The following is a 49303-nucleotide window of genomic DNA, read 5'->3' as shown; positions in this document are numbered from 1 at the left end:
GGACGCCGCGCGCGGCCTATGAGCGGGCAGACACCGATCTCAAGGTCGCGCGCCAGCACATCGCGGCGATGGAACAGCAGGTCGCCAACACCGTGGCCGCGCTGAACGGCGACCCGGATATCGAGATCGATCGCCACCCGTCGGTCCGCGCGGCCCAGGCCCAGCTCGACCGCGCCCGGCTCGACCTCTCCTACGCCACGGTGACGGCGCCCGACGACGGCATCGTGACCAAGGTCGACGACCTCCAGGTCGGCGATTTCGTCAATCCGGGCGCCGATGTGTTCTCACTGCTGTCGAGCCGGCAGGTCTGGGTCGAGGCGAATTTCCGCGAGACCGGCCTGACCCATATGCGCCCGGGCCAGGAGGCATCGATCGATGTCGACGCCTACCCCGGCCGCAGCTTCAAGGCGCACATCGTCAGCATGAGCCCGGGCACCGGATCGGATTTCTCGGTGCTGCCGCCCGAGAACGCGACCGGCAACTGGGTCAAGGTCGTGCAGCGCCTGCCGGTGCGCCTCGAACTCGATGAGCTCGACCCGGGCCGGCCGCTGTTCTCGGGCATCAGCGCCAATGTCCGGGTCGACACCGGCCATCGCAGCAGCTGGCGCCAAGCGCTGCTGGCCATGCTCGCGACGGGGGCGGAGAAATGAGCAGCGTTGCACTCGCGTCGACCCCCGCGGCCGACAGCCATCGCGCCATCACCATCGCGGCGCTGATGGCGACCTACATGCAGGCGGTCAACATCTCGCTGCCCAATGCCGCCCTGCTCCACATCCAGGGCACGCTGTCGATGGCCGATGACGAGGTCGGCTGGGTGTTCTCCTGGTACATCGCGGCCAGCATCATCACCATGCCGATGACGTGCTGGCTCGCCGGCCGCTATGGCCGGAAGGCGGTCTATCAGCTCTCGATCGCCGTCTTCGCCCTCGGCCTCGTGCTCGCCACGCTGTCGACGACCACGATGCAGTTCCTGGCCGCCCGCATCGTCCAGGGTGCCGCGAGCGGCCCCCTGGCCCCGCTGTCGCTGGCGATCCTGCTCGATCTGCTGCCGGCCCGGCGGCATGCCCGGATCAGCCTGGTGTGGACCATCACCCTGGTGCTGGGCATCGTCAGCGGTCCCAGCATCGGCGGCTGGCTGTGCGAATATTACGGCTGGGGTTCGATCTTCGCCCTCAGCCTGCCGATGGCGGGGTTCATCCTGCTGGCGATGGCGCTGTCGCTGCCGGAGAAGAAGGCCGACCAGCCGCCGCCCTTCGACCTGTTCGGCCTGGCAACGCTCGGGCTCGGCCTGATCGGGCTGCAACTGCTGCTCGACCGCGGCGAACGCGTGGACTGGTTCGCCTCGGCCGAGAGCTGGGTGGAGGCCGCGGCCGCGGTGCTCGGGTTCACCCTCTATCTCGTGCATGTGATGACCCGGAAGGTTCATTTCCTCGGCAAGGCGCTGTTCCGGGACCGCAACTTCGTCCTGTCCGCGATCCTGTTCTTCGCCTTCGGCTTCGTCCTGCTGCCGACCATGGCCCTGACCTCGCCGATGCTGGACGAATTGCTCGGCTATCCCGCCGACACCACAGGAATCATGGCGATCCCCCGCAGCATCGCGCTGGTCGCGGCGCTGATCCTGACGGTGCGGGCCCCGGCGCGGATCGACACCCGGTGGCTCGTGGCCGGCGGCATGGCGCTGGTCATCTACGCCAACGGGCGGATGCTCGGCTATTCACCCCTGATGGACTGGCAGCCCGTGATCGTCGCCGGCCTGTTCCAGGGTGCCGGCCTGGGCATGCTGATGCCGGCGCTGACCAGGATGGCGTTCAGCACGCTCGACCCGGCGTTGCGCCCGGAAGGAACCGTGCTGTTCAACCTGTCGCGCCTCTATGGCAGCACGATCGGCATCGCCCTGGTGCAGACCTTCTTCTACCAGAACACCCAGGCCATGCATGTGGCGCTGGCGAAGGACCTCACGCCCTATCGCGCCGCGGCCCATGTCACGGGGTCGATCGCCGCGCCGGGACTTGTCTCGCTTGATCACATAATCACCGGCCAGGCGGCTTTCGTCGGGATCATCGGCCAGTTCGAGGTCATGATGATCGCGATGCTGATCGCAAGCCCGCTCGTGCTGTTCCTGCGCAAGCCGCGCCCGGCCCACTGACCCGCACTCCATCGCCAATCCAGGACAAAGGCGTACCAAGATGGCAACCCCCGATGCGCTCCGCGACAAGAGGATTCCCCTGAACCACGGCACCGGGGCGATGCCCGCCGCCGGGTTCGGCACGCTGATCCCCGATCCGGTCGCAACCCGACAGGCGGTGACGGCCGCGCTGGAGACGGGATTCCGCCATTTCGATTGCGCCGAACGCTATCGCAACGAAGAGGCGATCGGCGACGCGTTCCAGGCCGCCTTCCAGGCAGGGATGGTCCGGCGCGAGGATGTGTTCGTCACCACGAAGCTGTGGAACACCAATCACCGCCCCGAACGGGTCAAGCCGGCCTTCGACGCCAGCCGCCGCCGGCTGAAGGTCGACACGGTCGATTGCTACATCATCCACACCCCCTTCGCCTTCCAGCCCGGCGACAACCAGGACCCGCGGGACGAGCACGGCAAGGTGATCTACGATCCCGGGGTGACGCTGGGCGAGACCTGGCAGGCGCTCGAACGCCTCGTGGATGACGGCCATGCCAAGTCGATCGGCCTGTCCGACATCACGCTGGAGACGCTGCGCGAGATCGTGGCGGGGGCGCGGATCCTGCCCTCCGCCGTGCAGGTCGAATCCCACCCGTATCTGCCGGAATGGGAACTGCTCGACTTCTGCCGGGAGCATGGGATCGTGCTGCTGGCCTTCGCCCCGCTGGGCCACGGCATGGACCCGAACCTGCTGGCTGACCCGGTGATCACGGGCATCGCCCAGCGCGTCGGCAAGACGCCGGCCCAGGTGGCACTGGCCTGGGCCGCCCAGCGCGGCACCGCCTTCCTGACCACCTCGACCAAGCCTGAGCGCATCCGCGGGAACTTCGACTTCTCGACCCTGCCGGAGGACGCGATGCAGGAGATCCGGGACGGCATCACGACGAACATCCGGTTCAACAGCGTGGTGACAACCGGCGTGCCGGGCTTCATCCCACGGGTCAAGTGACCTGAGCCAAACGGCTTCGGGGCGCATTCGCTGTGAGCCGGCGCGCAGATTTGCGGGCCGGCTCACAGTGATTCATGCCAGCACAAACCCGCATTCCCGCTCCCAGCTGGAAATCTAAGTCCGGCTTGCCGCCGGCCAGACGGCATCCTTGACCGAGATCGGGCCGGACAGCAGGCCGACCGCGTGCATGGTGTCGGCGATTGCCTGCTGTTCCTCGATCACCCCGTCATCGAGGGGCTTGGCCCCGTAGGTCAACCGCCGCAGCGCGACCTCGAGTGCCGACCGGTCAATGCCGAGAGCCGCGGCCGTCGCCAGGGCCGCGTCGGCCGGGTTGTTGGCCGCATATTCGCCGGCCTGCTGCAATTCCCCCAGCAGCACGTCGATCATCGGCCCGTGGGCGGCGGCATAGGCCTGCCGCGCCAGGTAGAATCGCCGGTTCGGCACCAGGCCGCTGCCGTCGACCAGCACCCGGATGTCGCAGGCGCGCTGCGCCGCCGTCAGCAGCGGATCCCAGATGACCCAGGCATCCAGCACGCCACCTTCCAGCTGTTCGATCGGGCTGTCGTCCGGCGAGAGATAGACGGGGATGATATCGCCGATATCGAGGCCATGGGCCTGCAGCGCCCGCACCAGGAGATAGTGGACGTTCGACGCGCGGTTCAGGCCGACGCGCCTGCCGCGGAGATCGCCGACCCGCCGGATCGCGCTGCCGGCCATGACCACGATGGCTTCGCCGGTCGGCGCCGGCGGATCATGCGCGACATACATTAGCGGCACCCCGGCCGCCTGGGCGAAGACGGGCGGGGTTTCGCCTGTCGTGCCGAAATCGATCCGGCCGTGGCTCAGCGCTTCCAGCAGCTGCGGCCCGGCCGGGAATTCGGTCCAGGCGACGCGCACGCCGATCCCGGCCAGATGCCGGTCGAGCGAGCCCTTCGCCTTGAGGATGCCCAGGGTGCCGTATTTCTGGAAACCGATGCGGAGGAGATGCCCGGCCGCCACCGCATCGGTCGGAAGGTCCCTGGCCACCGAGGGGCGCTGGCGCTGGGCGATCACCCCGAGATGCGATAGCTGGGTGCGCAGAGTGTTGCGGCTGATGCCGAGCATCGCCGCGGCGCGCACCTGGTTGCCGTCGGCCAGATCGAACGCAGCACGGATGGTGCTGGAGACGGCCCGGTCGAACACCCCCGGCTCGCCAGCGGCGATCGCACGCCCGACCAGCGCCCGCACTCCACCTTCGAGAGCCTCCGGCGCCGCTGCCGCGGCGGCAGGTGGCGAACGCAGGAGGCGAAGGTCGGATGGCGCGATGCCTGGCCCCTCGGCCAGCAGCAGGGCGTTGTGGACGACGTTCTCCAATTCGCGGATGTTGCCGGGCCAGCGGTGGTGCCGGAGCAGGTCGAGCGCCTTATCGTCGAAATGCAGGCCGGGCCGCCCGATCCGGCTGCGATACAGATCCAGGAAATGCTCGGCGAGGGGCGCGATGTCCCCGGCCCGGTCGCGCAGCGCCGGCAGCCGCACGGTGGCGACATTGAGCCGGAAGAACAGATCCTCCCGGAACCGCCGGGCCTGGATCGCGACCTCGAGATCGATGTTGGTCGCCGCGATCACCCTGATATCGACCGGGATCGGCAGGCGCGATCCCACCCGCGTCACCTCACGCTCCTGCAGCACCCGCAGCAACTTGACCTGCAGCGGCAGGGGCAGGTCACCGATCTCATCGAGCAGCAGCGTGCCGTGCTGCGCAGCCTCGAACCAGCCGATCTGGCTGCGCAGGGCGCCGGTGAACGCCCCCTTTTCGTGGCCGAACAATTCCGCCTCGGCCAGGCCATCGGTCAGCGCACCGCAATTCACCGCGACGAAAGGACCGCCGCGTCGATGGCTGCCGGCATGGAGATAGCGTGCCACCAGCTCCTTGCCGGTGCCGGTCTCGCCGCTGATCAGGACGGTAGCGTCGCTCGGTGCCAGGCGATCGAGATCCACCCGCAGGGCCCGCGATGCGGGGTCCTGGAACACCATGGCCGTCGCCCACGCGCGGCGATCCGGCCCGGCCCCGGAGACGCGGGGCCCGATCGACGTCAGGGAGATCGGGAAGCCGCCATCCTTCCGCATCGTCGCGCCAATTCCTTCGTCGCCGGGCGCCGGCACGGATACCCCATGCCCTGTTGGAATATTCACACGCTGTTGGAAAGGAAACAACTTATTTCACATAAATGCTGATAATGAAGCACATTATATTACATTATTTATATGATATTAATTGATTCTAAAAGGATTCCTGCCTTGGCACGACGATTGCTGACGAGAGAAGGCGCCCGTCGGATCGACGGGACCAGGATTGGAGACGTCATGTCAAACCGGACCGCCTTCCCCACCATCGTCACCGTGAACGGCAGCCCGCGTTCGGCGTCCCGCACGGGAACGCTGCTCGGCCACATCGCGGCGGCCTTGGCGGAGCGCGTCCCGGCCACGATCCGGCCGATCGGCGTCGCCGAGATCGGCCCGCATCTGCTGACCGCCTTGTCGCGCGACCGGGTCTCGGCCGCCGGCGAGGCCCTGCTGCGGACCATCGAGACGGCCGATCTGCTGATCATCGGCACACCGGTGTACCGGGCCAGCTAGTCCGGCATCCTGAAGCACGTCTTCGACCTGGTCGACCGCGACGCGCTGGCCGGCCGGGTCGCGCTGCTGGCCGCAACCGGCGGCACCCCCCTGCACGGCCTGGTCGGCGAACACCAGCTGCGGCCGCTGCTGGGCTTCTTCCGCGCCATCACGGTGCCGACCTTCGTCTACGGCACCGCGACCGAGGTCGTCGACGACGCCCTGTCGGAGCCGCTGCAGGCGCGCGTCGCCCAGGCCGTCGGCGAAGCCGCGTCGCTGTTCCCGGTCTCCTGGGCCCGCGACTGGCCCGCCGCCCATCCGGTCGCCGCCCGGGCCTGACCCGTATCGCCTTCCCCATCCATCCCGTCTGTTCCCTGGAGCCCGCCATGACCGCACAGCCCACCACCCGCGCCTGCCAACCGTCCGACCCGCTCAAATTCGCCTATTGGGTGCCGAACGTCTCGGGCGGCCTCGTCATCAGCGACATCGAGCAGCGCACGGATTGGAGCATCGAGTACAACCGCAAGCTGGCGCAGATCGCGGAGGCGAGTGGCTTCGAATACGCGCTGAGCCAGATCCGCTTCACCGCGGGCTATGGTGCCGAGTTCCAGCATGAATCCGTGTCGTTCAGCCATGCGCTGCTGGCGGCCACCGAAACGCTGAAGGTGATCGCCGCGATCCTGCCGGGCCCGTGGAACCCGACGCTGGCCGCCAAGCAGATCGCCACCATCAACCACCTGACCAACGGCCGCGTCGCGGTCAATGTCGTCAGCGGCTGGTTCCGTGGCGAGTTCGCCGCGATCGGCGAGCATTGGCTCGTCCATGACGAACGCTATCGGCGGTCGGAAGAATTCATCCGCGCCCTGAAGGGCATCTGGACCGAGGACAATTTCACCTTCCGCGGCGACTTCTACCGCTTCAACAACTATTCGCTGAAGCCGAAGCCGATCGACCCGCAGCCGGAGATCTTCCAGGGCGGATCGTCCCGCGCGGCGCGCGACATGGCCGCACGCGTGTCCGACTGGTACTTCACCAACGGCAACACGCCGGAGGAGATCGGCAAGCAGGTCGATGACATCCAGGCCAAGGCGGCCGAGAACGGCCACGCGGTGCGGATCGGCGTCAACGCCTTCGCCATCGCCCGCGAGACCGAGGCGGAGGCGAAGGAAGTGCTGGCCGAGATCATCGCCAAGGCCAATCCGGAGGCGGTCAATGCCTTCGGCCATGAGGTCAAGAATGCCGGCAAGGCTTCGCCGGAGGGCCAGGGCAATTGGGCGAAGTCCAGCTTCGAGGATCTGGTCCAGTACAATGACGGCTTCCGCTCGAACCTGATCGGCACGCCCGAACAGATCGCCGAGCGCATCATCCGGCTGAAGGATGCCGGCGCCAGCTTGATCCTGCTGGGCTTCCTGCACTTCCAGGAGGAGGTCGAGTTCTTCGGCAAGCGGGTGATCCCGCTGGTCCGCGAGTTGGAGGCCCGCCGGTCGGCCACAGCGGTCGCGGCGGAATAGCCGGCCCCGCCCGCCCCATCCGATCCCTGGAGTTCACGATGCCCGGTGTTCCCTACGGAACCGCCGCACGGACCGCCGGCCCCTTCCCGCCGGACGGCCCGGCTGTTGCCCGCCATGCCGCGGACGAGCCCGTCGTGGGGATGTCGCGCGGCTCCGCCCTGGGGCTGGAGGACATCAGCCTGTCCTTCGGCGGGGTGACCGCGCTGGCCGATGTCGATTTTTCGGTGGGGTCCGCCGAGATCCGCGCCGTGATCGGCCCGAACGGCGCCGGCAAGAGCTCGCTGATCAACATCATCAGCGGCCTCTACCGGCCCGATCGCGGCCGCGTCTGGATCGGCGAGCGCAGCTTCGCCCAGGTCCCGACCCAGCGCCTGGCCCGGCTGGGCATCGCCCGGACGTTCCAGAACCTGGCTTTGTTCAAGGGGCTGACGGTTCTGGACAACATCGTCGCCGGCCGCGCCGATGCCGCCCGGTCGACCTTCATCGAGCAGATCGTCGGCCTCGGCCGCGCCCGGCGCGAGGAGGCCGACGCCCGCGCCCGGGCCGATGCCGTGATCGACTTCCTGCGGCTGGCCGCCGTGCGCGACCGGCTGGTCGGCACCCTGCCCTATGGTCTGCAGAAGCGGGTCGAATTGGCCCGGGCGCTGGTGGCCGAGCCGAAGATCCTGCTGCTCGACGAACCGATGGCCGGGATGACCGCCACCGAGAAGCAGGAAATGAGCGGCTTCGTCCGGGGCGCGCGCGACACCTACGGCACCACCGTGATCCTGATCGAGCACGACATCGGCGTGGTGATGGGCCTGTCCGACCGGGTCACCGTGCTCGATTACGGCCGCAAGATCGCCGAGGGCACGCCGGCCGAGGTGCGCGCCGACCCGGCGGTGATCGACGCCTATCTCGGAATCGCCCACGACACCGAAGCCGGCGGAGGCATCTGATGGCCGATTTCGACTATGCCTTCCTGGTCGAGGTCCTGGTCGGCGGCCTGCTGTCCGGCGTGATGTACTCGCTGGTCGCGATCGGCTTCGTGCTGATCTACAAGACCTCCGGCGTGCTGAACTTCGCGCAAGGGGCGATGCTGCTGTTCGCCGCGCTGACCTTCGTCAGCCTGGTGGAACGGGGCGTGCCCTTCGCCCTGGCGCTGGTCCTCACCTTCGCGGTGATGGTGGTGCTGGGCATCGCGATCGAACGGACGGTGCTGCGGCCGCTGGTCAACCGCCCGCCGATCACCCTGTTCATGGCCACGCTCGGCCTGTCCTACGTGCTTGAAGGTGCCGCACAGCTGCTGTGGGGCACCCAGGTGCACGGGCTCGACCTCGGCATCGACGACATCCCGTTCGAGATTTCCGGCGTCCTCATCAGCCGGTTCGACCTGTTCGCGGCGGCGGTGGCGGCGGCGATGGTGGCCGGCCTGACCGCCTTCTTCCGCTGGACCCGGATCGGCCTGGCCTTCCGCGCCGTGGCGGACGACCCGTTCGCGGCCCTGGCCGTCGGCCTGCGGCTGCCGCTGATCTGGGCCACGGTGTGGTCGGCCGCCGGGCTGGTGGCGCTGGTCGCCGGCCTGCTGTGGGGCGCCCGGCTCGGCGTCCAGTTCTCGCTGTCGCTGGTGGTGCTGAAGGCCCTGCCGGTGCTGGTGCTCGGCGGCTTCGATTCCATCCTCGGGGCGATCGTCGGCGGCCTGGTGATCGGCGCCACCGAGAAGCTGGCCGAGGTCTATGTCGGCGATTATTTCGGCGGCGGCATCGAAGGCTGGATCGCCTATGTCGTCGCCCTCGCCTTCCTGCTGGTCCGCCCATCCGGCCTGTTCGGCCAGAAGCTCGTCGAGAGGGCCTGAGGCATGGCGACCACGATCCTCGATCGCCCGGCATCGCGACGCCTGCCACGCTGGCTGGGGCCCGTGGCGTTGCTCGCCCTGGCCTATGGCATCATCCCGCTGACCGCATCGAACTACCTGTTCGAGGCGATCCTGACCCCGTTCCTGGCGCTCAGCCTCGCCGCCCTCGGCCTTAACCTGCTCACCGGCTATGCCGGGCAGGTGTCGCTCGGCAGCGCCGCCTTCATGGCCGTCGGCGCCTTCGCCGCCTACAATTTCAACCTGCGGGCCGACGGCCTGCCCTTCCTGGGGTCGATCGTGGCGGCCGGGCTGGTCGCCGCCGCGATCGGCATCGTGTTCGGCCTGCCCAGCCTGCGGCTGCGCGGCTTCTACCTCGCCGTCTCGACTCTGGCGGCGCAATTCTTCGTGCAATGGGTGCTGACCAAGTTCAGCTGGTTCTCGAACGACAGCCCCTCCGGCGTCATCAACACGCCGCCGCTGCGGATCGCGGGCCTGGCCCTGGACGGGCCGGTCGGGCGTTACCTGTTCTCGCTGACCGTGGTCGCCGTGCTCACCCTGGTGGCGCTGCGCCTGGTCCGGTCCCAGGCCGGCCGCAACTTCATCGCGGTGCGTGACAACGAGACCGCTGCCCGGGTGATCGGGGTGCCGGTGCTGCGCACCAAGCTGCTCGCCTTCGCCGTCTCGTCCTTCATCATCGGCGTCGCCGGCGCGCTTTGGGCCTTCGCCTATCTGCGCACGGTCGAACCGGCCGGGTTCAACCTCGACCGGTCGTTCCAGATCAAGTTCATCATCATCATCGGCGGGCTGGCCTCGATCCGCGGTGCCTTCTGGCGCGGCCCTGATCGTGGTCTTCCCCCTGGTGCTGTCGCGGATCGGCAGTTTCCTGCTCGGCGGCCTGTTCGATTCCGGCGTGCTCGACATGAGCCAGCGCATCGTGCTCGGCGCCCTGATCATCCTCTTCCTCATCGCCGAACCCGACGGCCTCGTCGCCCTCTGGGACCGGCTGACCCGTCGCCTGTCCGCACACCGCCCCTGACCCGGAGCCTGCCCATGATCCTGAAAACCATCGCCCTGGCTGCCGCCCTGGCCTTCGGCATCGCCGCCCCCGCCGCCCAGGCGGACGAGCAGTACTTTCCCCTGCAGAGCTACCGCGTCGGCCCCTACGCCGCCGGCGGCACCGGCTTCTTCGGCGGCTTCATCGACTACCTCAACCTCATCAACATCCGCGACGGCGGCGTCAACGGCGTCAAGCTGACCTGGGACGAATGCGAGACCCAGTACGAGGTCGAGCGCGGCGTCGAATGCTATGAGCGGCAGAAGAGCCATGCCGGCATCGCCGCCTGGAACCCGCTGTCGGTCGGCATCGCCTATGCCATGATCGACCGGATCACCGCCGACAAGTCGCCGCTGATCACCATCAACCACGGCCGCACGGATTCGACCGACGGCCGCGTGTTCCCCTATGTATTCCCGCTGCTGCTGAACCCGTACAGCGAGAGCTCGGGCATCATCAACTACATCGCCAGCCGCGAAGGCGGGCTGGACAAGCTGCAGGGCAAGAAGATCGTAGTGCTCTATCACGGCTCGCCCTACGGCAAGGAAACCATCCCGATCTATGAGCTGCTGGCCCAGAAATACGGCTTCACCGTGCAGCAGATCGAGGTGCCGCACCCGGGCAACGAGCAGCAGTCGCAATGGCTGACCATCCGCCGCGCCAAGCCGGATTACGTCGTGCTGCACGGCTGGGGCGTGATGAACCCGGTGGCGCTGAAGACGGCGCAGAAGGTCGGCTTCCCGGCCGACCACATCGTCGGCAATGTCTGGTCGAATTCGGAAGAGGACGTGATCCCGGCCGGCGACGCCGCCAAGGGCTATGTCGCGATCACCACCCAGGCCTCCGGGTCGCAATACCCGGTGCTGCAGGAGATCATCAAGACGGTGTACGGCGCCGGCAAGGGCAACCTCGACGACCCCAAGCGCATCGGCAGCGTCTACCACAACCTGGGCATCGTGAACGGCATCCTGAATGTCGAGGCGATCCGCATCGCCCAGGAGAAGTTCGGCCACCGCACGCTGACCGGCGACGAGGTGCGCTGGGGCTTCGAGCACCTGCAGCTCGACCCCGCCCGGGTCGAGGCGCTGGGCGCCAAGGACCTGTTCCATTCGATCAACGTCACCTGGGACAACCATGAGGGCGACGGGCTGGTGACGTTCCAGCAATGGGATGGCGCGAAGTGGCAGGTCGTTTCCGGCTGGATCGCGCCGGACTGGGCGCTGCTGCGCCCGATCATCGAGAAGTCTGCCGCCGCCTATGCCGCCGAGCACGGCATCACGCCGCGCAAGACGGGCGACGACGACATCGCCACCAACTGACGCGACCGGCGGGCGGGCACCGCGCCGGCCCGCCGATCCACACCCAGGACCGTCCGGCCATGCCGCATGATGAAATCCAGCTGACCGTCGAGGGTGTCGCGGCGACCTACAACCATGCCGTCGTCGCGCTGCACGATGTCGGCTTCACGGTCCGCCGCGGTGAAATTCACGCCCTGCTGGGCGCCAACGGCGCCGGCAAGACCACGGTGCTGAAGGCCGTCTCGAACCTGCTGCCGGCGGAGCGCGGCCAGGTCACGGCCGGGCACATTCGCTACGAAGGTGTCGACGTCGCCACCATCCGGCCATCGGCACTGGTCCGACGCGGCTTGGTCCAGGTGCTGGAGGGGCGCCACTGCTTCCGCACGCTGACGGTCGAGGAGAACCTGGTGACCGGCGGCATCGGTCGCGGCTCCGGCCGGCACCACATCGCCCGCGACCTGGAGCGGATCTACACCCTGTTCCCGCGCCTGCAGCAGAAGCGCCGGACGGTGTCCGGCCTGACCTCGGGCGGTGAGCAGCAGATGACGGCGATCGGCCGGGCCCTGATGTCCCGCCCCCGGCTTCTGGTACTCGACGAACCCTCGATGGGCCTGGCGCCGCTGGTGGTGCAGGACATCTTCCAGACGCTGAAGGCCCTCAACCAGCGCGAAGGCCTGTCGATCCTGGTGGCCGAGCAGAATTCCACCGTCGCCCTGCGCTATGCCGACCGGGCCACCGTGATCGAGAACGGCCGCGCCGTCCTGGCCGGGCCGGCCGACGAGCTGCGCCGCCGCGACGACATCAAGGCGTTCTATCTCGGCGAAGCACCGCCGGCGCCAGCGCCCGAGGCGCGGCTGCAGATCGTCAGCCCCGCCGCCTGACCCCGCACACCCGCCACAGCCCCGAGCAAGGAGACCGCGATGTCCATCGCCCTCGTCGACCAGACCGCGCCGGATGGCGTCCCCGGCCTGCCCCGGCCCGCAGCACCGGCCCATGTGATCCGGGACGACGCCGAGGCGATCGCCGTGGCCCAGCGGCTGGCTGCCGATTTTGCCCAGGGCGCCGCCGAACGCGACCGCACCCGCCGCTGGCCGGTCGCCGAACTCGACGCCTTCTCGCAGAGCGGGCTGTGGTCGATCAACGTGCCCAGGGCGTTCGGCGGGCCGGAGCTGTCCTACGTCACGCTGTCGCGCGTGATCGCCATCATCTCCGCCGCCGACCCGTCGCTCGGCCAGATCCCGCAGAACCATCTCGGCGTGATCGCGGCGATCCGCACCGTGTCCGACCCGGCGCAGCAGGCGCTGCTGTTCGGCCAGGCGCTGAAGGGCACACGCTTCGGCAACGCCTTCTCCGAGCTCGGGTCGAAGCGCGCGGCCGATTTCGAGACACGCTTCACCGATGCGGGCGACCATGTCGTCGTGCAGGGCCGGAAGTTCTATTCCAGCGGCGCGCTGCTGGCCCATCTGGTGCCAATCGTGGCGCTCGATGACGAAGGCCGCGCCTGGTACGCGATCGCCGACCGCGACGCGCCGGGCCTGACCGTGATCGACGACTGGTCCAGCTTCGGCCAGCGCACGACACTGAGCGGCACCGTCATCCTCGATGGCGTGAAGGTGCCGAAGACGCATCTGGTGCCGGGCTACAAGGGCTATGACCGGCCCACCGCCGACGGCGCGATCTTCCAGATCATCCAGGCGGCGGTCGACACCGGCATCGCCAAGGCGGCGATCGACGACACCATCGCCTTCGTGCGGACCAAGTCCCGGGCCTGGGTCGACAGCGGCCTGGAACACGCCTGGCAGGATCCCTACACCATCCAGGCGATCGGCGACCTGACGCTGCGGCTGCACGCCACCGAGGCGCTGCTCGATCGGGCCGGCCTGGCCGTTGACCGTGCCGTCGCGTCACCGACGGCGGAGACGGTGGCCGAGGCCCAGATCGCGGTGGCCGAGGCCAAGGTGCTGTCGACCGAGATCGCCATCACCGCCACCAACCGGCTGTTCGAACTGGCTGGCACCCGCTCCACCCTGGCCGAACACGCGCTGGACCGGCACTGGCGCAACGCCCGCACCCACACGCTGCACGATCCGGTGCGCTGGAAATACGCGATCCTCGGCAACTACGCCCTCAACGGCATCAACCCGCCGCTGCACGCCTGGAGCTGACCTGCCGGTCAGCCGTCCCGCCCTTCCGCAACGCCCCGGTGGCCTCATGACGATCCCCGCACCCGACCAGGGTCCCGACCGCATCAATGTGCTGTGGTTCCTGCCGACGCATGGCGACAGCCATTATCTCGGCACCGCGATCGGCGGCCGGTCGGTCGACCTGCCCTATCTCAAACAGGTGGCGCAGGCGGCCGACACGCTCGGCTATTACGGCGTGCTGCTGCCAACCGGGCGCAGTTGCGAGGACAGCTGGGTGGTCGCCTCGGCCCTGGTCCCGCTGACCGAAAGGCTGCGCTTCCTGGTCGCCGTGCGACCCGGCCTGCAATCCCCGACCCTGGCCGCCCGGATGACGGCGACGCTCGACCGCATCTCCGGCGGCCGGCTGCTGATCAACGTCGTCACCGGCGGCGACCCAGTCGAGAACAAGGGCGACGGCATCTTCGCCAGCCACGCCGAGCGCTATGAGATCACCGAGGAATTCCTGGCGATCTACACGGCGGTGCTGCGCGGCGAGACCGTGGCGCATGAGGGCAAGCATTTCCGGATCGAGGACGGCAGGCTGCTGTTCCCGCCGGTGCAGGCGCCGCATCCGCCACTGTATTTCGGCGGCTCCTCCGACGCCGCCAACCGCGTCGCCGCCCGCACCGTCGACAAATATCTGACCTGGGGCGAGCCGCCGGCCGACGTTGCGGCCAAGTTGGCAACCGTGCGGACGCTGGCGGCGGCCGAGGGGCGCGAAATCTCCTTCGGCATCCGCCTGCACGTCATCGTCCGCCGGACGACTGCGGAGGCATGGGCGGCGGCGGAGGACCTGATCCGCTATCTCGACGACGACACCATCGCTGCCGCCCAGGCCGTGTTCTCGCGCATGGATTCGGTGGGCCAGAGCCGCATGGCACAGCTGCATGGCGGGCGGCGCGACCAGCTCGAAATCAGCCCCAACCTGTGGGCGGGGGTCGGCCTGGTCCGCGGCGGCGCCGGCACGGCACTGGTCGGCGACCCCGAGACGGTCGCGGCCCGGATCGACGAATACCGCCGGCTCGGCATCGACACCTTCATCCTGTCCGGCTACCCGCATCTGGAGGAGGCCTACCGCTTCGGCGAGCTGGTGCTGCCCACCCTGCCGCTTGCACACCCGGCAAAGACGGCGGCGACGTCGATCAACATGGGCCCGTTCGGCGAGACCATTGCCGGCGATCACCGGCCAGACCGGCGCCAGTCCGCGCAATGAAGGTCGCGATCGTCGGTGGCGGATTTTCCGGCGCCGCTGTCGCCTTTCACCTGGCGCAGGGCAGCGCCCCCGTCACGATCACGGTGATCGAACCGCGGGCGGTGCTGGGGGCCGGCCTGGCCTATTCCACGGCCGACCCGTCGCATCGCGTCAACGTGCCGGCGGCGATGATGAGCCTCGACCCTGCCGATGCCGGGCATTTTACGCGCTGGCTCGATGCCATGGACGCGCTGGCGGACGACCCAGAGGCCCGTCTTGCCGATGGGCGCGCCTTCCCTCGGCGCAGCCTGTTCGGGCGATATGTCGCCGCCCATCTGGCACCGCACCTCGCCTCCGGGCGCATCGAGCATATCCGCGACCGGGCGCAGCACAGCTGCGGGTCGGGCGGTCGCCACGGGCTGACGCTGGCCTCGGGCCGCCGCGTCGAGGCCGATCTGCTGGTGCTGGCCGCGAGCCATCCGCCGCCACAGCCGCTGCCGGTGTTCGCCGGCCTGGCGGACAGCCGCATCATCGCCGACCCCTGGGCGGATGCCGCGCTGGCCGGGGTCGGGCGGGACGACCGCGTGCTGATCGTCGGCACCGGCCTGACCATGGCCGATACGGTCGCATCGCTGGACCGCCGGGGCCATCGCGGTCCGATCACCGCCCTCTCGCGGCGCGGCCTGCGATCCCGGGGGCATGCCGGGCCATCCGACCGGCGTGCCGACACCGCCGCCCCGGCCCCAACGGCATCGTTGTCGGATCTGGTGGCGCAAGTCAGGCTGACGGTGGCCCAGGCGGCCGGACGCGGGGCGCCGTGGCAGGATGTGCTGGATGCGGTCCGGCTCCAGGCACCGGCCCTGTGGGCCGCGCTGCCCGACAGCGGCCGCCGCCGCTTCCTGCGCCATCTCCGCCCGTTCTGGGACACGCACCGCTTTCGCATCGCGCCCCAGGTCGAGGCCGTCCTGGCCCGGCGGGAGGCCCAAGGTTCATTCACCATCCTCGCCGCATCGCTCCGCGGCGCCCGGCCCGGGGTGGCTGCACTCGACATCGATCTCCATCTGCGCCGCACCGGCGCGGTCTCGACACGGGCCTTCGACGCAGTGGTGGTCACGACCGGCCCAGCCCATGACCGGATCTTCGATCACGCCCCCTTCCTGACGGCACTACGGGCCGCCGGGCTGGTCACGGCCGACCCGCTCGGCCTCGGCCTCTCCGTCGACGGCGCCAGCCGCGCGATCGGCGCCGCAGACCGGGTCAGCGGCGCCGTGCTGGTGGCCGGGCCCCTGGCGCGCGGCCGTTTCGGCGAGCTGATGGGAGTTCCGGAGCTGTCCCGGCAGGCTGCCGATATCGCCAGGTGGATAGAGGGATGGGCATGGCGCCCGTCTGAACACATTCCCCTGAAGCGCACGGGCATCTCATCGGATCGCGCCGGGGCCTGACATGCGACGGGTGCCGGCGATCGGAATGGCCGGCGGCAGAACAGTTCTCGATTCTCGACTTGGAATGGCGTCCCCTGGTGGATGAAGAGGAGAATTGCGTCTTCGTTATAGCGCTTTAACCGGGCACGCCCGGAACCGACATCGCCGCCGTCGGCCACCGCCGCTGTGAAACGCCACTATCCGGGCCGGCTAGGGCCAATCTAGCCTCGTGACCACGCGCCCCTCCCCTCGGGCTAGGTCATCCGACGCAGCTTCAAGTTGGGGACGCGCAACCAACGATTCTTGCGACCAAGCCAATGCGCAGGACGCGTCTTGCAGCGTAGGACCGCCTTGCTCAGTAGCCATCGCAACCGATCAGAGTTTCGCGGGATAGCAAAATCGGAAGACTCACATGCCTGACAACCGGAAATGATGTTTCACCTCTGGAGATCGAGAAAGGCGGCGGCGATGATCCGCGGCCGCTCTCCAAGGCGTGATCCAGCCGTCGCCTTCTCCAGCCGCTTGCTCAGCGAGCCAGACGACCGATTGCAAGAAACAAGCTCCTGGCCCGGGGCACCAATGTGTCGACCTCCATATATTCCTCGGGCGAATGCGCCTTGCCGCCGACAGGCCCGACCGCGCAGATGGTCGGGCAGCCGACACTGGCGGTGAAGCCGGAATCGGCACAGCCGCCGGAGAACTCGCCGGCGACCGTCAGGCCGGCTTCGGCCGCCGCGCCGACATAGGTCTCGAACAACGCGGCCGACGTCTCGTCCTGCACCAACGGCTTGAACTCGCCGCGGATCTCGACCCGTGCGGTGGTGCCGGGCACCGTCGAATGGGCCGCAATCCGCTCGATCTCCGCGACGGCGATATCGCGGTCGGCCGGCTCGACATAGCGCAAATCGATCTGCGCCTCGGCCTTGGGCGCCACGGTGTTGACCGACTGCCCGCCCGAGACCAGCCCGACATTCAGCGTCACGCCGCGGGCGAGATCGGTGATTGCCTGCAGCGCGACGATCTTGTGGGCCAGCTCGGCGATGGCGCTGATGCCCTCCTGGAAATTGCCGCCGGAATGGGCGGCTTTGCCCAGCACCTCCATGTGCAGGAACACGCCGCCCTTGCGGCCGGTCACGACGTTGCCGCTGGGCCGGCCGGGCTCGCTGTTGAACACGGCCCGCGCCTCCCGCGCCGTCGCCTCGATCGCCGGCCGGCAGGCAGGCGACCCGATCTCCTCGTCGCTGGTGACGAGGCCGATCAGCGGCGCCGGTGCGCCGCCGAACTTCGCATAGGCCGCAAGCACGAAGGCGTTCATCACCAGCCCCGCCTTCATGTCGCAGACGCCGGGACCGTAGGCGCGGCCATCCGTGATCCGGAACGGGCGCCGCGCCGCCTCGCCCTTTGGGAACACCGTGTCGCGATGGCCCATCAGCACGATCGGCTTGTTGCCGCCGCCGGCGGCCGGCACGGTCGCCCGAATGACGTCGCCATGCTCCGGCTGCGGCAGGACGGAGGTGGCGATGCCCTGCTCCGCGAAGAAGCGCAGCAGACGCTCGCCGACCGCGTCCACGCCGGCCTTGTCGTAGGAGCCGGAATCGGTATTCACCAGCTCCTCGAGCAGGGCCAGCATCGCGCCCTTCTGGCCGCCCAGCCAGGCCAGGGCCGCGCCGTGAGTATGGTCGGTCATCGTCAGCTCCCTCAGGCGGCGTTGTCCCGGGCCCAGCGCGCGACCTCGGCATGGGTGCCGAACCAGACGCCCGGCTTCGACTTGGCGTGGCGGATCAGCTCATCGATGATCCAGATGCGCGACCGGTAGCCGATGATGTGCGGGTGGCAGGTCAGCTGGAAGATGCCGCCTTCCTCATAGGCCGCGTCGAACTCGCGCCGGAAGATGTCGAAGACATCAGTTGGCGGGGTGTACGGCCGGTGGGCCGCGAAGCGGTTCATCATGAAGTACACCGCATCGTCGCGGACCCATTCCACCGGCAGCTCGACGATGCCGGTCGGCGTGCCGTCCAGCACCAGCTCGTAGCAATCCTCGTCGGCCATCAGCGAGCTGTCGTACAGCAGCCCCATCTCGGTCTCGATGCGCAGCGTGTTCGGGCTGAAGTCCCAGGACGGGGTGCGCAGCCCGACGGGCCGGATTCCGGTGATCTTTTCCAGAGTCTCCGCCGCCCGCATCATCAGGTCGCGCTCGGCCTCGTAGGGCAGGACGGAATTCAGCTCGTGGATCCAGCCATGGATGCCGATCTCGTGCCCCGCCGCGACCAAGGCCCGCTGCTCGTCCGGATGGGTCAGGGCGGCGACAGCGGGCACGTAGAAGGTGGCCTTGACGCCGTGACGCTCCAGCAGCGCGGCAATGCGCGGCACGCCGACGCGGTTGCCGTACTGGCCCCAGGCCAGCCGGCCGATCGACTTGCCGCCGTCGCGCAGCTCATTGGTCTCGTGGTCGCTGTCGAAGGACAGGGCGACCGCGCAGCGGGCGCCGCCGGGCCAGGCGGCCGGCCGCAGCGGCCGTCCGGCCCGCACGTGGTTGATCAGGCGCTGCCAATGTTCATCCGGCCACTGCCACGGCTCGAGCACAGGTTCGGTCATGAGAGTCACTCCTTAAAAGGTCAGGCCACGGGGCCGCCGGTCACCGGCAGCACCTGTCCGGTGATCCAGGACGCATAGTCGGAGGCGAGGAACAGCACGGCATGGGCGATGTCCTCGGGCCGGCCGAGGCGGCGCATCGCCACGCGCTGGATCAGCGCCTTCTGGCCGGCCTCGCCATAGCCGGCCCATTGCCGCTCGTAATCCGGGCTGGTCGGCATGAAGCCGGGGGCCACGGCATTGACGGTGACGCCATGCGGGCCCAGCTCATCGGCCAGCTGCTTCATCAGGCCAAGCTGGCCGTGCTTGGCCGCGGCGTAGCTCTGGATCCCGGTGAGGCTGGTGGCGAGGCCGGAACGGCTGGAGATGATGATGATCCGGCCCTGTCCTGCCCGCTTCATCACCGGGGCCACGGCCCGGGCGCAGAGGAAGGCACCGGTCAGGTTGGCATCGACGATCGCCCGCCAATCCTGCGGGTCGACCTCCTCGACCGGATGCGGGGACTGGCCGCGCACGCCGCCGGCGACATAGACCAGCCCGTCGATCGCGCCGCCCGCGCCGCCGGCCTCGGCCACCATCGCCGCGACCGATGCCGGGTCGGTGACATCCACCGCCAGAGCATGGATGGTGCCGCCGGCGGCCGGGCCGGCAAAGCGCGCAACCTCGTCGACCAGCAGGTCGGCGGCGAAGACCTCGGCGCCGCACTCGGCAAAGGCCTCGGCGATGGCCCGGCCGATGCCGCGGGCGGCGCCGGCCACCAGGATGCGCTTGCCGGGAAAGGTGATGTGCATCGGCGGCCTCAGCCCAGCTGGTCGCGCGCTGTCTCGCGCAGCCGCGCGATGACGACGGCGGAGACGATGGCGGCGGCGATCAGGTAGTAGGTCGGCGCGACCGGCGACCCGGTGGTGCTGATCAGCCAGGTGGCCACGAATGGCGCGAAACCGCCGAAGATCGCCGTCGCCAGGCTGTAGCCCGTGGACATCCAGGTCGAGCGAGAGCTGGTCGGGAAGATCTCGGCGATCGCGGCCGGCCCGGCGCCGGAGAACAGCGCGATCACCAGGCCGAATACGATTTGGATCGCGACCACGGTCAGGAAGCCGGCGCCGGAGGCCATGATGGAGAACAGCGGATAGCTGAGGACGATGAAGGCGGCGCAGCAGGCCAGCAGCAATGGCTTGCGCCCGATCTTGTCGGAGAGGTGGCCCATCATCGGCACGGCGACCACCAGGACCAGAAGGCCGATGGTGTTCGACCACAGCGCCGCCGTCTGGCTCAGCCCGCCGTACTTCTGGGTGAAAGTCGGCATGTAGCTCAGCATCACATAATAGGCCACGGTCCAGATGATGGTGAAGCCGAAGGCCTTGCCGGCCAGCGCCAGCGGCGAGTCCGCCGGGGCGGCCGGCGCTGCCTTCCCGATCTTCTCCTGCTTCTCCTGCGCCGCGCGGTAGGCCGGCGTCTCGTCGATGTTGCGGCGCATGTAGATGCCGATGGGCACCAGGATCGCGCCGATCAGGAACGGGACGCGCCAGCCCCAGCCTGCCATCTGGTCGACGGTGAGCACGGTGCTGAACAGGGCGGCGACGCCGGACCCCAGCAGCAACCCCAGAGCCACGCTGGCCTGCTGGAAGCTGCCGAAGAAGCCGCGGCGGCCCGGCGGCGCCCATTCGACGATGAAGGCGGTCGATCCGCCCCATTCGCCGCAGGCCGAGAAGCCCTGCATCAGCCGGCAGGCCACCAGCAGGATCGGGGCCAGCACACCGATCGTGGCGTGGTCGGGGATCAGGCCGATGCCGACCGTGCCGACCGCCATCATGAAGATGGTCAGCACCAGCGCCGCCTTGCGGCCACGCGTGTCGCCGATGCGGCCGATCACGATGCCGCCGACCGGCCGGGCGACGAAGCCGACGCCGAAGGCCGCGAAGGTGGAGAGCAGCGCGCCGACCTCGTCGGCCGAGGGGAAGAACGCCTTGGCGATGATCGTCGCCAGATAGCCGTAGATGGCGAAATCGTACCATTCGAGAATGTTGCCGATGACGGCAGCGCCCACCGCCTGGCGCCCGCCCATGGCCCTTCGGTCCGGGCCGGCCGCCACCCTGCCCTCCACATATCCGGACATGTGATGCCTCCTGTCCCGACCGCCGTCGGACAGTCCGAGGCGATCGCCTGTTGTCTTTGCTTATTTTGCGAATGTATTGGATTGTGATACAATAAATCGTAAAGCGATTTACGCACGCTCGTCAATGCGCAACGGAGTTATTTTGTCCGGCGATTCACTGATCGTGGCCTCGGTGGAGAAAGCCTTCCGCGTGCTGGAGGCCTTCGGCCAATCGACCGAGGAGTTGGGGCTGGCCGAGATCGTCGCCCTGACCGGGCTGGAGAAGAGCGCGGCCCAACGCTTCGCCCATTCGCTCTGGCAGGCCGGCTATCTCGAGAAGAACGAGCGGACCCGGCGCTTCAAGCTGGGCAAGCGGGTGCTCGACCTCAGCTATTTCTATCTGCGCTCGAACCCGCTGATCGAGGCGGCGACTCCGGCGCTGGTCGAACTGCGCCGCGCCTGCGGCGAACGCGTCAATCTCAGCCTGCATGACGACCTGACGCTGATCTATGCGATCCGGCAGCAGAGCAAGCGCGAGTATTTCTACGGCACGCTGATCGGCCGTCGGGTGCCGGTGTTCTCTTCGGCCGGCGGCCGGGCCATCCTCGCCGCCCTGCCCGACGACCAGGCCGAGGACATCATCGCCCGGTCCGACCGATCACCACTGACGCCCAACACCATCACCGATCCCGCGGCGATCCGGGACAAGGTGGCGGAGGCACGCGCCCAGGGCTTCGGCCTTGCCGTGGAAGAGACGGTGCCGGGTGAACTCACCCTCGGGGTCGCGGTGACCGATGCGGCGGGCGTGCCGATCGCCGCGATCCATATCGCTGGATCCGTCGCGGAATGGGCGCCTCAGGAATTCGCTTCGCGTTTCGCGCCCTTCGCCATGGAAACGGCGCAGTCCCTGAGCCGCTCGCGCGTGGTCACCGCGACGGGTCGATCCGCCGCGCGCCAGGTTGCGCCCGCACACGTCATGAGGAACCGTTCGACGCCAGCGCGTCGGCTCTGACCATTCCCGACATGCGGTCGGGCCGGCCGCCGGGGCACCTGCAGCGCCTGCCGTCATGACGAGATCCGGCCGCCCCAAATCATGCGCCCCAGCATCTCGGCGGCGACGCCCTGCTCATCCCCTGACAGCATGCCGACGAGCCTGCGCTCGGTCTCGGCATGGTCGCGCATGGCCGGCTCCACGAGGCGCCGTCCCGCCTCGGTCAATTCCACGATGACACCACGCCCGTCGATTTCGTCGGCCATGCGCCGGATATGGCCCGCCTTCTCCAGCCGGCGCAGCAGGTTGGACAGGCCGCCCGAGGTCAGGATCAGCGCATCCAGCAGGGCCTTGGGCGACATCCGGTAGGGCGCCCCTTCGACCCGCAAGGTCGCAAGCACCGCATAGGCCGGGTATTTCAGCCGATGCTTCGCCAGGGTGCGGTTGACGGCCGTCAGGAAGACCTCATGCAGATGCAGGAGGCGCCCGACCACAGCCTTGCCGGAGCAGTCGATGTCCGGAAATTCGCGGCGCCAGCGCTGCATCCCGGCGCCGACCCGGTCGTCCTCCCACAGCACCGCCGGTTCTCGCTTGCCCATGTTTCTCAGGGCATCGCCGCCCATGCCGTTCTCCCCGATTGGTCTCCGTCGACCGGCCTCGGACTGCCACAGGATCGCCGAGGGCACATCGAATTGGCAAACTATCTTTCAATTATCTTTCTTGAAAGACAAAATCGACCATGCCATGGTTTGGCCGGTCGGACGGGGATGCCCTGCCGCAACCGCCGCAAAGCCGCGAGACAGCGGCCGGCCGCATCGGACAAACAGGGAGATGCAACCATGCCGTACCTGCTCCGTCTTGCCCTGGCCGCCATCGTCGTGGCGGGCAGCGGGCTTTCGGCCCGGGCAGAGGATCTGGTCGTCGGAGCCTTCGGCGGGTCCTTCGCCGACAACGTCAAGGCCTGCCACGTCGCCGCCTTCGAGAAGGCGACCGGGGCCACGGTGTCGCTTAAGCTCGGCAATTCGTCCCAGTTCGCCGCGGCCATCCGCGCCACCGCCGGTGCGCCTGACATGGACGTGGTGTTCATCGACAACTCCCTCGCCGCGCAGATGCATGGCGAGAAGCTCGCGGAAACCATCGACCGCGGGAAGCTGACCCACGCGGCCGACATCATCCCCAGCGCCTGGGGCAAGGACGACAGCTATGTCGTCGCGATGGTGAGCGCCACGGTGCTGGTCTACAACCCGAAGCTGGTGCCGGCGCCCCCGACCTCGTGGCTCGACCTGTTCGACCCGCGCTATGCCGGCAAATACGCCATCGGCGACATCAGCGGCACCGCCGGCCTGCAGTTCTTCCTGGCGCTGAACAAGATCAAGGGCGGCACGCTCGACAACGTCGACCCCGGCATCGCGGCGATCGGGCCGCTCGCCGAGGGTTCCGCCGTGCTCTACACCCAGGCCGACCAGCTGCTGTCGCTGTTCGAGCGCGGCGAGATCGCGATCGCGCCCTGGTATCCGGACCGTGCCGGCGTGGCCATGGACAAGGGCCTGCCGCTTGCCGTCGCCTATCCGAAGGAAGGCGCGGTCGGCATCCTGCCGGCGATCATGATCCCGAAGGGCACGGAGAAGCTCGACCTCGCCCACAAATTCATCGACCAGGTACTTTCCGCCGAGGGCCAGCAATGCTTCTCGGAGCGGGCCTATATCGGCTCGGTGAACAGCAAGGTCACGCTGTCGGAGAAGCTGCAGAAGATCGTGCCCTATGGCGAGACACTGGCGAACACCTGGTTCATCGACCCGGATGTGATCGCCCGGAACCTGCCGGCCTGGACCCGCCGCTGGCAGCGCGAGGTGGCGCGCTGATCCTCAAGGCAAAAGGCGGCCCACGATGAACGCCCTGGTGTTCGACCGGCTCGGCAAATCCTATGGCGGCATCGACGTTGTCCGCGATGTGTCGCTGACGATCGCCGACGGCGAGTTCGTCTCGCTGCTCGGCCCGTCGGGCTGCGGCAAGACCACGATCCTGCGCATGGTCGCCGGGTTGCTGGAGCCGAGCCGCGGCCGGCTGCTGATCGGCACGGAGGACGTGACCCGGCTGCCGCCGAACAAGCGCGGGCTGGGCCTGGTGTTCCAGTCCTATGCGCTGTTCCCGCACCTCACCGTGTTCGAGAACGTCGCCTTCGGCCTGCGCCGGCGCAAGGTGGCGGGCGCGGAGCTGGAGCGCCGGGTGCGGGAGGCGCTGGCGCTGGTTCGCCTCGAGGCCTATGGCGACCGGCAGCCGCGGCAGCTGTCCGGCGGCCAGCAGCAGCGGGTCGCTATCGCCCGGGCGCTGGCCCCGCATCCGCGGGTGCTGCTGCTGGACGAGCCGCTGTCCAATCTCGACGCCCAGCTGCGCGACGAGATGCAGATCGAGCTGAAACGGCTGCAGCGTCAGCTCGGCATCACCACGCTGTTCGTCACCCACGACCAGGGCGAGGCGCTGTCGATGTCGGATCGCGTCGGGGTGATGGCCAAGGGCGTGATGCAGCAATTCGCGACGCCGGAGGACATCTATCACCGCCCGGCGACCGGCTTCGTCGCCCGCTTCATCGGCCGGCCGAACCGGCTGGCCGGCACGGTGGCCGCACGCGACGGCGCCGGCGGCAGCCTGCGCCTGGCCGGCGGGCTGATCCTGCCGGCGGCCCAGGTCGAGGCGCCGGAGGGCGCGCCGGTCGACATCATCATCCGGCAGGAGGCGATCCGCCTGCATCGGGACCCGGCCGCGGCCGGGGCGTTGCCCGGCACCGTCACCCTGCGCTCCTTCACCGGCGCGCGACTGCAATATGTCGTGAAGCTGGCCGGCGATATCGAACTGGTCGCCGAGGTGCCGTCGAGCGGGCCCGATGCCGCACTAATCCCCGGCACCCCGGTCGGCCTGGGCATCCACCCGGCGGCGGTCTTCGCGATGGCGCCGGACGGGACCGCGGCATGATCCGGACCCGCCACGGCCTGCTGCTGATCGCGCCGCTGGCCCTGCTGCTGGCCGGCTTCTTCCTGGTGCCGGTGCTGATGATGCTGCCGACCAGCTTCCGGGAATACGTGCCGGGCGCCGGGCTGACACCCGGCGTGTGGACGCTGGCCAACTACACCCAGATCGTGACGGACGGTTATTTCCGCGAGGTGCTGGGGCGCACGCTGGGCCTCGGCCTGGCCGTGACCCTGGCCTGCCTGCTGCTGGGCTATCCCCTGGCCTATCTGATCGCCCGCGGGCCGCAGCGCTGGCGGGTGCCGCTGATCCTGCTGGTCATCTTTCCGATGCTGCTGAATCTGGTGGTGCGGTCCTTCGGCTGGATCGCGCTGCTGGCCAACCATGGCCTGGTCAACAACCTGCTGATGCAGCTGGGCCTGATCAGCACCCCGCTCAAGCTGATGTTCAACCTGACCGGGCTGCTGATCGGCATGACCCATATCTACCTGCCCTTCATGGTGCTGATGCTGGTCGCGGCGATCCGCAATGTGCCGCGGGATGTCGAGGCGGCCGCAGCCACGCTCGGGTCCAGCCGGCTGCATGTCTTCGCCGCGGTGACGCTGCCGCTGTCGGCGCCCGGCATCCTGGCGGGATCGATCCTGGTCTTCGTCCTGACCATCAGCGCGCTGGTGACGCCGCTGATGCTGGGCGGCCCGACCTACAAGGTCATGGCGACGCTGATCTACGACGAATTCCTGCAGCTGCTGGACTGGCCGACCGGCGCCGCCCTGTCCTTCGCCCTGACCGCCATGGCGATCGGCGTGATCTGGCTGTCGGGCTGGCTGGCCCGGCGCTGGACGGGGGCCGCATGAGCGCCGCGGAGGATGGCAGCCCCGGCCTCGGCGTCACCGTGGCGGCGCTCGCCGTCATCGCCTTCCTGCAGCTGCCGGTGATCGTCGTCGTGCTGGCCGCCTTCAGCACCACCTCCTACCTCACCATCCCGCCGCAGGGGCTGACCCTGGCCTGGTTCGGCAAGGTGCTGAGCGATCCCGCTTATCTCTCGGCCATCCGCATGAGCCTGGTCCTGGCCTGCGGCTCGACCGCGACCTCGCTGCTGCTCGGGGTCGCCGCCGCCTACGCCCTGTTCCACAAGGCGGTGCCCGGCGCCGGGACCATCACCTCGTTCCTGATGGCGCCGCTGATCCTGCCGGCCGTCGTGATCGGCGTGGCGCTTCTGCAGTATTACAGTCTGGCGGGGCTGCGCGGCAGCCTGGTCGGGCTGCTGCTGGCCCATGTCGTCATCACCGTGCCCTATGTCGTGCGCTCGGCGCTCGCGAGCCTGTCCGGCCTCGACCTCGCGGTCGAGGAGGCGGCGCGGGTGCTCGGTGCCACCGGCTTCGAGGCCTTCCGCTTGGTCACGCTGCCGCTGATCCGGCCCGGGCTGGTGGCGGGCGCTCTGTTCGCCTTCATCACCTCGCTCGACAACGTGCCTGTGACGATCTTCCTGATCCGGGCCGACCAGACGACGCTGCCGGTCATGATCTTCTCCTCGGTCGAGATGGGCGTCGACCCCAGCGTCGCCGCCGTCTCCACGCTGCTGATCCTGGCCACCGGGATCGTCCTGTTCATCGCCGAGCGCCGCGCCGGCTTCCACCGCTTCGTCTAGACGAGGACCCGCCATGCCGCTGACCAGCCGGGGCTTCCCGCTGTTCCTGACCTTCGACCTCGACGCCGAGACGATGTGGACCGGTCGCGACCCGGCCTATGCCACCCGCCCGATCCTGATGTCGCAGGGCGCTTATGGCTGGAAGGTCGGCACCGGCCGCGTGCTCGACCTGCTCGACCGCTACGGCATCAAGGCCACCTTCTTCGTCCCCGGGCTGGTGATCGACCAGCGCGAGGGGCTGATCGAGGAGATCCTGCGGCGCGGGCACGAGCTGGCGCATCACAGCTACAGCCACGCCTGGATCCTGACCCTCACCCCCGAGCAGGAGCGCGAGGAGATGGAGCGCGGCTTCCAGTCGATCAAGCGGGTCAGCGGCCGCCCGCCGCGCGGCTGGCGCTCGCCGGCCGCCGAGATCAGCTCGATCACCATGCCGATGCTGGTCGAATACGGCTTCGACTATTCCTCGAACTTCTTCGACGACGATTCCCCCTACCTGCACGATGTCGAAGGCCAGCCGACGAAGATCGTCGAGCTGCCCTTCCGCTGGGTGCTCGACGACGCGCCGTTCTTCCAATACTCGATCGTGCTGCCCGGCCGGACCATGCAGGCCCCCTCGGCCCTGCTGGAGGCCTGGAAGGGCGAGTTCGACGTGCTCTATGCCGAAGGCCGCATGATGATGGTCGGCATGCACCCCGAGATGATCGGCCAGCCCTCGCGCATCAAGGCGCTGCAGGGGCTGATCGAACACGCGCTGAGCCACCCGGATGTCTGGATCGGCCGTTGCGACGAGATGGTCGACGACATGCGCCCGGGGCTGGAGCGCGCCCGCGCCAAGGCGACGACATGAGCGGCGGCGGCATGAGCGGCGCGCTGGCCGGCCGGCGCATCCTGGTCGCGGGCGGGGCCAAGGGCATCGGGCTGGCCAGCGTGCGGCGCTTCCTGGCCGAAGGCGCCGCCGTCGCCGTGTTCGACCGGGACGAGGCGGCGCTGGCTGCGCTGCGGGAAGAGACCGGCGTACCCGTGGCCGCCGGCGATGTGTCCGAACCGGACTCCGTCGCCGCAGGGGTCATGGCCTGCGCCGAGGCCCTCGGCGGGCTCGACGGCGTCGTCAGCGCGGCCGGGATAGACCTAGTCGCCGACATCGAGGCGATGGAGCCGGCGCAGTGGAGCCGCGTGCTGGCGGTCAACCTGACCGGGCCGATGCTGGTGGCGCGCGCCGCCTTCCCGCATCTGCGCGCCGCCGGCGGCGGCACCATCGTCAACGTCTCCTCCGGCGCCGGGCTGTCGCCATTGCAGCACCGCACGGCCTATTGCGCCTCCAAGGCCGGGCTGCAGATGGCGTCCAAGGCCCTGGCGATGGAGGCGGCCCCCTTCGGCATCCGGGTCAACACGGTCTGCCCCGGCGCGGTCGAGACCGACTTGTTCCGGTCCGGCATCGACGCGGCCCCGGACCCGCAGGCCGCCTATGAGGCGGTGCGGGCCCGCTATGCGCTGCGCCGCATCGCCGCGCCCGAGGAGATCGCCGCGGCGATCCTGTGGCTGACCAGCACCGAATCCTCCTACGTCACCGGCACGGCCATCGCCGTGGATGGTGGCCGCACCTTCCATTGAGGGCCGGGCGATGACGACAGTCAGCAGGCGCTTCAGCGGCAAGACCGTCGCCGTCACCGGCGCCGCGCAGGGCATCGGCGCCGCCACCGCCCGCCGCTTCCTGGCCGAGGGCGCGCGCGTCGCGCTGATCGACCGCGAGGCCGAAGGGCTGGCGGAGATCGCCGCCGCAACGCCGGCCGCAGATATCGTCACCATGGTCGGCGACTGCACCGATGCGGCGGTCCTGGCCGCGTTCCACGACCGTGCCGTGGCGGCGTTCGGGCCGGTCGACATCCTGTTCAACAATGTCGGCCAGAGCGGCCGCGAGCGCGCCGCCCCGTTCCATGAATCCGAGGAGGAGGTCTGGCGCTTCGTGCTCGAGGTCTCGCTGCTGACCACGATGCGGATGTCGCGGCTGGTGGTGCCGGCGATGCGGCAGCGCGGCGGCCGCATCATCAACATGTCGAGCGACGCCGCCTTCGTCGGCGATGCCGGGCTGACCGACTATGCTGCCGCCAAGATGGGCGTTGTCGGCTTCACCCGGGCGCTGGCCCGCGAGCTGGCGCCGCATGGCGTCACGGTCAACGCCGTCGCACCCGGCGCGATCCGCACCCGCGCCCATGACCGGCTGGCGCCGGCGGTGATCGACCGGATCAAAGCGACGACCCCGGCCGGCTTCATCGCCGAGCCCGAGGACGTGGCCGGCACGGTCGCCTTCCTGGCCAGCGCGGACGCCCGCTACATCACTGGCCAGACGCTGCTGATCGACGGCGGCCGCTGGATGGTCTGAAGGACGACACCATGGACACAGCGATCGCCGACCTGTCCGCCACCGCCTTGGCCGCGGCGATCCGCGACCGGGCGGTCTCGCCGGTCGCGGCGGTCGAGGCCGCGCTGGCGCGGATCGAGGCCCGCCGGGACCTCAACGCCATGATGGCGCTGTGCGCCGACCGCGCCCGCGCCGAGGCCAGGCAGGCCGAGGCGGCGGTGATGGCCGGGGCCGCGCTGGGGCCGCTGCACGGCGTGCCGTTCACGGTCAAGGATTTGACCAGCACCGAAGGCGTCGCCACCACCCAGGGCTGCGCCCTGTTCGCCGGCACAATGCCCACGGCCGATGCCGTCGCCGTCGCCCGGGCCCGGGCGGCGGGTGCCATCCTGGTCGGCAAGACCACGACGCCGGAATTCGGCCACAAGCCCTTTACCGAGGGCCCGTTCTTCGGCCGCACGCTGAACCCCTGGAGCGCCGGCCACACCTGCGGCGGCTCCAGCGGCGGCGCCGCCGTCGCCGTCGCCGCCGGCATGGGGCCAGTCGCGCTGGGGTCCGATGGCGGCGGGTCGATCCGCATCCCGGCCGCCTGCTGCGGCGTGGTCGGCCTCAAGGCGACGCTGGGCGCCATCCCGAACCTGCAGGCGCCGGACCTGTTCGGCGCCAACTCCTATGTCGGCCCGATGGCGCGCGATGTCGCCGGCACGCGGCTGCTGTTCGACGCCATCGCCGGCCCGGACCGGCGCGACCCCTGGGGCCAGGGGCTTCCCCTGGCCCATCGCCGGCTGCGGGAGGGCGAACGCCCGCGCATCGCCCTGCTTCTGCGCTGCGGCAATCGGCTCGACCCCGCTGTCGAGGCCGCCGTCGTCGCAGCGATGCACCAGGCCGAGGCGCTTGGCATGGTGGTCGAGCCGATCGAGCTCGACCTGGTCTCGCTGGAGCCGCATTTCCTGGTGCTGCTGCGCTCGCTGCTGCTGGCTCGCCTCGGCGGCCCCGCGGCCCGGTCGCCCGAGAAGTTCGACCCGACCCTGCTCGCGACGATCGAGGCCGGCCGGAGTTGCAGCGCGGTCGACCTGCACGAGGCCCAGTTCGCCCGCACCGCCTGTTTCGGCCGGATCGAGGAGATCCTGGCGCGCTTCGACGTCATCGCGTCGCCGACCCTGTCCGCGCCGGCCTTGCCGGTCGGGCTCGACCCGCTCGGCCGGGTCGAGATCGCCGGCCGTGACGCCGGGACGATCCGCGGCGCCTGGTATCCTTACACCTTCCCCTTCAACCTGACCGGGCACCCGGCCCTGTCCCTTCCCTGCGGCCTGACACCGGAGGGCCTGCCAGTCGGCCTGCAACTCGTCGGCCGCTGGCATGAGGAGACGTATCTCCTGGAGGTGGCAGCGCAGCTTGAAGACGAACTGCGTTTTCCCAAACCCTTGTCCGGCATGACACCGGGCGACGGCCCATCAGTGACGGTCGTCGGGTAGGTCGGTTGCAGGACCTGTCGCCTTTCGGACCAGTGCCTGGATGCACATTCTTCCGATCAAACCATTCCGCCTCGGGCAGTCCACGACTCTTCTGCGCCACAAGGAGACATCGAGCCTTAATTCCAGCAGCGAACATTCCCGCACCGACCGAATGTCGGCGATGGCCTGCTAACGGCCCTCGTCCGAGGGCGCTGCCGCTGGACTGGCGGCGCCCCACGCGCCGGCCGGATCGAACATGGCGAACCCATCGCGGCCATCTCCGATGGCGATGACGAAAGGGACACCCGGCTACACCTCGCGGGAGGTGAGATGCTGGACCAGGAGATGGACCGGCGGCGGCAGCGAGGCCGCGTCCCGGGTGCAGATCTTCCAATGCCGCACCGCCCAGGGCTCATCGAGCCTGACAGCGACCACCTGGCCGTTCTCCACATATCGCGCGGCATGGAGTTCGGGCACGAGGGCGATGCCGAGCCCAGCCTCGACCATGCCGCGGGCCGGCTCGAATCCGTTCACCCTGATGCGCAGGCGCAGCGGATGGCTGAGTTCCGCGGCCGCGCGCGTGACCAGGGAATCGAGATAGCTGCCCAGCTGGGGCCCGACCAGATCGTGCCTGGCGATCTCGGCGAACGTCACCCCATCCGCGCCGCTCAACGGATGGTCCGGCGGCATGATGACCGTGAGAAGGTCGCTGCGGTAGGGGAAGACGCGAAGATCGGAGAACGGCATAGGCCCGCCGAAGATGCCGATATCGGCCGCGTTCTCGGATACGGCGCGGCTCACCTCGCGGCTGAGCCCTTCTTCCAGATCGATGCGGATGGCGGGATGGAGTGCCAGGAAATCGCGGAGGTCGGTCGACAGGTACTGCACGATGGTCGACACGCTTGCATGGATGCGGATCTGGCCGCGCATCCCCGTCGCGTGGTCGACGAGTTCCCGCTCCATCTGCATCAAGTCCCGCATGATGGTGTGGGCATGGCGCAGCAAGGCGTGGGCGGCGGAGGTCAGCTCGATCCCGCGGTTGCTCCTGTGGAACAGTGTTATCCCCATTCTCTTTTCCATATCGGACATGCGCTTGCTGACCGCCGATGCGGCGATGTGCTCGACCTCTGCCACGCGAGAGATGCTGCGGTGCTCGCAGATGGAGACGAAGAGCTTCAGGGACACGAGGTCGATCTGCATTCCGCACTCCGAATTTTTCACCACACCGGCCGCAGTCGCCGGAGCCCCCCTGGACGCCTGCCCGCACTCTGACAGATCGGCCCGGCCCTGCCATCGCCGATCGCGATGGCAGGCTCCCCAATCACGATTCCGGGCTGCGCATGAACTGTTGCAGCATGGTGAAAATCGAACCGCAACGCCCTGAAGCGAGGCCGGCCGCGATGGGTCCGGCATCCCGCTCGACGATGGCGCCGCGGGCGGATTTCCAGGGCGATCGCAGCCCTGCCCCGCCCCGCGGCATGGGAAGGAAACCGTGAGCCCGGAAGCGATCACCGCGCCGCAGACCATGTTCGACAAGATCTGGGACCGGCACCGGATCATGACGCGGGAGGATGGCCAGGACCTGCTGTTCATCGACCGCCACTTCATCCATGACGTCACCGCCACGGCGTTCGACATGCTGCGCCAGCGCGGCCTGAAGCCACGGGCGCCGGAGCGCATCTTCGGCATGCCCGACCACTACGTCCCGACCCACGGGCGGAACATGGCGTCGATCAACCACCCCGAACGCCGTGCCATGATCGAGGCGCTGAATCGTGACACCGCGGAATCCGGCATCAGCCTGTTCGGCCTGGAAGACCCACGCCAGGGCATCGTCCATGTGGTGGGGCCCGAGCAGGGGCTGAGCCTGCCGGGCATGACCATCGTCTGCGCCGACAGCCACACCTCCACCCATGGGGCGCTCGGTGCGCTGGCCTTCGGCATCGGCGCGACGGAGGTCGGGCATGTGCTGGCAACCCAGTCGCTGTGGCAGCGCCGGCCGCGGCGCATGCGCATCAGCGTCGACGGTACGCTCGGGCCAGGGGTGACCGCCAAGGACATCATCCTCGCGATCATCGCCGAGATCGGCGTCGCCGGTGCGGCGGGGCATATTCTGGAATATGCCGGCAGCACCATCCGGGCGCTGTCGATGGAAGGCCGGCTGACGGTCTGCAACATGTCGATCGAGGCGGGCGGCCGGGCCGGGATGATCGCCCCGGACGACACCACTTTCGCCTATCTCGCGGGCCGCCCCTATGCCCCGAAGGGCGCGGACTGGGACTGGGCGGTGGCGCAATGGCGCGGCCTGCCGTCGGATGAGGATGCGGCGTTCGACCGGGAGATCGCGCTGGACGCCGCGGCGATCGCGCCGATGGTGACCTGGGGCACCACGCCCGAGGATGCCGTCGCGATCACCGCGCGGGTTCCGGACCCCGCCGATGTGGCGGATCCCGACCGACGCGACGGCATGGAGAGGGCGCTGGCCTATATGGGCCTGATTCCCGGCACGGCGCTGGAGGAGGTCGGCATCGACCGGGTGTTCATCGGCTCCTGCACCAACAGCCGGATCGAAGACCTGCGAAGCGCGGCCGCGGTGGTCGAGGGCCGGACGGTGGCGGGCGGGGTCGAGGCCTGGGTAGTGCCGGGATCGCAGCTGATCAAGGCCCAGGCGGAGGCCGAAGGGCTGGACCGGATCTTCAAGGCGGCGGGCTTCGACTGGCGCTTCGCCGGCTGCTCGATGTGCCTGGCCACCAATGGCGATATGGTCGCGCCGGGCCAGCGCTGTGCCTCCACCTCCAACCGGAACTTCGTCGGCCGCCAGGGGCCGGGGGCACGCACCCATCTGATGAGTCCGGCCATGGCGGCGGCGGCGGCCGTGACCGGCCGGCTGACCGATGTCCGCCGGCTGATGGCGGGAGGCTGACCATGGATCGTCTCGACCATCTGGAGGCCGTGGCCGTGCCGATCGCCCGGGTCAATTGCGACACCGACCAGATCATCCCGGCTCAGTATCTGCAGAAGATGCGGTCCGACGATTTCGGGCGGTACCTGTTCGCCGAATTCCGCTTCCGCAAGGATGGGTCGGAGGTCGCGGATTTCATCCTGAACCGGCCGGCCTACCGCCCGGCCCGGATCATCGTCGCCAACCGCAACTTCGGCTGCGGCTCCTCCCGCGAGCACGCGGTCTGGGCGCTGTACGATTACGGCATCCGGGCGGCCATCGCCCCCAGCTTCGGCGACATCTTCTTCACCAACTGCCTGAAGAACGGCTTGCTGCCGATCGTGCTGCCGCAGGAGGTGGTGACGCCGCTGCTGGCGCATCTCGAAGCCGTGCCGGGCGCGACGGTGGCGGTCGACCTGCCGGCGCAGCAGGTGGACCTGCCGGACGGTACCCGCCACCCGTTCGAGATCGAGGCCTTCGCCAAGACCTGCCTCGTCACCGGCATCGACGAGCTCGGCTACACCCTGGCGCAGTCGAGCCGGATCGACGCGTTCGAGCGCAGCCACGAGGGCCGGGACGCCTAGCCCCGCCGGTTCGGACTTTCGTGTTTTCCCAAGGATTCATGTTCTCAAGTTTCGTGTTCAAGGAGAGACGTTCGTGAAGATCGCGATCATGGCCGGTGACGGTATCGGCCCCGAGGTCGTCGGCCAGGCGGTGAAGGTGCTACGGCTGGTGGCGCCCCACGCCGAGACGGAGGAAGCCCCGATCGGCCAGGCCGGCATCGAGGCGCGCGGCAAGCCGCTGCCCGATGAAACCCTGGCCCTGGCGCGGCGTGTCGATGCGATCCTGTTCGGATCGGTCGGTGTGGCGGATGAGGCCGACATCCCGCGCGACCAGCGGCCGGGGACGGGGCTGCTGCAGCTGCGGGAGGCGCTGACGCTGTTCGCGAATTTCCGCCCGGCCTTCATGTTCCCCGAGCTGATCGGCGCCTCGACGCTCAAGCCGGAGGTGGTCGACGGGCTCGACCTCGTGATCCTGCGGGAGCTCAACGGCGACGTCTATTTCGGCAAGCCGCGCGGCTTCGAGACCAATGAGAAGGGCGAGCGCGTCGGCTTCAACACCATGCGCTATTCGGAATCCGAGGTCGAACGCATCGCCCATGCTGCCTTCCGGGCCGCGCGCAAACGGCGGCACAAGGTCTGCTCCGTCGACAAGGCCAATGTGCTGGAGACCATGCAGCTCTGGCGCGAGGTGGTGACCCGTGTCGGCCGCGAATACCCCGATGTCGAGCTGAGCCACCTGTTCATCGACGCGGCGTCCATGTCGCTGATGCGGAACCCGAAGCAGTTCGACGTGATCGTCACCGGCAACATGTTCGGCGACATCCTGTCGGACGCGGCGGCGATGCTGACCGGATCGATCGGCATGCTGCCCTCGGCCTCCCTCGGGCTGGACCGCAAAGGGCTGTACGAGCCCGTGCACGGCTCGGCCCCGGACATCGCCGGCCAGGACGTGGCCAACCCGCTGGCCGCGATCCTGTCGCTGGCGATGATGCTGCGTGAGAGCTTCGAGCTGGAAGACAAGGCGCGACAGGTGGAAAGCGCGGTCCGCACCGTGCTCGCCCAGGGGTATCGCACCGGCGACATCTATCAGCCCGGCACGCGCCGGGTGGGCACCGCGGAGATGGGCGACGCAGTCGTCCGGGCGCTGCAGTCGGCGGCATAGGTCACGGCGGGTTCGGGCCGCCAGCTTCGGCCCGGACCAACGCCCCGCAACCTGCCCCGGACATCACAACCAACCAACAAGCCAAAGCAGACGGAGGAGACACGATGAAGCTCGGAACCACGCTTGCGCTGTGTGCGGCCGCGATCCTGTCGATGACGACGGTAGCGGGCGCCCAGGACCGGCCGGAGAAGACGGAGATCCACATCGGCGCCGCCTCGGTCGGCATGACCTATCTGCCCCTCCTGGTGGCGAAGCAGCTCGGCTACTTCCAGGATGAGGGGCTCGACGTCACCATCGCGGCCTTTTCCGGCGGCTCGAAGGCCCTGGAGGCGCTCATGGGTGGCAGCACGGATGTCGTCGCCGGCGCCTATTCCAACACCCTGACCATGGCGGCCAAGGGCCAGCCCCTGGTGACCTTCGCCGCCCAGGTGAACTGCCCGGCCTGGATCTTCGGCATCGCCAAGAAGAACGAAGGCATCGTCCATTCGGCAGCCGATCTCAAGGGCATGCGCGTCGGCGTCAGCGCGCCGGGGTCGAGCACCCACATGGCCCTCAACTACATCCTGCACCAGGCAGGGCTGCAGCCGGAGGACGTGTCGATCATCGGCGTGGGCCAGGCCGCCGGCGCCGTGGCGGCGATCCGCGCCGGGCAGATCGACGCGCTGATCGTCAACGATCCCTCGGCCACCATCCTGATGGACAGTGGCGACATGATTCCGCTGGCCGAGATGCGGACGGCAGAGGGCAACAAGGCGGTCTTCGGCTCCGACTATCCGGAATCGAGCCTATACACGACGAAGGCGTTCATCGACGAGAACCCGAAGACCGTGCAGGCCGTGACGAACGCCATCGTCCGCGCCGAGCACTTTATCGCTCAGGCGACGCCACAGGAGGTGGCCGACAGCGTCCCGCCGGAATATGTCGGCGACGACAAGGTGCTCTACGCCAAGGCGTTCGAGAACAGCCGCCGCTGCATCTCGCAGACCGGTGTGCTGTCGGACCAGGGCGCGCAGACCGTGCGCAACGTCCTGACCGCCTTCGACCCCAGCATCGGCTCGGCCCCGATCGATCTCGGCGCCACCTATGACAACAGCTTTGCGACCAAAGCCGCGGGCACGGTCCGGTGAGCGTCGCGGTTCGCAGGATCGGCGAGCAGGCCATGCCCCAGGACGCACAGCACGCGCTGCGATTCGACGGGGTGACCTGCACCTTCGCCAGCAACGAAGGGGCCGGCAAGACCTACACCGCGGTGCGGGACGTGAACCTGGAGGTGCGGGAGGGCGAGTTCCTGTCCGTCGTCGGGCCGACCGGCTGCGGCAAGTCCACCCTGCTCAACGTGGCGGCGGGCCTGATGCGCCCCTCCTCCGGCACGCTGAGCGTGTTCGGCCAGCCCCTGAGCCAGGGGCTGAACAAGGACGCATCCTACCTGTTCCAGGTGGATGCGCTGATGCCGTGGAAGACGGCAGAGGACAATGTCGCCGCCGGCCTGCTGTTCCATGGCAAGCCGAAGGCGGAGGCCTTGCAGATCGCGCGCGAATGGCTGGTGCGGGTCGGGCTCCACGGGCACGGCCGGAAATATCCCCACCAGATGTCGGGCGGCATGCGCAAGCGGGCCGGCCTGGCCCAGGCGCTCGCGCTCGACCCCCGCATCCTGCTGATGGACGAGCCGTTCAGCGCGCTCGACATCCAGACCCGGCAGCTGATGGAAGACGAGCTGCTGCAGATCTGGTCGGCCGACCGCAAGTCGGTGGTGTTCGTGACCCATGATCTGGAGGAAGCGATTTCGCTGTCGGACCGGGTCGTGGTGCTGTCCGCAGGCCCCGGCACGCGGCCCATCGCGGAATTCGAGATCGACCTGGACCGTCCGCGCCAAGTCGCGGAGATCCGGATGACGCAGCGATTCCTGCAACTGCACGCCGCGATCTGGGACGTGCTGAAGGGAGAGGTGTTGAAAAGCTATGCGCGCAACCGCTCTTGACCCGCGCAACCATGTCCTGGTGCTGGCCTGCCGCCTGGCCCTGCTGTTCGGCGGCCTGTTCCTGTGGTGGCTGCTGACCGCGACGGGGGTGCTGTCGACCTTCTTCTTCGGCGATCCGATCGGCGTCGCCAGGCGCCTGTGGATCTGGTTCGCCACCGGGTCGGTCTTCCTGCATCTCTACACCACCCTGGTGGAGACCCTCCTGGCCTTCGCCATCGGCACCATATTGGGGCTGGGGATCGGGCTGTGGCTGGCGCTCACCCCGTTCCTCGCCGCCGTAACCGACCCGTTCATCAAGGCGTTCAACTCGATGCCCCGCCTGATCTTCGCGCCGGTATTCGCGCTGTGGTTCGGGCTCGGCATCTGGTCGAAGGTGGCGCTGGGCGTGACCCTGGTCTTCTTCGTGGTGTTCTTCAACGTCTACCAGGGCGTGCGCGAGGTCAGCCCGGTGGTGCTGTCCAACACCCGAATGATGGGCGCGAATTCGCGTGAGCTGCTGCGCCATGTCTACGTGCCGTCGGCGATGAGCTGGGTGTTCTCCAGCCTGCACAACGCGGTGGGCATCGCCTTCGTCGGCAGCGTGGTGGGCGAGTATCTCGGCTCGGAAAAAGGGATCGGCTACCTGATCCTGCTCGCCGAAGGGGTGTTCGACATCAATTCGGTGATCGCCGGCATCCTGCTGCTGACCGTGTTCGCGCTCGTGCTCGACACCGCGGTGTCGATGTTCGAGGAGCGGTTCATGCGGTGGCGCCCGGTCGCCGGGCAGCCGGTGGGCGCCAACGCCTGAGAGAGCGGGCCGGCATCCCCAGCCCGCCCGACCCCATTTTCATCAGAGGCAACGATCTTGCAGCTCAACACGATCAATCTCGACAAGCGGGTCGCCGTGGTGACCGGCGGCGCGCAGGGCATCGGCTACGAAGTGGCCGACCGCTTCCTCCGATCCGGGGCGCCGCTGGTCATCTGGGACGACAATGAGGACGGATTGCAGACCGCCAAGGGCACGCTGGCCGCCGCCACAGGGCGGGACGATATCCACACCATGCGGGTCGACATCGCCGACAACGCCAGCGTCGAGGCCGCGGTGGCCGGAACGGTCGAGGCGCTGGGGCGCATCGACATCCTGGTGAACAACGCCGCGATCGTCGGCCCGAATGCGCCTTTGGCGGACTACCCGCTGGACGCCTGGCGCAGCGTGCTGGACGTCGATGTCAACGGCACCTTCTATTGCTGCCGGGCCGTCGCGCCTGTCATGACGGCGCAGAATTACGGCCGCATCGTCAATGTCGCGTCGATCGCCGGCAAGGAGGGCAACCCCAATGCCGCCGCCTATAGCGCGGCCAAAGCCGCGGTGATCGCCATGACCAAGTCGCTGGGCAAGGAACTGGCCGGCCACGACATCGCGGTCAATTGCGTCACCCCGGCCGTCGCCCGCACGCCGGGCGCGATGGAGCAGGCACCGGAGCACATCAAATACATGCTCAGCCGGATTCCGCGCGGGCGGTTCCTGGAACTGGCCGAAGCGGCCGGGATGATCGCCTGGCTGGTCAGCGCCGAGAATTCCTTCACGACCGGCGCTGTCTTCGATCTCTCGGGCGGCCGCGCAACCTACTGATCGAAACGACCGCCGACAAGGGCCCGGGGCCGCGATCGCAGCCCCGGCATCGCCCCTTCCAAGCGGCCTACCGGGCCTCTTCCATGACGTTGGCTTCCTGGACGATCCATTGCTCGAAGGCCTTGACCAGGGGTGCGTCCCGCTTGGCTCCAGGGTAGGCCAGATAATAGGCGCTGGATGTCTTTGCCCTCAATGCCAGCGGTGCGATCAGCCGGCCGGTCCGCAGATCCTCCTCGACGAAGGCGCGCTGCGCCATGACGATTCCAAGCTCGTCGATCGCCGCTTGGTAGGCCAGCGCGGAGTTCTCGAATTTCAGCCCGCTGTTGCCGTCGACCGTGTCGACCGCGGCCGCCTGCAGCCAGGTCGGCCAGTCGTCGGGCCTGTGCATGGAACACAAGAGAACGTGTTGCGAGAGATCGGCCGGCGCAGCGGGCGCGCCCGTCCGGCTGAGCAGGCCGGGGCTGCAGACCGGCAGCAGGATTTCGCCGAACAGCCGGCGGCAGGCGACGCCCGTCAGCGGTGCAGGACCCGAATGGATGCAGATATCGATGTCTTCCCGATCGAAATCGACCGTCTGATGCGATGTCGTGATCTGCACGTCGATCTGGCGATGCAACGCGTGGAAACGGGCAAGGCGGGGGACGAACCAGCGGATCGCAAAGGTCGGCGGCAGCTTGATGCGCAAGGTGTTGTCCTGCGGCCGGTGCTGCAGCCGGCGCACCTGCGTTTCGATCTGATCGAATGCGGTGCCCAGCACCGCCGCAAAGGCAGCTCCCTCCGGCGTGATCTCGATGCCGCGTCGGATGCGCGCGCAGAGCCGCAGGCCGAGCCAGTCTTCGAGTTGCGAGACATGTCGGCTGACGGCGCCTTGCGTGACCGAAAGCTCCTGTGCCGCCCGGGTCAGGCTGCCGTTGCGGGCCGCGGCCTCGAAGGCGCGCAGGGCGTTGAGCGGTGGCAGGCGACGAGTCATTTGCTCTGAGTTTTCCTGAGAGAAATATGATCAAATTGAGACTATTCCCTGCCTCGCCCGGGCGCTAGCCTGCATCATCAAGAACGCACAGCTCGGCCATTTCTGCAGGGCACGAGCGTCTGGGACCGCGCCGGAACGGCTTGCATGCGCAGGCACGGCAGGGAGGAGCAGCGATGTCACGAGCCCCTAAAGCCTTGATGGCCCTTGGCCATGGCTGCTGACCCGCAGGCCGGCCGCATCGGGCCGCTGACCATCTTCGAAAAGATCTGGACCGCCCATCTCGTCCGGCAGCTGGAGGACGGCCGCGACCTGCTGTTCGTCGACCGGCATGTGCTGCAGGAGACGACAAGCGCGCCGGCCTTCGAGGGCCTGCGCCGGGCGGGGCGCCCGGTCCGGTACCCCGAGCTGACGGTCGCCACCCAGGATCACATCGTCTCCACGGCGCCGGGCCGCACCGAGGACAGCAACCCGACCGGGCGTGAGCTCCTCGGCCTGATGCGGCGCAACGCCTATGAGAACCACATCCGGCACTACGGCGTGGACGACCCGCGGCAGGGCATCGTGCATGTCATCGGGCCGGAGCTTGGCATCGCCCTGCCCGGCTGCGTCCTGACCTGCGGCGACAGCCACACCTCCACCGTCGGCGGCCTCGGGGCCATCGGGATCGGCGTCGGCACCAGCGAGGTCGAGCATGTGCTGGCGACGCAGACGCTGGCCATGGCGCGGCCGCAGCGGATGCGGATCAGGTTCGAAGGCCGGGCCGGGGCCGGCGTCACCGCCAAGGACCTGATCCTGCGAGTCATGGGGCAATACGGCATCGCCGCCGGCCGCGGCTGTGCCGTTGAATATGCCGGCGCGGCGATCGAGGCGCTATCAGTCGAAGCCCGCCTCACCCTCTGCAACATGTCGATCGAGCTCGGCGCCCGGCTCGGCCTCGTGGCGCCGGACGAAAAGACCATCGCCTATGTGCGGGGCCGCGAATTCGCGCCGCAGGGCGAGGCCTTCGACCGCGCCGCCGCCGCGTGGCGGGCGCTGCGGACGGATCCCGGCGCCGTGTTCGACCGCGACGTCGCCATCGACTGCACCCGCATCGCACCACAGGTCACCTGGGGGACATCGCCGCAGGACGTGGCCGGGGTGGATGAGCGGGTGCCCGATCCCGCCAGCTTCGGCGACGCCAAGCGACGCGACCTTGCCGCCGCAGCCCTCCGCTACATGGGTCTCGAACCGGGCACGCCGCTGGACAGTATCCCGATCGACATCGCCTTCATCGGCTCCTGCACCAATTCGCGGCTCTCCGACCTCGAAGCCGCCGCGGATATCGTGCGCGGGCGCAAGGTGGCGCCGGGCGTCCGGGCGCTGGTCGTGCCCGGCTCGATGTCGGTGAAGGCGGAGGCCGAGGCGCGCGGCCTGCACCGTGTCTTCCGGGACGCCGGTTTCGAATGGCGCGACGCCGGCTGCTCCATGTGCGTGAGCATCAACGAAGACGTGGTGCCGCCCGGCGCCCGCTGCATCGCCACCTCCAACCGCAATTTCGAGAACCGCCAGGGGCCGCGCAGCCGCACTCATCTGGCCAGCCCGGCCATGGCCGCCGCCGCCGCGATCAGCGGTCACATTGCCGATGTCCGAAAGATGGGCCGAGCATGAGAGACCCGTTCACCGACGTCGAAGGCGTCATGGCGACGATGCTGTCCGCCAACATCAACACCGATGCGATCATCCCGTCAGCCTGGCTGCGCACGGCCAGCGCCGACTACGGCAAGGGCCTGTTCGGCGGCCATCGCTATGACGAGGCCGGCGGGGAGCGGCCGGATTTCGTGCTCAACCGCCCGCCGTTCCGGTCGGCCCGGATCCTGTTGGCCGAGGAGAATTTCGGCTGCGGCTCGTCACGCGAAGCGGCGGTCTGGGCGCTGCTGCAGTTCGGCATCCGCTGCGTGCTGGCGCCCAGCTTCGCCGACATCTTCTACGAGAACGCGTTCCGCAGCGGCCTGCTGGCCGGCCTGGTCGATCCGGCCACGCTGGGCGCGCTGGCGCAATCCGCCGAGCGCCATGCCGCACACCCAATCTATCGCGTCGACCTGCCCGCCCGCAGGATCACGGCGCCGGACGGCACCGGCCACAGCTTCCGCGTGCCGGCCTCCCTGGCCGACCCGTTGATCCGCGGCGACGATGCGATCGACACCACCCTGCGGCATGTCGGTGAGATCGAAGCCTATTATGCCGCTGCGAAAACCGAGCGCGGATGGCTGTACGACGCCGCCGAACCGGGAAGAGATTTGTGAAGAGACCCACCTTCCGCCACGCGCTCGCGCGGGAAACGCCCCTGGTCACACCGCTGGCGCATGATGCCCTGTCGGCACGGCTGATCGAGGATGCAGGCTTCAACGCCTTCACCGTCGGCGGCTCGGCCATGCTTGCCGCCCGCCATGCCTATCCCGATATCGGCCTGATCGGCCTGACCGACATGGCGGACGGGCTGCGCGACATTGCCGCCGCATCGTGCCTGCCGTTCCTGGCGGATGCCGATGACGGCTATGGCGACGTCAAGAGCGTGGCCCGCACCGTCGCCGCCTATGAGGCCATCGGCGTCAGCGGCTTCCTGCTTGAAGACCAGGATCGCGACCGCAAACAGCAGCGGGCGGAAAAGGCCGCAGCCGTGGCCGATGAGGCGGTGATCGAGGCGAAGCTGCGCGCAGCGCTGGCGGCGCGGACCAACCCGGAAACCTTCATCATCGGCCGCACCGATGCCTATGGCCCGCTCGGCCTCGACGCCGCGATGCGGCGGGCGGAGCGGTTCCTGGCGCTCGGTGTCGACGGGATCTTCATCGCCGGCCTTAGGAGCGAAGACGACTATCGCCGGGTCGGCGCGGCCTTCAAGGGCGCGTTCCTGTCCGCCGCGATGTTCGAGGGCGGTGACACGCCCTGGCTGGCGCCGGCGGATCTCGGTTCCATGGGCTTTACCCAGGTGTCCTATCCATCCAGCCTGCTGCTGCGCATCGTCGGGGTGATGCAGGACGGGCTCGCCGCCCTGCGACGCCATGCCGACGGCATCGAACCGTTGCAGCCCTTCGCCCAGGCGGCACCGGCGAGGAGTGCGCTCGACAGGGCCGTGCGGCTGTCCGACTGGCGGACGATCGAAACCACCGCACCGGCGACCGGCACGGCGAAATAGACGACACAAACAGATGTCTCCGCGCGCGTCGCGGCGGCGTTGGAAAACAGGGAGGACCAGATGGGAAGAGCGTTCTTGAAGCTGGCACGCATCACGGCCGCCTGCGCCTTGGCCGGCACGATGGTCGTCGGCATGGCCCGGGCCGACGACATCGTGGTCAGCAATTACGGCGTGTCCGCCAACGGCATGCCGTTCGCTGTGGCCCTGGCCAAGGGCTTCTTCAAGGACGAAGGCGCCGACGTCACCGGCATCCTGTCCTCGGCCGGTGGCGGCACCACGCTGCGCAACATGCTGGCCGGCAGCGCGCCCTATGCCGAGGTCAATCCCAATGCGGTGATCGCGGCGATCCAGCAGGGCGCCGACGTCAAGATCATCAGCGACAACGTGCTGACCGTCGCCGAATTCGTCTGGGCGGTGAAGCTCGATTCCCCGATCAAATCCGTGGCGGATCTGAAGGGCAAGAAGATCGGCTACACCAATCCGCGCTCGACCAGCCAAGCCCTGGCGACGCTGGTCCTGCAATCGGCCGGGCTGAAGACCGAGGATGCCGAACTGGTCAAGACCGGCGGCTTCGGCGAAGGCGTCGCCGCCCTCGATACCGGCCTGGTCGATGCAGCACCAATCCCCGAGCCGCTGTGGTCGAAATACAAGGACAATTACCGGCCGATCGCCCGGGCGACGGAGATCCTGCCGCCGATCGCCAATGTGGTCGGCGTCGCCTCGATGTCCCAGGCCGACAGCAAGGGCGATTTCATCCGGGGCGTCATCCGCGCCCGGATCAAGGCCGTCCAATTCATGAAGGACCATCCGGACGAGGCCGGCGACATCGTCGCCAAGGCGTACAACCTGGAGTCGGACGTGGCGCGCAACGCCGTGCGCGCCCTGGTGACCAGCAGGACCGATGGGGTCGAATACTGGGGCACCGGCCAGATCCAGCTCTCGGGGCTCGAGAAGGCGATCGAGGTGCAGAAGATGGTCGGCGCGATCTCCGGCGATGTCGACGCCAAGAGCATCGTCGACACGCGGTTCCTTCCGGACGACATCAAGGCACTGCAATGAACATGGCGATCACCAATGTCGCCCAGGTGTCCCTGCGGGATGTCGACAAGGTCTTCAACCGGCCGGGCAAGGCGGCGGAGCCCATCCACGCCCTCGGGCCGATCGACCTCGATCTCCGGCGCGGCGAGTTCTTCGCCGTCGTCGGGCCCTCGGGCTGCGGCAAGTCGACCCTGCTCGAGCTGATCGCCGGCCTGTCGACGGCATCGCGCGGCGACGTCGCCTTCGAAGGGCGGCCCATCGCCGGCAAGATCCCCGATGGCGTCGGCGTGGTGTTCCAGGAGGACGCGTCGTTTCCCTGGCTGTCCGTGGTCGACAACATCGCCTTCGGACTGCGCCGCATGAACCTGGCAAAGGGCGAGCGCGAGGCCCGGATCGAGCGGGCGCTCGCCATGATGGGGCTGGGGCCGTTCGCCCGCAGCTTTCCGGCCCAGTTGTCGGGCGGCATGCGCCAGCGCGTCTGCATCGCCCGCACCCTGGTGACGGAGCCGCGGCTGATCCTGCTCGATGAGCCCTTCGCGGCCCTCGACCAGCAGACCCGGCTGCTGATGGGCGACGAGGTGCTGAACCTGTGGCGCAAGACCGGCGCCACGATCTTCCTGATCACCCATGCCCTGGACGAGGCCACCATGCTGGCCGACCGCATCGGCGTGATGTCGGCCCGGCCCGGGCGACTGATCGACATCGTCGAGACCGGCTGGCCGAAGGACCGCGACAGCCGCATCGTGCAGGAAGAGCGGTTCGGTGCGATCACGGCACGGCTCTGGGGCTTCCTGCGCGAAGAATCGATCAAGGCGATCGGCAGGCCCGGCGCCGGCGGGGCCGGAGGCAAGCCATGAAACCCGCGACGCTCTGGCGGATCGGCCTCGTGGTCGCCCTCGTGCTGTTGCTGGAAGGACTCTGCCTCACGGGCTTCATCGACAAGCTGACGATGCAGCCGCCGCACGTCATGATCGCGGACATCGTGCACATGCTGGTGTCGGGATCGCTCAACGCCGCGATCGCCAAGACGCTCGGCAACTCGGCGATCGCCTTCGGCCTGGCCATGGTCATCGGCGTCGCCGCCGCAATCGGAATCCATCGCTTCAAGGCCGTGCGCGAGACGCTCGACCCGCTCTTCGCCACCTACTACGCGATCCCGATCTTCGCCTTCTATCCGCTGCTGATCATCCTGTTCGGCCTCGGCGACGCACCGGAAATCTTCATCGGCACGATGCTCGGCGTCGTCGGCGTGATCGTCAGCACGATGAACGGGCTGGACCGCGTGCCGCGCGTGCTGCTGAAGACGGCCCAGATCTCCGGCTTCGGCACCCTGGAAACGGCGTGGCGCATCACCCTGCCCTACGCCGCGCCCTACATCCTGTCGGGCGCCAAGCTGGCCGTCGCCTATTCGCTGATCGGCATCATCGGCGCGGAGTTCATCATGTCGTCGAGCGGCATGGGGTACGAGATCAGCTTCGCCTACAACAACTTCGACAATGCGACGATGTATCCGCTGATCATCCTGGTCCTGGTGGTGGCGGGCACGCTCAACGCCGGCCTGGCGCTCTGGGAGAAGACGCTGATGATCCGGCGGGGGCTGGCATGAACGGTTCGTCCTTTCGTTCGCTGCGCAACGGCGCCGCCCTGATCCTGATCATCCTGGCCTGCTGGCAGGGCCTGTACTGGATCGTCGGGGATGTCGCCCTGCGATCGCCGTTGCAGACCGTTCTGTTCACCGCGAAGCTCCTGGCGTCGGACAGCTTCTGGCCGCATGTCGCGGAAACCGCGACGGCCTTCGCCGTGGCGCTGCTGCTGTCGGTCGTTCTCGGCCTCGCGATCGGTTTCGCCCTCGGCATCAACCGCTTCGCCAACGAGGTGTTCGAGCCGATGCTCGTCACCGCCTATTCCATCCCCAAGATTACGCTGTATCCGATCCTGCTGCTGATGTTCGGCCTCGGCATCTCGGCGAAGATCGCCTTCGGCACCATCCACGGCGTCATCCCGGTTGCGCTGTTCACCATCAGTGCGGTGCGCAACATCCGCCCGGTCCTGGTCAAGAGCGGCCGGGTCATCGGCCTCGGGCCAATCGACATGGTGATGCGCGTGCTGCTGCCAGCGGCGATGCCCGAGATCTTCGCCGGGCTGCGGATCGGCTTCTCGCTGACCCTGATCGGGACGCTGCTCGGCGAGATGTTCGCCTCCCAGCGCGGCATCGGCTTCCTGCTGATGAACGCCATCGGCCTGCACAACATCGACCTGGTCATGGCGCTGACCTTTCTGCTCACGCTGTTCGCCGGCGCTGCGAGCACGTTCCTGCTCTATCTCAACCGCCGGCTGCAAAGCCCGGCCTGACATCCGGTCGCCGACAGCGCTCGCTGAAGATCGCTTTCGATGCCGGGCGTCGATCGCGGCCGAGATGGGGAGACCAGCCTCAGATCGGGATCGGGTTGGCCTTGGCGAAATGGCAGGCCGCGAGATGCCCGTTGCCGACCGACGCCAGCGCCGGCCGTTCGCGGGCGCAGACCTCCTGCGCCAGCGGACAGCGGGTGCGGAAGCTGCAGCCGGAGGGGATATCGGACGGGCTCGGCACATCGCCCTGCAGGATGATGCGCTTCTGCGGCTGGTCGGGATCCGGCTCCGGCGCGGCCGAGAGCAGCGCCTGGGTGTAGGGATGGTGCGGCGTGCCGTAGACCGCCGCCTTCGGCCCCGTCTCGACGATCCGCCCGAGATACATCACCGCGACCCGGTCGGCGATGTGCCGTACCACGGCGAGATCATGGGCGATGAACAGGTAGGAGAGGTTCTTCTGCTCCTGCAGATCCTGCAGCAGGTTGACGATCTGGGCCTGGATCGAGACGTCGAGTGCCGAGACCGGTTCGTCCGCCACGATGAAGGCGGGGTCGAGCGAGATCGCCCGGGCGATGCCGATGCGCTGGCGCTGGCCGCCGGAGAACTGGCGGGGATAGCGATCCATGGTGGAGGGCGGCAGCCCGACCTGGCGCAGCAGGTCCGCCACCCTGTCGCGCCGCTCCCGTCGCGACTTCACCAGGCCGAACACCTCGAGCGGCTCGGCGATGATCTCGGCAATGCTGCGCCGCGGGCTGAGCGAGCCGTAGGGATCCTGGAAGATCATCTGGACCTGCCGGCGCATCGCCCGCATCTGGCCGTGCGACAGGCTGGTCAGGTCGGTGCCGTCGACGAAGACATGGCCGGCGCTGGGCTCGATCAGCCGCAGCATCAAACGGCCGAGCGTGGACTTGCCGCAGCCGGATTCGCCGACCAGCGCCAGCGTCTCGCCACGGTGAATCTCCAGCGAGACGTCGTCGACCGCGCGCACCGCCGGGCGCGGCCGCCCGAAGGACAGGCCGCCGCCGTCCAGGAAGGTCTTGGTCAGCCCCTCGGCCCGAACCAGAGTCGCCCCGCCGTTCATCACATGGCCCTCGCATTGGGCACCGGCTCGGCCGGGAGCGCCTGGGCCGTGACCCAGCAGGCGGCCTGGTGCTGCGGGCCGAAGCTGAACATCGGCGGCTGCTCGACGGCGCAGCGGTCGATCCGCAGCGGGCATCGAGGCTGGAACGGACAGCCGGAGCCGAGGCTGCCGGCCTGGGGCACCGATCCGGCGATCTGGTAGAGCCGCCGACGGTCGTCGTTGAGCCGCGGGATCGACTGCAACAGGCCCTGGGTATAGGGGTGCGACGGCCGCCGGAAGATGGATCGCACGTCGGCATCCTCCACCACCCGGCCGGCATACATCACGATCACCCGCTCGCAGATATCGGCGATGACGCCGAGATCGTGCGAGATCAACAGCACCGCCGTATTCAGCGTGGCCCTGATCTTCTTCATCAGGTCCAGCACCTGGGCCTGGATGGTCACATCCAGCGCCGTGGTCGGCTCGTCCGCGATCAGGAGTTTTGGGTGACAGGCGATGGCCATGGCGATCATCACCCGCTGGCGCATGCCACCGGAGAACTGGTGCGGATAGGCGCCCAGCCGGCGCTCGGGGTCGGGCATGCCCACCAGCCGCAGCATCTCGACGACCTTGCGGCGGCGCTCCTCCCGGCTGACATGCTCATGCAACAGGATGGCCTCGCCGATCTGGTCGCCGATGGTCATGACCGGATTCAGCGAGCTCATCGGCTCCTGGAAGATCATGGCGATGTCGCGGCCGCGGATCTCCGGCATCCGCGCCCGCGGCAGGGCCAGGAGGTCGGTGCCGTTGAACAGGATGCGGCCCTGCGCGATCCGGCCCGGCGGCTCCGGGATCAGCCGCAGGATCGACAGCGAGGTCATCGATTTGCCGGAGCCGGATTCACCGACGATGCCGAGCGACCCGCCGGCCTGGATCTCGAAGCCGACGCGGTCGACCACCCGCAGCGGCGCCGCCTTCGGGCCGAATTCGACGACCAGATCCTCGACCTTCAGCAGGGGCACGGTCACGAGGCGGTCTCCGGGTCCAGGGCGTCGCGCACCGCATCGCCGAACAGGTTGAAGGCGAGGACGATGCAGGTGATGGCGAAGCCGGCGCCGATGATCGGCCAGGGTGACCCGAACAGGTTGTTGAGCCCATCGCGGATGATGTTGCCCCAGCTCGGGTTCGGCGGCTGGGTGCCGAGCCCGAGGAAGCTGAGCGAGGCTTCGAGCCGGATGGCCGAGGCGACCCACAGCGTCACCAGCACGACGATCGGGGCCGAGATGTTCGGCACGATATGGCGGAAGATGATCACCGGCGTGCTGACCCCGACCGCGACCGCGGCCTCGATATAGGGTTCCTGCTTCACCGATAGGGTCTGGGCCCGGGCGACACGGGCAAAGCCGGGCACGAAGGCGACCGTCAGCACGGCGACGACGTTCCAGAAGCCACCGCCCAGCGCCGCCGCGATGATGATCGCCAGCAGCAGCTCCGGGAACGCCAGCAGCAGGTCGACGAGACGGGAGATGATGCGGTCGACCACGCCGCCGAAATAGCCGGCGACGACGCCGAGCGTGGTGCCGACAAGCGCTGCCAGGGTCGGCGAGAGCAAACCGAAGATCAGCGAGTTGCGGGATCCGTAGATCATCCGGGACAGCACGTCTCGGCCGAACTGGTCGGTGCCCAGCCAATGCGCCCAGGACGGGATCTGGTTGATCTTGAGGACGCTCTGCGCCAGCGGATTGTAGGGTGCGATCCAGGGCGCCAGCACGGCCACCGCGACAAAGATCACGATGATCAGGCCGGCGAAGATGGTGGCCGGGCGGCCCAGCATGATGCGCAGCAGGATCGCGAACCGGTTCGGCGCCGGGGCGATGGTGTCGGCGGTGTCGATGATCGCGGCCATCAGGTCACCCGGATCCGCGGATCGACGATGATGTAGACGAAGTCCATCAGCAGGTTCACCAGCACCACGAACAGGGCGAAGACGATCACGCCGCCCTGGATGACGGCGTAGTCGCGCTCGGTGATCGCACCGATCAGCAGCTTGCCGATGCCGGGGCGGTTGAACACCAGCTCGATGGCCACCGAGCCGGAGAGCGTCGCCAGCAGGCTGAGGCCCAGGCCGGTGGAGAGCGG

46 protein-coding genes and 1 pseudogene are annotated in these 49303 nt (G+C 68.6%); 35 read left to right on the top strand and 12 right to left on the bottom strand.

Translation table 11 applies throughout. The annotated features are described in order from the left end of the window. The 3 genes from AC3XYG_RS27600 to AC3XYG_RS27590 all read left to right on the top strand — a co-directional run. On the top strand, positions 1–650 hold a 650-nt coding region (locus AC3XYG_RS27600), incomplete at its 5' end, for an HlyD family secretion protein (RefSeq protein WP_489143080.1). Next, on the top strand, positions 647–2146 hold the full coding sequence (locus AC3XYG_RS27595) for an MFS transporter (RefSeq protein WP_489143079.1): 1500 nt from the start codon (positions 647–649) through the stop codon (positions 2144–2146). The genes AC3XYG_RS27600 and AC3XYG_RS27595, both read left to right, overlap by 4 nt. A 40-nt stretch (positions 2147–2186) precedes the next feature. Continuing rightward, a complete protein-coding gene (locus tag AC3XYG_RS27590; protein WP_489143078.1) occupies positions 2187–3128 on the top strand; it encodes an aldo/keto reductase in 942 nt (313 codons plus the stop codon). A gap of 114 nt (positions 3129–3242) precedes the next feature. On the opposite strand, the gene AC3XYG_RS27585 is transcribed toward AC3XYG_RS27590, so the two are convergent. Then, the gene (locus AC3XYG_RS27585) at positions 3243–5234 is read right to left on the bottom strand and encodes an aliphatic sulfonate ABC transporter substrate-binding protein (RefSeq protein WP_489143077.1); all 1992 of its coding nucleotides are present in this window, start codon (positions 5232–5234) and stop codon (positions 3243–3245) included. 138 nt (positions 5235–5372) lie between these two features. On the opposite strand from AC3XYG_RS27585, the pseudogene AC3XYG_RS27580 reads away from it, so the two are divergent. The 9 genes and pseudogenes from AC3XYG_RS27580 to AC3XYG_RS27540 all read left to right on the top strand — a co-directional run bounded on the left by AC3XYG_RS27580 (position 5373) and on the right by AC3XYG_RS27540 (position 16237). Continuing rightward, a pseudogene (locus tag AC3XYG_RS27580) lies at positions 5373–6062 on the top strand (NAD(P)H-dependent oxidoreductase). A gap of 47 nt (positions 6063–6109) precedes the next feature. Next, positions 6110–7234, top strand: coding sequence for a dimethylsulfone monooxygenase SfnG (gene sfnG / locus AC3XYG_RS27575; RefSeq protein ID WP_489143076.1), 1125 nt, complete (start codon positions 6110–6112; stop codon positions 7232–7234). A gap of 38 nt (positions 7235–7272) precedes the next feature. Continuing rightward, on the top strand, positions 7273–8172 hold the full coding sequence (locus AC3XYG_RS27570; protein WP_489143075.1) for an ABC transporter ATP-binding protein: 900 nt from the start codon (positions 7273–7275) through the stop codon (positions 8170–8172). Next, on the top strand, positions 8172–9068 hold the full coding sequence (locus AC3XYG_RS27565) for a branched-chain amino acid ABC transporter permease (RefSeq protein WP_489143074.1): 897 nt from the start codon (positions 8172–8174) through the stop codon (positions 9066–9068). Before AC3XYG_RS27570 ends, AC3XYG_RS27565 begins: the two co-directional genes overlap by 1 nt. A gap of 3 nt (positions 9069–9071) precedes the next feature. Next, entirely contained in the window at positions 9072–11441 is a 2370-nt protein-coding gene (locus AC3XYG_RS27560; RefSeq protein WP_489143073.1) for an ABC transporter substrate-binding protein, read from the top strand. A gap of 59 nt (positions 11442–11500) precedes the next feature. Beyond that, positions 11501–12301, top strand: a complete 801-nt coding sequence (locus AC3XYG_RS27555; RefSeq protein ID WP_489143072.1) for an ABC transporter ATP-binding protein — start codon at positions 11501–11503, stop codon at positions 12299–12301. Between the two features lie 39 nt (positions 12302–12340). Further along, entirely contained in the window at positions 12341–13585 is a 1245-nt protein-coding gene (locus AC3XYG_RS27550) for an SfnB family sulfur acquisition oxidoreductase (protein ID WP_489143071.1), read from the top strand. Between the two features lie 46 nt (positions 13586–13631). Next, the gene (gene ssuD / locus AC3XYG_RS27545; protein ID WP_489143070.1) at positions 13632–14816 is read left to right on the top strand and encodes an FMNH2-dependent alkanesulfonate monooxygenase; all 1185 of its coding nucleotides are present in this window, start codon (positions 13632–13634) and stop codon (positions 14814–14816) included. Continuing rightward, on the top strand, positions 14813–16237 hold the full coding sequence (locus tag AC3XYG_RS27540; protein ID WP_489143069.1) for an FAD/NAD(P)-binding protein: 1425 nt from the start codon (positions 14813–14815) through the stop codon (positions 16235–16237). The genes ssuD and AC3XYG_RS27540 overlap by 4 nt, the downstream gene beginning before the upstream one ends. 505 nt (positions 16238–16742) lie before the next feature. Here the strand turns inward: AC3XYG_RS27540 and AC3XYG_RS27535 are convergent. Genes AC3XYG_RS27535 through AC3XYG_RS27520 form a run of 4 tightly spaced genes read right to left on the bottom strand, consistent with a single transcriptional unit; the run spans position 16743 to position 20924 of the window. After that, positions 16743–17903, bottom strand: coding sequence for a M20 family metallopeptidase (locus AC3XYG_RS27535; RefSeq protein WP_489143068.1), 1161 nt, complete (start codon positions 17901–17903; stop codon positions 16743–16745). Between the two features lie 11 nt (positions 17904–17914). After that, a complete protein-coding gene (locus AC3XYG_RS27530) occupies positions 17915–18811 on the bottom strand; it encodes a polysaccharide deacetylase family protein (protein ID WP_489143067.1) in 897 nt (298 codons plus the stop codon). A gap of 20 nt (positions 18812–18831) precedes the next feature. After that, positions 18832–19599: an SDR family oxidoreductase gene (locus tag AC3XYG_RS27525; RefSeq protein ID WP_489143066.1), complete on the bottom strand. Its 768-nt coding sequence runs from the start codon at positions 19597–19599 to the stop codon at positions 18832–18834. A gap of 8 nt (positions 19600–19607) precedes the next feature. Beyond that, positions 19608–20924, bottom strand: a complete 1317-nt coding sequence (locus tag AC3XYG_RS27520) for an MFS transporter (RefSeq protein WP_489143065.1) — start codon at positions 20922–20924, stop codon at positions 19608–19610. 142 nt (positions 20925–21066) lie between these two features. Between AC3XYG_RS27520 and AC3XYG_RS27515 the strand changes: the two genes are divergently transcribed. Next, on the top strand, positions 21067–21915 hold the full coding sequence (locus tag AC3XYG_RS27515; protein WP_489143064.1) for an IclR family transcriptional regulator: 849 nt from the start codon (positions 21067–21069) through the stop codon (positions 21913–21915). 53 nt (positions 21916–21968) lie between these two features. On the opposite strand, the gene AC3XYG_RS27510 is transcribed toward AC3XYG_RS27515, so the two are convergent. Next, on the bottom strand, positions 21969–22517 hold the full coding sequence (locus tag AC3XYG_RS27510; RefSeq protein ID WP_489143063.1) for a MarR family winged helix-turn-helix transcriptional regulator: 549 nt from the start codon (positions 22515–22517) through the stop codon (positions 21969–21971). A gap of 216 nt (positions 22518–22733) precedes the next feature. On the opposite strand from AC3XYG_RS27510, the gene AC3XYG_RS27505 reads away from it, so the two are divergent. From AC3XYG_RS27505 to AC3XYG_RS27470, 8 genes are read left to right on the top strand one after another with little or no spacing between them, the layout of a single operon-like run. After that, on the top strand, positions 22734–23756 hold the full coding sequence (locus tag AC3XYG_RS27505; RefSeq protein ID WP_489143062.1) for an ABC transporter substrate-binding protein: 1023 nt from the start codon (positions 22734–22736) through the stop codon (positions 23754–23756). 25 nt (positions 23757–23781) lie between these two features. After that, the gene (locus AC3XYG_RS27500; protein WP_489143061.1) at positions 23782–24864 is read left to right on the top strand and encodes an ABC transporter ATP-binding protein; all 1083 of its coding nucleotides are present in this window, start codon (positions 23782–23784) and stop codon (positions 24862–24864) included. Continuing rightward, on the top strand, positions 24861–25712 hold the full coding sequence (locus AC3XYG_RS27495) for an ABC transporter permease (RefSeq protein WP_489143060.1): 852 nt from the start codon (positions 24861–24863) through the stop codon (positions 25710–25712). The genes AC3XYG_RS27500 and AC3XYG_RS27495 overlap by 4 nt, the downstream gene beginning before the upstream one ends. Then, positions 25709–26506: an ABC transporter permease gene (locus tag AC3XYG_RS27490; protein ID WP_489143059.1), complete on the top strand. Its 798-nt coding sequence runs from the start codon at positions 25709–25711 to the stop codon at positions 26504–26506. The genes AC3XYG_RS27495 and AC3XYG_RS27490 overlap by 4 nt, the downstream gene beginning before the upstream one ends. Before the next feature lie 13 nt (positions 26507–26519). After that, complete coding sequence (locus AC3XYG_RS27485) at positions 26520–27353, top strand: polysaccharide deacetylase family protein (RefSeq protein ID WP_489143058.1); 834 nt, start codon at positions 26520–26522, stop codon at positions 27351–27353. Next, entirely contained in the window at positions 27350–28117 is a 768-nt protein-coding gene (locus tag AC3XYG_RS27480) for an SDR family NAD(P)-dependent oxidoreductase (protein ID WP_489143057.1), read from the top strand. The genes AC3XYG_RS27485 and AC3XYG_RS27480 overlap by 4 nt, the downstream gene beginning before the upstream one ends. A gap of 10 nt (positions 28118–28127) precedes the next feature. Then, positions 28128–28886 (top strand): SDR family NAD(P)-dependent oxidoreductase, encoded by a 759-nt coding sequence (locus tag AC3XYG_RS27475; protein ID WP_489143056.1) that lies wholly within the window; start codon positions 28128–28130, stop codon positions 28884–28886. Positions 28887–28897: 11 nt separating this feature from the next. Then, complete coding sequence (locus AC3XYG_RS27470) at positions 28898–30337, top strand: amidase (RefSeq protein WP_489143055.1); 1440 nt, start codon at positions 28898–28900, stop codon at positions 30335–30337. 288 nt (positions 30338–30625) lie between these two features. Here AC3XYG_RS27470 and AC3XYG_RS27465 read toward each other — a convergent pair whose 3' ends face one another. Continuing rightward, on the bottom strand, positions 30626–31729 hold the full coding sequence (locus AC3XYG_RS27465) for a LysR family transcriptional regulator (protein ID WP_489143054.1): 1104 nt from the start codon (positions 31727–31729) through the stop codon (positions 30626–30628). Positions 31730–31823: 94 nt separating this feature from the next. Here AC3XYG_RS27465 and leuC (AC3XYG_RS27460) point away from each other — a divergent pair, with 94 nt between their 5' ends. The 7 genes from leuC (AC3XYG_RS27460) to AC3XYG_RS27430 all read left to right on the top strand — a co-directional run bounded on the left by leuC (AC3XYG_RS27460) (position 31824) and on the right by AC3XYG_RS27430 (position 38572). Continuing rightward, positions 31824–33239: a 3-isopropylmalate dehydratase large subunit gene (gene leuC, locus AC3XYG_RS27460; protein ID WP_489143082.1), complete on the top strand. Its 1416-nt coding sequence runs from the start codon at positions 31824–31826 to the stop codon at positions 33237–33239. A 2-nt stretch (positions 33240–33241) separates the two neighbouring features. Continuing rightward, positions 33242–33841, top strand: coding sequence for a 3-isopropylmalate dehydratase small subunit (gene leuD / locus AC3XYG_RS27455; protein WP_489143053.1), 600 nt, complete (start codon positions 33242–33244; stop codon positions 33839–33841). A gap of 88 nt (positions 33842–33929) precedes the next feature. Continuing rightward, on the top strand, positions 33930–34982 hold the full coding sequence (leuB, locus tag AC3XYG_RS27450) for a 3-isopropylmalate dehydrogenase (protein ID WP_489143081.1): 1053 nt from the start codon (positions 33930–33932) through the stop codon (positions 34980–34982). A gap of 104 nt (positions 34983–35086) precedes the next feature. Next, on the top strand, positions 35087–36109 hold the full coding sequence (locus AC3XYG_RS27445) for an ABC transporter substrate-binding protein (RefSeq protein ID WP_489143052.1): 1023 nt from the start codon (positions 35087–35089) through the stop codon (positions 36107–36109). A 32-nt stretch (positions 36110–36141) separates the two neighbouring features. Next, positions 36142–36960: an ABC transporter ATP-binding protein gene (locus AC3XYG_RS27440; protein WP_489143051.1), complete on the top strand. Its 819-nt coding sequence runs from the start codon at positions 36142–36144 to the stop codon at positions 36958–36960. Beyond that, positions 36941–37747 (top strand): ABC transporter permease, encoded by an 807-nt coding sequence (locus tag AC3XYG_RS27435; RefSeq protein ID WP_489143050.1) that lies wholly within the window; start codon positions 36941–36943, stop codon positions 37745–37747. Before AC3XYG_RS27440 ends, AC3XYG_RS27435 begins: the two co-directional genes overlap by 20 nt. Positions 37748–37804: 57 nt before the next feature. Next, entirely contained in the window at positions 37805–38572 is a 768-nt protein-coding gene (locus tag AC3XYG_RS27430) for an SDR family NAD(P)-dependent oxidoreductase (protein WP_489143049.1), read from the top strand. A gap of 67 nt (positions 38573–38639) precedes the next feature. Here AC3XYG_RS27430 and gcvA read toward each other — a convergent pair whose 3' ends face one another. Then, complete coding sequence (gene gcvA / locus AC3XYG_RS27425) at positions 38640–39542, bottom strand: transcriptional regulator GcvA (protein ID WP_489143048.1); 903 nt, start codon at positions 39540–39542, stop codon at positions 38640–38642. Positions 39543–39752: 210 nt separating this feature from the next. Here gcvA and leuC (AC3XYG_RS27420) point away from each other — a divergent pair, with 210 nt between their 5' ends. From leuC (AC3XYG_RS27420) to AC3XYG_RS27390, 7 genes are read left to right on the top strand one after another with little or no spacing between them, the layout of a single operon-like run. Beyond that, positions 39753–41189 carry a 3-isopropylmalate dehydratase large subunit gene (gene leuC / locus AC3XYG_RS27420; protein ID WP_489143047.1) on the top strand — a complete coding sequence of 479 codons (1437 nt, stop codon included), beginning with the start codon at positions 39753–39755 and terminating at the stop codon, positions 41187–41189. Then, a complete protein-coding gene (leuD, locus tag AC3XYG_RS27415) occupies positions 41186–41824 on the top strand; it encodes a 3-isopropylmalate dehydratase small subunit (RefSeq protein WP_489143046.1) in 639 nt (212 codons plus the stop codon). Before leuC (AC3XYG_RS27420) ends, leuD (AC3XYG_RS27415) begins: the two co-directional genes overlap by 4 nt. Continuing rightward, positions 41821–42714, top strand: coding sequence for an isocitrate lyase/PEP mutase family protein (locus AC3XYG_RS27410; protein ID WP_489143045.1), 894 nt, complete (start codon positions 41821–41823; stop codon positions 42712–42714). The genes leuD (AC3XYG_RS27415) and AC3XYG_RS27410 overlap by 4 nt, the downstream gene beginning before the upstream one ends. Positions 42715–42774: 60 nt before the next feature. Further along, positions 42775–43773, top strand: a complete 999-nt coding sequence (locus AC3XYG_RS27405; RefSeq protein WP_489143044.1) for an ABC transporter substrate-binding protein — start codon at positions 42775–42777, stop codon at positions 43771–43773. After that, complete coding sequence (locus AC3XYG_RS27400; RefSeq protein ID WP_489143043.1) at positions 43770–44609, top strand: ABC transporter ATP-binding protein; 840 nt, start codon at positions 43770–43772, stop codon at positions 44607–44609. Before AC3XYG_RS27405 ends, AC3XYG_RS27400 begins: the two co-directional genes overlap by 4 nt. Continuing rightward, positions 44606–45358 (top strand): ABC transporter permease, encoded by a 753-nt coding sequence (locus AC3XYG_RS27395; RefSeq protein WP_489143042.1) that lies wholly within the window; start codon positions 44606–44608, stop codon positions 45356–45358. The genes AC3XYG_RS27400 and AC3XYG_RS27395 overlap by 4 nt, the downstream gene beginning before the upstream one ends. Beyond that, a complete protein-coding gene (locus tag AC3XYG_RS27390) occupies positions 45355–46104 on the top strand; it encodes an ABC transporter permease (RefSeq protein ID WP_489143041.1) in 750 nt (249 codons plus the stop codon). The genes AC3XYG_RS27395 and AC3XYG_RS27390 overlap by 4 nt, the downstream gene beginning before the upstream one ends. A gap of 79 nt (positions 46105–46183) precedes the next feature. On the opposite strand, the gene AC3XYG_RS27385 is transcribed toward AC3XYG_RS27390, so the two are convergent. The 4 genes from AC3XYG_RS27385 to AC3XYG_RS27370 form a co-directional block, all read right to left on the bottom strand. After that, positions 46184–47182, bottom strand: coding sequence for an ABC transporter ATP-binding protein (locus tag AC3XYG_RS27385; RefSeq protein WP_489143040.1), 999 nt, complete (start codon positions 47180–47182; stop codon positions 46184–46186). After that, entirely contained in the window at positions 47182–48192 is a 1011-nt protein-coding gene (locus AC3XYG_RS27380; protein WP_489143039.1) for an ABC transporter ATP-binding protein, read from the bottom strand. The genes AC3XYG_RS27385 and AC3XYG_RS27380 overlap by 1 nt, the downstream gene beginning before the upstream one ends. After that, positions 48189–49070, bottom strand: coding sequence for an ABC transporter permease (locus AC3XYG_RS27375; RefSeq protein WP_489143038.1), 882 nt, complete (start codon positions 49068–49070; stop codon positions 48189–48191). The genes AC3XYG_RS27380 and AC3XYG_RS27375 overlap by 4 nt, the downstream gene beginning before the upstream one ends. After that, positions 49070–49303: ABC transporter permease subunit (locus tag AC3XYG_RS27370; RefSeq protein ID WP_489143037.1), on the bottom strand; the 234-nt coding region annotated here is incomplete at its 5' end. The genes AC3XYG_RS27370 and AC3XYG_RS27375, both read right to left, overlap by 1 nt.

It is taken from the genome of Inquilinus sp. (assembly GCF_057815775.1).
This window is presented reverse-complemented; position numbering and strand designations above follow the sequence as displayed.

What these genes read in the sequence shown, in the direction of transcription:
- AC3XYG_RS27510 (WP_489143063.1), bottom strand. Translation starts at nt 22,517, where the DNA reads ATGGGCGGCGATGCCCTGAGAAACATGGGCAAGCGAGAACCGGCGGTG.
- AC3XYG_RS27465 (WP_489143054.1), bottom strand. Translation starts at nt 31,729, where the DNA reads ATGCCGGACCCATCGCGGCCGGCCTCGCTTCAGGGCGTTGCGGTTCGA.
- AC3XYG_RS27560 (WP_489143073.1), top strand. Translation starts at nt 9,072, where the DNA reads ATGGCGACCACGATCCTCGATCGCCCGGCATCGCGACGCCTGCCACGC.
- AC3XYG_RS27565 (WP_489143074.1), top strand. Translation starts at nt 8,172, where the DNA reads ATGGCCGATTTCGACTATGCCTTCCTGGTCGAGGTCCTGGTCGGCGGC.
- AC3XYG_RS27550 (WP_489143071.1), top strand. Translation starts at nt 12,341, where the DNA reads ATGTCCATCGCCCTCGTCGACCAGACCGCGCCGGATGGCGTCCCCGGC.
- AC3XYG_RS27485 (WP_489143058.1), top strand. Translation starts at nt 26,520, where the DNA reads ATGCCGCTGACCAGCCGGGGCTTCCCGCTGTTCCTGACCTTCGACCTC.
- AC3XYG_RS27375 (WP_489143038.1), bottom strand. Translation starts at nt 49,070, where the DNA reads ATGGCCGCGATCATCGACACCGCCGACACCATCGCCCCGGCGCCGAAC.
- AC3XYG_RS27395 (WP_489143042.1), top strand. Translation starts at nt 44,606, where the DNA reads ATGAAACCCGCGACGCTCTGGCGGATCGGCCTCGTGGTCGCCCTCGTG.
- AC3XYG_RS27385 (WP_489143040.1), bottom strand. Translation starts at nt 47,182, where the DNA reads ATGAACGGCGGGGCGACTCTGGTTCGGGCCGAGGGGCTGACCAAGACC.
- leuD (WP_489143046.1), top strand. Translation starts at nt 41,186, where the DNA reads ATGAGAGACCCGTTCACCGACGTCGAAGGCGTCATGGCGACGATGCTG.
- gcvA (WP_489143048.1), bottom strand. Translation starts at nt 39,542, where the DNA reads ATGACTCGTCGCCTGCCACCGCTCAACGCCCTGCGCGCCTTCGAGGCC.
- leuB (WP_489143081.1), top strand. Translation starts at nt 33,930, where the DNA reads ATGGCCGGTGACGGTATCGGCCCCGAGGTCGTCGGCCAGGCGGTGAAG.
- leuC (WP_489143047.1), top strand. Translation starts at nt 39,753, where the DNA reads ATGGCTGCTGACCCGCAGGCCGGCCGCATCGGGCCGCTGACCATCTTC.
- AC3XYG_RS27505 (WP_489143062.1), top strand. Translation starts at nt 22,734, where the DNA reads ATGCCGTACCTGCTCCGTCTTGCCCTGGCCGCCATCGTCGTGGCGGGC.
- AC3XYG_RS27500 (WP_489143061.1), top strand. Translation starts at nt 23,782, where the DNA reads ATGAACGCCCTGGTGTTCGACCGGCTCGGCAAATCCTATGGCGGCATC.
- AC3XYG_RS27590 (WP_489143078.1), top strand. Translation starts at nt 2,187, where the DNA reads ATGGCAACCCCCGATGCGCTCCGCGACAAGAGGATTCCCCTGAACCAC.
- AC3XYG_RS27495 (WP_489143060.1), top strand. Translation starts at nt 24,861, where the DNA reads ATGATCCGGACCCGCCACGGCCTGCTGCTGATCGCGCCGCTGGCCCTG.
- sfnG (WP_489143076.1), top strand. Translation starts at nt 6,110, where the DNA reads ATGACCGCACAGCCCACCACCCGCGCCTGCCAACCGTCCGACCCGCTC.
- AC3XYG_RS27555 (WP_489143072.1), top strand. Translation starts at nt 11,501, where the DNA reads ATGCCGCATGATGAAATCCAGCTGACCGTCGAGGGTGTCGCGGCGACC.
- AC3XYG_RS27445 (WP_489143052.1), top strand. Translation starts at nt 35,087, where the DNA reads ATGAAGCTCGGAACCACGCTTGCGCTGTGTGCGGCCGCGATCCTGTCG.
- AC3XYG_RS27475 (WP_489143056.1), top strand. Translation starts at nt 28,128, where the DNA reads ATGACGACAGTCAGCAGGCGCTTCAGCGGCAAGACCGTCGCCGTCACC.
- ssuD (WP_489143070.1), top strand. Translation starts at nt 13,632, where the DNA reads ATGACGATCCCCGCACCCGACCAGGGTCCCGACCGCATCAATGTGCTG.
- AC3XYG_RS27540 (WP_489143069.1), top strand. Translation starts at nt 14,813, where the DNA reads ATGAAGGTCGCGATCGTCGGTGGCGGATTTTCCGGCGCCGCTGTCGCC.
- AC3XYG_RS27480 (WP_489143057.1), top strand. Translation starts at nt 27,350, where the DNA reads ATGAGCGGCGGCGGCATGAGCGGCGCGCTGGCCGGCCGGCGCATCCTG.
- AC3XYG_RS27435 (WP_489143050.1), top strand. Translation starts at nt 36,941, where the DNA reads ATGCGCGCAACCGCTCTTGACCCGCGCAACCATGTCCTGGTGCTGGCC.
- leuD (WP_489143053.1), top strand. Translation starts at nt 33,242, where the DNA reads ATGGATCGTCTCGACCATCTGGAGGCCGTGGCCGTGCCGATCGCCCGG.
- AC3XYG_RS27525 (WP_489143066.1), bottom strand. Translation starts at nt 19,599, where the DNA reads ATGCACATCACCTTTCCCGGCAAGCGCATCCTGGTGGCCGGCGCCGCC.
- AC3XYG_RS27585 (WP_489143077.1), bottom strand. Translation starts at nt 5,234, where the DNA reads ATGCGGAAGGATGGCGGCTTCCCGATCTCCCTGACGTCGATCGGGCCC.
- AC3XYG_RS27490 (WP_489143059.1), top strand. Translation starts at nt 25,709, where the DNA reads ATGAGCGCCGCGGAGGATGGCAGCCCCGGCCTCGGCGTCACCGTGGCG.
- AC3XYG_RS27470 (WP_489143055.1), top strand. Translation starts at nt 28,898, where the DNA reads ATGGACACAGCGATCGCCGACCTGTCCGCCACCGCCTTGGCCGCGGCG.
- AC3XYG_RS27530 (WP_489143067.1), bottom strand. Translation starts at nt 18,811, where the DNA reads ATGACCGAACCTGTGCTCGAGCCGTGGCAGTGGCCGGATGAACATTGG.
- AC3XYG_RS27405 (WP_489143044.1), top strand. Translation starts at nt 42,775, where the DNA reads ATGGGAAGAGCGTTCTTGAAGCTGGCACGCATCACGGCCGCCTGCGCC.
- AC3XYG_RS27520 (WP_489143065.1), bottom strand. Translation starts at nt 20,924, where the DNA reads ATGTCCGGATATGTGGAGGGCAGGGTGGCGGCCGGCCCGGACCGAAGG.
- AC3XYG_RS27535 (WP_489143068.1), bottom strand. Translation starts at nt 17,903, where the DNA reads ATGACCGACCATACTCACGGCGCGGCCCTGGCCTGGCTGGGCGGCCAG.
- AC3XYG_RS27570 (WP_489143075.1), top strand. Translation starts at nt 7,273, where the DNA reads ATGCCCGGTGTTCCCTACGGAACCGCCGCACGGACCGCCGGCCCCTTC.
- AC3XYG_RS27400 (WP_489143043.1), top strand. Translation starts at nt 43,770, where the DNA reads ATGAACATGGCGATCACCAATGTCGCCCAGGTGTCCCTGCGGGATGTC.
- AC3XYG_RS27390 (WP_489143041.1), top strand. Translation starts at nt 45,355, where the DNA reads ATGAACGGTTCGTCCTTTCGTTCGCTGCGCAACGGCGCCGCCCTGATC.
- AC3XYG_RS27440 (WP_489143051.1), top strand. Translation starts at nt 36,142, where the DNA reads ATGCCCCAGGACGCACAGCACGCGCTGCGATTCGACGGGGTGACCTGC.
- AC3XYG_RS27595 (WP_489143079.1), top strand. Translation starts at nt 647, where the DNA reads ATGAGCAGCGTTGCACTCGCGTCGACCCCCGCGGCCGACAGCCATCGC.